55 protein-coding genes (1 of these 55 only partly in view) are annotated in these 56418 nt (G+C 64.4%); 19 read left to right on the forward strand and 36 right to left on the reverse strand.

All coding sequences use genetic code 11. The features are described 5' to 3' along the window. Positions 1–100: 100 nt before the first annotated feature. From QRN52_RS14790 to QRN52_RS14810, 5 genes are all read right to left on the reverse strand, one after another. Positions 101–1018, reverse strand: a complete 918-nt coding sequence (locus tag QRN52_RS14790) for an ABC transporter substrate-binding protein (RefSeq protein WP_284753631.1) — start codon at positions 1016–1018, stop codon at positions 101–103. A gap of 120 nt (positions 1019–1138) precedes the next feature. Further along, entirely contained in the window at positions 1139–1867 is a 729-nt protein-coding gene (locus QRN52_RS14795) for an ABC transporter permease (protein ID WP_284753633.1), read from the reverse strand. Then, positions 1864–2514: an ABC transporter permease gene (locus QRN52_RS14800; protein WP_059389395.1), complete on the reverse strand. Its 651-nt coding sequence runs from the start codon at positions 2512–2514 to the stop codon at positions 1864–1866. Before QRN52_RS14800 ends, QRN52_RS14795 begins: the two co-directional genes overlap by 4 nt. After that, positions 2511–3617 carry an ABC transporter ATP-binding protein gene (locus QRN52_RS14805; RefSeq protein WP_284753634.1) on the reverse strand — a complete coding sequence of 369 codons (1107 nt, stop codon included), beginning with the start codon at positions 3615–3617 and terminating at the stop codon, positions 2511–2513. Before QRN52_RS14805 ends, QRN52_RS14800 begins: the two co-directional genes overlap by 4 nt. Next, a complete protein-coding gene (locus tag QRN52_RS14810) occupies positions 3614–4345 on the reverse strand; it encodes an IclR family transcriptional regulator (protein ID WP_284753635.1) in 732 nt (243 codons plus the stop codon). Before QRN52_RS14810 ends, QRN52_RS14805 begins: the two co-directional genes overlap by 4 nt. Positions 4346–4546: 201 nt before the next feature. Here QRN52_RS14810 and QRN52_RS14815 point away from each other — a divergent pair, with 201 nt between their 5' ends. Together QRN52_RS14815 and QRN52_RS14820 are read left to right on the forward strand one after the other, a co-directional pair. Next, positions 4547–5746, forward strand: coding sequence for an allantoate amidohydrolase (locus QRN52_RS14815; RefSeq protein ID WP_284753636.1), 1200 nt, complete (start codon positions 4547–4549; stop codon positions 5744–5746). After that, a complete protein-coding gene (locus tag QRN52_RS14820) occupies positions 5743–7101 on the forward strand; it encodes a formimidoylglutamate deiminase (protein ID WP_284753637.1) in 1359 nt (452 codons plus the stop codon). The genes QRN52_RS14815 and QRN52_RS14820 overlap by 4 nt, the downstream gene beginning before the upstream one ends. Positions 7102–7423: 322 nt before the next feature. Here QRN52_RS14820 and QRN52_RS14825 read toward each other — a convergent pair whose 3' ends face one another. Further along, positions 7424–7681, reverse strand: coding sequence for an aminotransferase class V-fold PLP-dependent enzyme (locus QRN52_RS14825; protein ID WP_284753638.1), 258 nt, complete (start codon positions 7679–7681; stop codon positions 7424–7426). 142 nt (positions 7682–7823) lie between these two features. Between QRN52_RS14825 and QRN52_RS14830 the strand changes: the two genes are divergently transcribed. Continuing rightward, positions 7824–8570: an HpcH/HpaI aldolase family protein gene (locus QRN52_RS14830; protein WP_284753639.1), complete on the forward strand. Its 747-nt coding sequence runs from the start codon at positions 7824–7826 to the stop codon at positions 8568–8570. Between the two features lie 10 nt (positions 8571–8580). On the opposite strand, the gene QRN52_RS14835 is transcribed toward QRN52_RS14830, so the two are convergent. The 8 genes from QRN52_RS14835 to QRN52_RS14870 all read right to left on the reverse strand — a co-directional run bounded on the left by QRN52_RS14835 (position 8581) and on the right by QRN52_RS14870 (position 18029). Beyond that, entirely contained in the window at positions 8581–9300 is a 720-nt protein-coding gene (locus tag QRN52_RS14835) for an aspartate/glutamate racemase family protein (protein ID WP_284753640.1), read from the reverse strand. 124 nt (positions 9301–9424) lie between these two features. Beyond that, complete coding sequence (locus tag QRN52_RS14840; RefSeq protein WP_284753641.1) at positions 9425–10984, reverse strand: helix-turn-helix domain-containing protein; 1560 nt, start codon at positions 10982–10984, stop codon at positions 9425–9427. Next, positions 10981–12030 carry a DUF917 domain-containing protein gene (locus tag QRN52_RS14845; RefSeq protein ID WP_284753642.1) on the reverse strand — a complete coding sequence of 350 codons (1050 nt, stop codon included), beginning with the start codon at positions 12028–12030 and terminating at the stop codon, positions 10981–10983. The genes QRN52_RS14840 and QRN52_RS14845 overlap by 4 nt, the downstream gene beginning before the upstream one ends. Positions 12031–12101: 71 nt before the next feature. Beyond that, positions 12102–13169: an S-methyl thiohydantoin desulfurase family protein gene (locus QRN52_RS14850; protein ID WP_284753643.1), complete on the reverse strand. Its 1068-nt coding sequence runs from the start codon at positions 13167–13169 to the stop codon at positions 12102–12104. After that, on the reverse strand, positions 13162–14721 hold the full coding sequence (locus tag QRN52_RS14855; RefSeq protein ID WP_284753758.1) for a hydantoinase/oxoprolinase N-terminal domain-containing protein: 1560 nt from the start codon (positions 14719–14721) through the stop codon (positions 13162–13164). Before QRN52_RS14855 ends, QRN52_RS14850 begins: the two co-directional genes overlap by 8 nt. 63 nt (positions 14722–14784) lie before the next feature. Continuing rightward, positions 14785–16128 carry a purine-cytosine permease family protein gene (locus QRN52_RS14860; protein ID WP_284753644.1) on the reverse strand — a complete coding sequence of 448 codons (1344 nt, stop codon included), beginning with the start codon at positions 16126–16128 and terminating at the stop codon, positions 14785–14787. 360 nt (positions 16129–16488) lie between these two features. Further along, positions 16489–16962: a sensor histidine kinase gene (locus tag QRN52_RS14865; protein WP_284753645.1), complete on the reverse strand. Its 474-nt coding sequence runs from the start codon at positions 16960–16962 to the stop codon at positions 16489–16491. A gap of 230 nt (positions 16963–17192) precedes the next feature. Continuing rightward, on the reverse strand, positions 17193–18029 hold the full coding sequence (locus QRN52_RS14870; protein WP_284753646.1) for an alpha/beta fold hydrolase: 837 nt from the start codon (positions 18027–18029) through the stop codon (positions 17193–17195). Positions 18030–18204: 175 nt separating this feature from the next. Between QRN52_RS14870 and QRN52_RS14875 the strand changes: the two genes are divergently transcribed. The 6 genes from QRN52_RS14875 (at position 18205) to QRN52_RS14900 (ending at position 24771) form a co-directional block, all read left to right on the forward strand. After that, entirely contained in the window at positions 18205–19245 is a 1041-nt protein-coding gene (locus QRN52_RS14875; RefSeq protein WP_284753647.1) for an LLM class flavin-dependent oxidoreductase, read from the forward strand. Between the two features lie 157 nt (positions 19246–19402). Further along, the gene (locus QRN52_RS14880) at positions 19403–21136 is read left to right on the forward strand and encodes an ABC transporter ATP-binding protein (RefSeq protein WP_284753759.1); all 1734 of its coding nucleotides are present in this window, start codon (positions 19403–19405) and stop codon (positions 21134–21136) included. Then, the gene (locus QRN52_RS14885; RefSeq protein ID WP_284753648.1) at positions 21133–23103 is read left to right on the forward strand and encodes an ABC transporter ATP-binding protein; all 1971 of its coding nucleotides are present in this window, start codon (positions 21133–21135) and stop codon (positions 23101–23103) included. Before QRN52_RS14880 ends, QRN52_RS14885 begins: the two co-directional genes overlap by 4 nt. A 5-nt stretch (positions 23104–23108) precedes the next feature. Beyond that, positions 23109–23870 (forward strand): formylglycine-generating enzyme family protein, encoded by a 762-nt coding sequence (locus QRN52_RS14890; RefSeq protein ID WP_284753761.1) that lies wholly within the window; start codon positions 23109–23111, stop codon positions 23868–23870. A gap of 57 nt (positions 23871–23927) precedes the next feature. Then, complete coding sequence (locus tag QRN52_RS14895; RefSeq protein ID WP_284753649.1) at positions 23928–24260, forward strand: ArsR/SmtB family transcription factor; 333 nt, start codon at positions 23928–23930, stop codon at positions 24258–24260. A 13-nt stretch (positions 24261–24273) separates the two neighbouring features. Then, on the forward strand, positions 24274–24771 hold the full coding sequence (locus tag QRN52_RS14900) for an SRPBCC family protein (protein WP_284753650.1): 498 nt from the start codon (positions 24274–24276) through the stop codon (positions 24769–24771). An 88-nt stretch (positions 24772–24859) separates the two neighbouring features. Here QRN52_RS14900 and QRN52_RS14905 read toward each other — a convergent pair whose 3' ends face one another. The 13 genes from QRN52_RS14905 to QRN52_RS14965 all read right to left on the reverse strand — a co-directional run bounded on the left by QRN52_RS14905 (position 24860) and on the right by QRN52_RS14965 (position 38994). Next, entirely contained in the window at positions 24860–25072 is a 213-nt protein-coding gene (locus QRN52_RS14905; RefSeq protein ID WP_284753651.1) for a hypothetical protein, read from the reverse strand. Positions 25073–25209: 137 nt separating this feature from the next. Beyond that, positions 25210–26109 carry an N-acetylglucosamine kinase gene (locus tag QRN52_RS14910; protein ID WP_284753652.1) on the reverse strand — a complete coding sequence of 300 codons (900 nt, stop codon included), beginning with the start codon at positions 26107–26109 and terminating at the stop codon, positions 25210–25212. 3 nt (positions 26110–26112) lie between these two features. Then, positions 26113–27192: a glycoside hydrolase family 130 protein gene (locus QRN52_RS14915; protein WP_284753653.1), complete on the reverse strand. Its 1080-nt coding sequence runs from the start codon at positions 27190–27192 to the stop codon at positions 26113–26115. A 38-nt stretch (positions 27193–27230) separates the two neighbouring features. Further along, complete coding sequence (locus QRN52_RS14920; RefSeq protein WP_284753655.1) at positions 27231–29315, reverse strand: hypothetical protein; 2085 nt, start codon at positions 29313–29315, stop codon at positions 27231–27233. Positions 29316–29370: 55 nt separating this feature from the next. Beyond that, positions 29371–30453 (reverse strand): glycoside hydrolase family 130 protein, encoded by a 1083-nt coding sequence (locus tag QRN52_RS14925; protein WP_284753656.1) that lies wholly within the window; start codon positions 30451–30453, stop codon positions 29371–29373. Between the two features lie 5 nt (positions 30454–30458). Continuing rightward, the gene (locus QRN52_RS14930; RefSeq protein ID WP_284753762.1) at positions 30459–31214 is read right to left on the reverse strand and encodes a carbohydrate ABC transporter permease; all 756 of its coding nucleotides are present in this window, start codon (positions 31212–31214) and stop codon (positions 30459–30461) included. A 214-nt stretch (positions 31215–31428) separates the two neighbouring features. Beyond that, entirely contained in the window at positions 31429–32391 is a 963-nt protein-coding gene (locus QRN52_RS14935) for a carbohydrate ABC transporter permease (RefSeq protein ID WP_284753657.1), read from the reverse strand. Between the two features lie 13 nt (positions 32392–32404). Continuing rightward, a complete protein-coding gene (locus tag QRN52_RS14940; protein WP_284753659.1) occupies positions 32405–33715 on the reverse strand; it encodes an extracellular solute-binding protein in 1311 nt (436 codons plus the stop codon). A gap of 124 nt (positions 33716–33839) precedes the next feature. Next, on the reverse strand, positions 33840–34865 hold the full coding sequence (locus QRN52_RS14945) for a LacI family DNA-binding transcriptional regulator (protein WP_284753660.1): 1026 nt from the start codon (positions 34863–34865) through the stop codon (positions 33840–33842). A 258-nt stretch (positions 34866–35123) separates the two neighbouring features. Beyond that, positions 35124–35603, reverse strand: coding sequence for an RpiB/LacA/LacB family sugar-phosphate isomerase (locus tag QRN52_RS14950; RefSeq protein ID WP_284753661.1), 480 nt, complete (start codon positions 35601–35603; stop codon positions 35124–35126). Then, a complete protein-coding gene (locus tag QRN52_RS14955) occupies positions 35600–37330 on the reverse strand; it encodes a dihydroxyacetone kinase family protein (protein WP_284753662.1) in 1731 nt (576 codons plus the stop codon). Before QRN52_RS14955 ends, QRN52_RS14950 begins: the two co-directional genes overlap by 4 nt. A 33-nt stretch (positions 37331–37363) precedes the next feature. Next, positions 37364–38140, reverse strand: a complete 777-nt coding sequence (locus QRN52_RS14960; RefSeq protein WP_284753664.1) for an SDR family NAD(P)-dependent oxidoreductase — start codon at positions 38138–38140, stop codon at positions 37364–37366. A gap of 29 nt (positions 38141–38169) precedes the next feature. Then, entirely contained in the window at positions 38170–38994 is an 825-nt protein-coding gene (locus QRN52_RS14965; RefSeq protein ID WP_284753666.1) for a sugar phosphate isomerase/epimerase family protein, read from the reverse strand. A gap of 193 nt (positions 38995–39187) precedes the next feature. On the opposite strand from QRN52_RS14965, the gene QRN52_RS14970 reads away from it, so the two are divergent. The 5 genes from QRN52_RS14970 (at position 39188) to QRN52_RS14990 (ending at position 44741) form a co-directional block, all read left to right on the forward strand. Beyond that, entirely contained in the window at positions 39188–40525 is a 1338-nt protein-coding gene (locus tag QRN52_RS14970) for an MFS transporter (RefSeq protein ID WP_284753667.1), read from the forward strand. Continuing rightward, a complete protein-coding gene (locus QRN52_RS14975) occupies positions 40525–41439 on the forward strand; it encodes a thiamine pyrophosphate-binding protein (RefSeq protein WP_284753668.1) in 915 nt (304 codons plus the stop codon). Before QRN52_RS14970 ends, QRN52_RS14975 begins: the two co-directional genes overlap by 1 nt. Then, the gene (locus QRN52_RS14980) at positions 41436–42443 is read left to right on the forward strand and encodes a transketolase family protein (protein WP_284753669.1); all 1008 of its coding nucleotides are present in this window, start codon (positions 41436–41438) and stop codon (positions 42441–42443) included. Before QRN52_RS14975 ends, QRN52_RS14980 begins: the two co-directional genes overlap by 4 nt. 123 nt (positions 42444–42566) lie before the next feature. Next, on the forward strand, positions 42567–43226 hold the full coding sequence (locus QRN52_RS14985) for a GntR family transcriptional regulator (RefSeq protein ID WP_284753764.1): 660 nt from the start codon (positions 42567–42569) through the stop codon (positions 43224–43226). A gap of 114 nt (positions 43227–43340) precedes the next feature. Next, positions 43341–44741, forward strand: a complete 1401-nt coding sequence (locus tag QRN52_RS14990; protein ID WP_284753670.1) for an MFS transporter — start codon at positions 43341–43343, stop codon at positions 44739–44741. Between the two features lie 16 nt (positions 44742–44757). Here the strand turns inward: QRN52_RS14990 and QRN52_RS14995 are convergent, their stop codons facing one another. Both QRN52_RS14995 and QRN52_RS15000 read right to left on the reverse strand, forming a co-directional pair. Next, positions 44758–47148 (reverse strand): ATP-binding cassette domain-containing protein, encoded by a 2391-nt coding sequence (locus QRN52_RS14995; protein ID WP_284753671.1) that lies wholly within the window; start codon positions 47146–47148, stop codon positions 44758–44760. Between the two features lie 57 nt (positions 47149–47205). Then, positions 47206–47565: a VOC family protein gene (locus tag QRN52_RS15000; RefSeq protein WP_284753672.1), complete on the reverse strand. Its 360-nt coding sequence runs from the start codon at positions 47563–47565 to the stop codon at positions 47206–47208. 215 nt (positions 47566–47780) lie between these two features. Between QRN52_RS15000 and QRN52_RS15005 the strand changes: the two genes are divergently transcribed. Continuing rightward, positions 47781–48212 (forward strand): YybH family protein, encoded by a 432-nt coding sequence (locus QRN52_RS15005; protein WP_284753673.1) that lies wholly within the window; start codon positions 47781–47783, stop codon positions 48210–48212. Here QRN52_RS15005 and QRN52_RS15010 read toward each other — a convergent pair. Both QRN52_RS15010 and QRN52_RS15015 read right to left on the reverse strand, forming a co-directional pair. Continuing rightward, the gene (locus QRN52_RS15010) at positions 48209–48679 is read right to left on the reverse strand and encodes an NUDIX hydrolase (RefSeq protein ID WP_284753675.1); all 471 of its coding nucleotides are present in this window, start codon (positions 48677–48679) and stop codon (positions 48209–48211) included. The genes QRN52_RS15005 and QRN52_RS15010 overlap by 4 nt on opposite strands. Positions 48680–48698: 19 nt before the next feature. Continuing rightward, a complete protein-coding gene (locus QRN52_RS15015) occupies positions 48699–49331 on the reverse strand; it encodes a TetR family transcriptional regulator (protein WP_284753676.1) in 633 nt (210 codons plus the stop codon). Between the two features lie 82 nt (positions 49332–49413). Between QRN52_RS15015 and QRN52_RS15020 the strand changes: the two genes are divergently transcribed. Further along, positions 49414–50187, forward strand: a complete 774-nt coding sequence (locus tag QRN52_RS15020; protein ID WP_284753677.1) for an SDR family NAD(P)-dependent oxidoreductase — start codon at positions 49414–49416, stop codon at positions 50185–50187. Between the two features lie 6 nt (positions 50188–50193). On the opposite strand, the gene QRN52_RS15025 is transcribed toward QRN52_RS15020, so the two are convergent. Then, positions 50194–50445 (reverse strand): DUF2630 family protein, encoded by a 252-nt coding sequence (locus QRN52_RS15025; protein ID WP_059389430.1) that lies wholly within the window; start codon positions 50443–50445, stop codon positions 50194–50196. A gap of 159 nt (positions 50446–50604) precedes the next feature. On the opposite strand from QRN52_RS15025, the gene QRN52_RS15030 reads away from it, so the two are divergent. Beyond that, positions 50605–51222, forward strand: a complete 618-nt coding sequence (locus tag QRN52_RS15030; RefSeq protein ID WP_284753679.1) for a DnaJ family domain-containing protein — start codon at positions 50605–50607, stop codon at positions 51220–51222. Between the two features lie 237 nt (positions 51223–51459). Then, positions 51460–52932: an HNH endonuclease signature motif containing protein gene (locus QRN52_RS15035; RefSeq protein WP_284753680.1), complete on the forward strand. Its 1473-nt coding sequence runs from the start codon at positions 51460–51462 to the stop codon at positions 52930–52932. Here QRN52_RS15035 and QRN52_RS23960 read toward each other — a convergent pair. Genes QRN52_RS23960 through QRN52_RS15045 form a run of 3 tightly spaced genes read right to left on the reverse strand, consistent with a single transcriptional unit; the run spans position 52929 to position 54739 of the window. Beyond that, on the reverse strand, positions 52929–53150 hold the full coding sequence (locus tag QRN52_RS23960; protein ID WP_350225157.1) for a nuclear transport factor 2 family protein: 222 nt from the start codon (positions 53148–53150) through the stop codon (positions 52929–52931). The two genes, QRN52_RS15035 and QRN52_RS23960, sit on opposite strands and share 4 nt — an antisense overlap. Before the next feature lie 33 nt (positions 53151–53183). Beyond that, complete coding sequence (locus tag QRN52_RS15040; protein WP_284753681.1) at positions 53184–53999, reverse strand: SDR family NAD(P)-dependent oxidoreductase; 816 nt, start codon at positions 53997–53999, stop codon at positions 53184–53186. Beyond that, on the reverse strand, positions 53996–54739 hold the full coding sequence (locus QRN52_RS15045; RefSeq protein ID WP_284753682.1) for a hypothetical protein: 744 nt from the start codon (positions 54737–54739) through the stop codon (positions 53996–53998). Before QRN52_RS15045 ends, QRN52_RS15040 begins: the two co-directional genes overlap by 4 nt. 98 nt (positions 54740–54837) lie before the next feature. On the opposite strand from QRN52_RS15045, the gene QRN52_RS15050 reads away from it, so the two are divergent. Beyond that, on the forward strand, positions 54838–55359 hold the full coding sequence (locus QRN52_RS15050; protein WP_284753683.1) for a MarR family winged helix-turn-helix transcriptional regulator: 522 nt from the start codon (positions 54838–54840) through the stop codon (positions 55357–55359). Between the two features lie 4 nt (positions 55360–55363). Here the strand turns inward: QRN52_RS15050 and QRN52_RS15055 are convergent, their stop codons facing one another. Beyond that, positions 55364–56418 carry the 3' portion of a Gfo/Idh/MocA family protein gene (locus tag QRN52_RS15055; RefSeq protein WP_284753685.1) on the reverse strand. It continues 7 nt past the right edge of the window, so 1055 of the gene's 1062 nt are visible here — the last part of the coding sequence; its start codon lies off the right edge, out of view; its stop codon occupies positions 55364–55366.

Below are 56418 nucleotides of genomic sequence, written 5' to 3' on the forward strand. Positions count from 1 at the left end.
TGCCGCGCGCGGCCTTGACCGGACGAGCTCCGGTAGTGAAATCGGCGGGTGCCATTCTTCGTACTCCTTAGTCTTCTGGACTAGTTGCTTCTTGCTCGAACTAGGCCAGGTTCTTGGATTTGAGCCAGTCCTGGGCGATTTGTCCCATGTCCTCGAACTTGGCGGTCCTGCCGTTCATCTGGATCAGGTCATCGGTGGTCAACGCTGCAGACACCTTGTCCAGCACGCTCTTGACGGTGTCCGTGGACTTCTTCTGGTTGATGAGGGGGACGATGTTCTCGGACAGGAACAGGTTCTTGTTGTCATCCAGGGCAACCAGGTTGTTGGCGGCGATTGCCGGATCGGTGCTGAAGAGATCGGCAACCTGTACCTGACCGGAAAGGAGGGCGTTCAGCGTCAGCGGACCGCCGGCGTCGAGCGCTGAGAAGTCCTTGAAGTCGAGGTTGTAGACAGACTTCAGGCCGGCGACACCGTTGATACGGGTCTTCCACTCCGGCGGGCCGCCCAGGACCAGGTCCTTGGCAGCAGGCTGGAGGTCGCTGATGGACTTGAGGTTGTACTTGTCGGCAGTTTCCTTCTTGATGGCCAGGACGTCCTTGTCCTGTGCCTTGGATGCCGTCAGCTGGGTCAGTCCGGAAGGGATCTTGGTGCTCAGCTCTTTGGTGACTTCATCCGGGGTGACCGCTTTGGTGGCTGCGTCAAGATACTGCAGCAGGGCTCCGCCGTATTCCGGCATGAGGTCGATGGAACCGTCCTTCAGCGCCGGGATGGTGACTTCGCGGCTGCCGATGCTGGGCTTTTCGGTGACCTTGACGCCCTTGGCCTTGAGGGCCTCGGCGTAGATCTTCGCGATGAGCTGGCTTTCCGGGAAATCAGCGGAACCCACGATGATGCTGTCCGTGGAACCCGCGGCCTGGGAGTTGTTGTTGGAGGAGCTCATGGGATCCCCACCGCCACAAGCGCTCAGGGCGATGGCGGTGGCTGCCGCGAGGGCGAAGCCGCTCAGGTACTTTTTCATGTCAATTCTCTCTGGGGAGGGCCGTTGCAAAGGCATGCGGTGGCCAAGTGGGGGTGGATTGGGTGGTGTTGCCGCCGCGGGACGAGGGCGCCCGACGACGGATGAAGCGGGGGGAGATGCCTAGGCCGCGACGGGGGTTTTCACGGTGTCGGTCGCAGCGGTCGGGGCGGCCGCCTTGACGGTGCGCCGGGTCAGTCCGGGTGAGACGACCCTGCGGGTGATGAAGGCGAGCAATTGGTCGAAGAACAGGGCCAGCAGCGCAACCAGCACGGCGCCGGCAACCATCTGGCTGTAGTCGTTCTGGGCTTTGCCGTCGATGAGCAGCCGTCCGAGGCCGCCGAGCGAAATGTACGCGGCGATGGTCGCTGTCGAGATGATCTGCAGCAGTGCGCTGCGGACGCCGGACAGCATGAGCGGGAGTGAGCAGGGGAGCTGGATGTCCGTGAGGATTTTCATGGTGCGGAAGCCCATGCCCTTGGCGGCGTCGACGGCGGCAGCATCCACAGCGCGGACGCCGGCGTAGGTGTTGGTCAGGATGGGTGGGACCGCGAGGAGCACGAGGACGATGAGGCTCGGCAGGATGTAGCCCATTTTGGACGGGAACGCGGGCGAGATCAGCAGGACCAACAGGATCAGCAGGCCCACGCTGGGGAGGGCACGGAGGGCGTTGGCCAGGCCTGCGATCATGAAGACGCCCTTGCCGGTGACCCCGATGTAGATGCCGAGTGGAACCGCGATGATGGCCGCGACCGCCAGGGCGATGAGGGAGTAGAGCAGGTGCTCCCCGATGAGGGTGGGGATGCCGTCGGCGCCGCTCCAGTGCGCGGGATTGAACAAGTAGTTGATCATGATGCCACCACCTTGGGGGTCCACGGTGTCAGCCACCGGTTGAGGAGGATGATCAGTCCGTCGAGGATCATGGCCAGGACCACACAGAGGATGATGCCGGCGATGATCGGGGTGAAGAACCGCAACTGGAAGCCTTGGGTGAAGAGCGAGCCGAGCTGCGGGATGCCTAGCAACGCTGCCACGGAAACGAGGCTCACGTTGGAGACCGCCGCGACACGGAGTCCGGCACTGATGACGGGGACGCCCACGGGTAGTTCCACTTTCACCAGGCTTTGGTAGCCGCGGTAGCCCATGGCCTTGGCGGCTTGGACCGTGTCTTCCGGCACGGAATCCAAGGCATCGGCCACCACGCGTACGAGCAATGCGACGGTGTAGATGGTCAGGGCCGCCACGATGTTGAGGGGGTCCAGGATCTTGGTGCCAAGGACCAGCGGCAACAGGACGAACAGGGCGAGGGAAGGGACCGTGTACAGCAGGCCTGCCACGCCCACCAGAAGGGGGTAGATCCGGCGGCTGCGGTGCGCCCACCAGCCGAGCGGCAGCGCGATGAGTAGTCCCAGGATGAGGGGAGTGACGGCGAGCAGCACGTGCCAACCGAGGAGGAAGACGATGTTGTCGGACTGACGGCCGAGCCATTCAAAGTTCATCGCGCCGTCTCCAAGTGCGGCTCGGCCTCGATCGCCTTGACGACGTCGGTGGCCGTCACTGTGCCGATGAGCTCGCCGTGTTCATTGACGACGACGCCACGCCGGCTGGGGGAGGAAAGCGCCGCGTCGAGCAATTGGCGCATGGTCCCGGACGATGATGCGGAGGTGCCGCTGAGGTTGAGGTGCTCCCTCTTGAGTTCGCCCTTAATGAGATCGGCTTGCGCCCAGCCGAGCGGTTTCCGGCCGCCGTCGACCACGAGCACCCAGGCTCCCGTGGCCTTGCTCTGTGCCTCGGCCGCGGAGGCGCCGATCGTGACCACTGCTTCCTCCGAAACGGTTACCGTACCCGCCGAGTTGGTGAACCCGAGGGAACGGTAGCCACGGTCACGTCCCACGAAGTCGGCCACGAATTCGTCAGCCGGGGAGGTCAGCAGCTCCGACGGCGTCGCCATCTGGGCGAGTTTTCCGCCGACGCGCATCACGGCCACCTGGTCGCCGAGCTTGAGGGCCTCGTCGATGTCGTGGGTGACCATGATGATGGTCTTGCCGATCTCGCGCTGCAGCCGGAGGAACTCCTCCTGGAGCTGTGCCCGGACCACGGGGTCAACGGCACTGAAGGGTTCGTCCATGAGCATGAAGGCCGGATCCGAAGCTAGGGCCCGGGCCACGCCGACGCGCTGCTGCTGTCCGCCGGAAAGTTGCCACGGGTAGCGCTTTGCGAAGCTCGCGGGAAGGCCGACGCGCTCCATGAGTTCGAGGGCTTTCATGCGGGCCTTCTGCCTGCTCTCGCCGAGCAGAACGGGCATGGTGGCCACGTTGTCGATAATGGTGCGGTGCGGAAAGAGGCCTGCGTGCTGGATGACGTAGCCGATCCGGCGGCGCAGGAGCGCCGCGTCCATGCCCGACGTCGGCTGGTCATCAAGGTAGATGGTTCCGCTGGTGGGTTCGATGAGGCGGTTGATCATCCTCAGTGAAGTTGTTTTGCCACAACCGGACGGGCCAACCAGGATGGTCAACTTGCCGGTGGGCGCCTCGAGGTTCAGGCCATCGACGGCGACCGTCCCATCGGGGTACGCCTTGGTGACATTTTCGAACTTGATCATTTCTTTTCCATGCTTTCCTGGGGCACTTCATGGTTTCCGGAGGGTTCCACGAGGATGTTGTTCGCCACCCTCGCCAGTTCCTCGCCAAATGTCTGGGCCTTCGCTTCGCCCAAGCGGTAGCTCGGTGCGACGATGCTGAGGGCTGCCACGGTGCGGCCGCCGATCACGATAGGTGCGGCGACGGCCGTAATGTCGTCTTCTACGCCGCTTCGCACGATGGCGAAGCCGCGGCCGTTTTGTCCGCCAGTCAGGACCTTTCCGGCGGCGGATCCTTCCAGCGGAATGCTCCTGCCGACCCAGCTGGTGTGTCGGACAGAGTGGGTACCTTCGACAATGGCGATGTAGATTCCGGTTTCCCCAGGACCGGGAATGCTCAAATAGCAGGACTCGCCCGTGTCGGCCACCAGCCTCTTCATATGCGGTGTGCATAGAGACACGAGGGATTCCTGACCCAGCGCGAGTGCTCCCAACTGGATCACACTGGCGCCGGGCCGGAAGTTTCCGCTCGGATCCCGCTTCACGAATCCGCTGCCCTCCAGTGTGCGGAGGAGGCGGAGTGCGGTGCTGGCCGACAAGTCGACAACGCGTGCTGCGTCGCTCAAGCTGATGGCGCCATCGGTGCAGACCGCGCTCAGGAGGGCCAACGCCCTTTCGACCGTCCGGGTGGAAGAGTCTGCTGCCACTGGCTGACCTGCTTTCAAGTGGTCTGAATCACCATGTCTTGCCACTTAGTAAAAATCAACTTTCATCGAATGGCAATAGATTTCGAGAAATTACCTGAGATTCCGGGATTTGAGACGCTCAGTGGGAACAAGCCGTTTCGGCGGTGTTTCAGGCCTGTTAATTGTCATGCTTCTACGCTCAAGGTCTTGTCATTGGGTGACATGTGGTTTTTACTTGGTGGCAGTCTTCATTAATCGGAGGAACACGTGGAAACCGTCAATCAGCTCCTTGACTCAATCAAGGGCGTGGGCCGCGATGCGGTTCGCGGAGGATACTCCAGGGCCGTCTACTCGACACCCGAGCTCGACCTCAGGCACTGGTTCATCGAACAGGCCCAGCAGCGCGGCCTCGGCGTCGAGACCGACCGCAACGGCATTATCTGGGCCTGGTGGGGAAAGCCCCAGGACGGTGCGCTCGTTACCGGCAGCCACCTCGATTCCGTCCCGGGCGGGGGCGCCTTTGACGGGCCGCTTGGCGTCGCGTCCGCACTCGCCGCCGTCGACATACTTAATTCCCGCGGTCTTGAGCCTGGACGTTCCCTGGCCATCACGGTCTTCCCGGAAGAAGAAGGATCCCGCTTTGGCGTGGCCTGCTTGGGCTCGCGGCTCCTGACCGGTGCCATCGACGTCGACAAGGCGCTGAACCTGCGCGACGTCGACGGCAACACCTTCGCCGACGTCGCGCGCGGTAACGGCCTGGATCCCCGGCACGTTGGTCCCGACCCGGAAACCATGGCTCGAATCGGCGACTTCGTCGAACTGCATGTGGAACAGGGAAAGGGGCTCGGCCAAGGCGGCCCGGCCATCGCCGTCGGAAGCTCGATCCTGGGCCACGGCCGCTGGAAGCTGAGTGTCAGCGGCCAAGGCAACCACGCCGGGACCACGCTCATGGCCGACCGCGCCGATCCCATGGTCGCGGCCGCGCAGATCGTCGTTGCCGTCCGCGACACCGCGGCGAAGCAGCCGGATGCGCGGGCCACGGTCGGCCGCTTGACCCCGGTACCGGGAGGCACCAACGTGATTGCCTCCCGGGTCGATCTGTGGCTCGACGCCCGCCATCCCGACGACGCCGTCACGGCGCAACTGATCGAATCGATTTACCGCGTGGCCCGGGAAATCGCGGCAGGTGAGGGGTGCACTGTCAGCCTCACCGAGGAGTCCTACAGCGACACCGTGCACTTCGATCCCGAGCTGAGCCGACGCGTTGGCGAACTCCTGCCGGGCGCGCCGGTGCTGGCAACCGGCGCAGGGCACGACGCCGGAGTCTTGGCTGGACATGTCCCCTCGGCGATGCTTTTCGTCCGCAACCCGAGCGGAATTTCGCACTCCCCGGAAGAATACGTCGCTGACGAGGATGCTTCAGCCGGCGCCGTTGCCCTCGCCGACGTTCTGGAGGGACTCCTGTGAGTGGGATCTGGTGTGAATCGGCGCTATTGAACGTCGACGGCGGTTCTGTCGGGGGCGGCGCGGCTGTCGCCACCGGTGTTCGGCTGGAAGTGCACGAGGGCCGCATCTCCGGGATCTCTACCGGGGTCCAGCCCGAAGCCGCTGACCGGATATTGAACGGGGTCGTCTTCCCCGCCGCGGCCAACGCCCATTCGCACGCTTTTCACCGGATCCTGCGCGGACGGACGCATGACGGGCGCGGTGACTTCTGGGTGTGGCGGGAGCAAATGTACCGGAGCGCTGCGGAACTGACACCGGAGAAATACGAGAAGCTCGCCACGGCAGTCTTCACGGAAATGGTGGTCTCGGGCTTCAGCAGCGTGGCGGAGTTCCACTATGTCCACCACCAGCCGGAAGGAACGCCGTACCCGGAGCCGCACGCGATGGAACTGGCGTTGGCCAGGGCAGCCGTGGCGGCCGGGATCCGCCTGACATTGCTGGACACCCTGTATCTCGCGGGAGGGATCGGGACGCCGCTCAGTCCGGAACAGGCACGGTTTGGCGATGCCGATGCCCAAGCCTGGCTGGACCGGCTCGCCTCGTTGCGGGCCGAGGTGGCTCGGACTTTCCCGCCGGACAGGGTGAGCGTGGGAGCCGCACTGCATTCCGTCCGCGGCGTACCGGAGGAGGCTCTCAAGACTGTCGCACAGCAATTGCGTGCGGACATCCCGCTGCACATCCACCTCAGCGAACAACCGGCGGAGAACGAGGCCTGCCTGCAGGCTTACGGTGTCACACCGGCCGGACTTCTTGCCCGGCATGGCCTACTGTCCGGGCGGCTTTCCGCCGTCCACGCGACCCACCTGACGCCGGACGACATCCAGCTCCTCGGGGATGCGGGATCTACTGTGGTGATGTGTCCCAGCACTGAGGCCGATCTCGCCGATGGCATCGGGCCGGCACGCGCATTGTCCGACGCCGGCTCCACCATCGCCCTGGGCACGGACCAACACGCGGTGATTGATCCCTGGGTTGAAATGCGCACCTTGGAACACGGGGAACGCCTAGGTTCGGGTCAGCGGGGCAGGTTCTCACCCCAGGAACTGCTCCGTGCCGCTACGGTTGGTGCGGCGGCATCCATGGGCACACCCGTGGCATCGGCATTGGAAGTCGGCGCAATCTGCGACCTGATGGCCGTGGCACCGGACTCGGTTCGAACCGCGGGCTCCATGCCGCAACAGTTCGCGTTCAGTGCGACGGCGAGCGACGTCACCGCCGTCGTCATAGCTGGCGAACTCGTGGCTTCGAACGGAGCCCATGTTCGACTCGGGTCTCCGGGGAGCCTGCTGACCGAGGCGTTGAAGGAGTTTTCCTAGGGGGCTTTCCTTAGGTGATATGAAGGGACTCCTTGGCCTGACTCGCTCACCCAAGACGCTCGCTCACTTATGTGGTTGTTTTCCGGATCCCTCGCTCACATCTAGTGAGCGAGGGATCCCGGAATTGGGCCTGTATGTGAGGGGGCGTCTTGGGTGAAGGAGTTCTCCTAGGGGGGGCTTCCTTGGGTTCAGCGCGCCCGAGTGTCACGCTTAGCAGGTTTTTGGAGGCGCGGCACCCTGTTCGGCCCGGAATTCCGGGGCGGACGGACGCCGGAATTGCCGAAAAGTTGCGTGGCGTGACCGAAAGCGGTCGCCCGGGAACCTACGGCGCCAGCTCCTCGACCCCGCCGAGCAGCCGAGCCACGTCCGCCACGGCCCGCCGCGCCTCGGCGACCAACCGGTCCGCCCGACGGCTGGCCGGAAATTCTCCATGTGCATTGCCGAGCCCTTTTCGGTAAGCATCCGAAACGGCATCGATCACGGAATCCGGGAGCTGCGTACCGCCTGCGCCGTCCAAGAAGGCGGTTCCGTCGGAGAAGGCGGGGTACTGCTTACGAATGAGAGAGATATCGAGCGTCATGGAGTTACGCTCTGGTCTCGTTGTTGTGACTATGACGGGCGGAATGCCTAGTTTCTTGGCCCAGAGTGGGCGGGCTGCCCAAGGGGCCCGTCGCGTTCCTGGCGTAGATTTGGCTCGGTTACCCCTGATCAGGAGAAAAACGATGATCCCTGCCAATACACCGCACACGAACAACCGCCTTGGCGCTTGGCTCACTTTTCTGGATGCGCACGGCGTGGAAGCCTTGTCCGGCAGTGGATTCGACTGGATCGGCATCGACTTGCAACACGGCACCGCCACCCTGGACGGACTTCCCGGTTTGCTCCGCGCTTGCGAACTCAACCGAACGCCTGCTTTGGTGCGGACGTCCGGGCACAGCGCGGCGGAGATCGGCCGTGCCCTCGACGCCGGAGCCGCCGGCGTTGTAGTCCCCATGGTCGAGTCCGCGGCCCAAGCCGCGGCGATCGCGGCCGCCTGCACCTTTCCGCCAGAGGGTGTCCGCAGTTCCGGGGCCTCACGATCTGCCATCGCGGCGCCTTCGCCGCTGCAGCCCGAAGGGAAAGTGCTGTGCCTGGCCATGATCGAGAGCGCCGCGGGGCTGGCCAATGCCGGGGCAATCGCCCAGGCAGACGGCATCGACGGGATCTTCGTGGGTCCCTACGATTTGGCCCTGTCCCTCGGCGCCGATGGGGTCACGGATCCGAAGACCCTTGACGCGATCGGCCATGTTCTGGCGGTGGCGCGGAATCATGGGAAGCTGACGGGCGCGTTCAGTGGCTCAGCCGAGTTGAGCGGTGCGTTGCGCGACGCCGATCTGCTGGCTGTCGACTCGGATCTCGCCTTCCTGAGGTCCGGGGCCGAAGCCAAACTGGCGGCCACCCGTGCGGCACTTTCGACCGCACGGCAATAGGCTCACCGACTCACACGCTGCGGGCCTTCACGGGCGGACGCATGTACGTGGTTCGGCTTGGCCGGACGCCCAGCCGGACGCTGCTTTCGAGCCAGGTGACAGCGGCACCGGTGGGATCCACCACCGGTACGTACGTGCCGTTCTCTTCGAGCCGGCGCTGGAGTGCAGCAGCCACCCCAAGCATCCCGGTGCAACCAAGCACAATAACATCGGCCTCGCCCTTGTCCACGGCCTCGGAGGCCTGCGCATGGAGGCGGTCCAGGAGCAGTTCGTGGTCCTCCAGACCAAGCACCGGCAAGTCCACAACGCGGATGCAGCCGATCCGCTCGCTCAAGCCGTACCGCCGGGTGAGGCTGCGCAGCATCGGCAAGACGTTGGGAAGCACGGTGACGATGCCGACCCTTTCGCCCAAGCTCAATGCGTGGAGGACTGCCGGTTCGAAGCCGCCGACCACCGGGTAGTCCGCAATTTCCCGCGCCGCGTGCACCCCCGGATCGCCGAAGCAGGTAACAAACACGGCATCGACGCCGTCGCTGCTTGCCTCGTCGATCCGGTCGAGGATGCCCGGTGCGGCGAGGGCTTCGTCGTACTCGGACTCGATGCTTGCTGTTCCGCGGGCGAGGGCGACCACGTCGAAAGTCGTCCCGGGTGAAACCCAAGCGGCGATCTCAGCCCCGACCGACTCGGCAAAGGTGTCGCCGATGACGGGGACTATGACTCGAAGATGCATGACAGATCCTCCTGTAGGGGTACATGTGCTGGCAACACTAGGTCCCCCGTTCACAACCCGGAACGGGCAGCGAGCACTGCGAATACGGGATGACTGTGCGGGTTGCCCTGAACTGTCGGAACCCTTAACCGTGCTCGGTCTCGATGCTGCGGCAGGCCAATTGAAGTGCAAGCCGCTGGTTGGGATCATCCAGGTCCACGCCCAGGCGCTCGCGGAGACGGTGCAGGCGTGCCGTGACGGTGTTGCGGTGTAGGCCCAGAACGATGCTCGTGGTGGACACCGAGCCCCCGGCCTCGAGGTAGGCCTGCAAGGTGCGTAGGAGTTGGCCGCCGTCCACGCCTTTGAGCGGGGCCAACGCGGTCTCGGCGAAGGCCCTCAGGATCTCGGACTCCTGCCACGCGGCCAAGAGCCTCGCGACGCCCAGCTCATCGATGTGTTCGGCCGCAGGACGGTATTCGTGGGTTCTCGCCAATGTTGCGGCGTCGCGGGCCTCCAGGAGGCTGCTGACCAGCCCTCCGGGTCCGTGATGAACGCGCCCCACTCCGGCCACCACCTCCCAGTGTGCGGGCAGCTGGGCCAGCATGAGGCGCACCGAACGCAGGACCCGGCGGCCATCCGACGACGGCGGTTCGGTGGCGCTGCTGATCCAAACTGTCCACCCATCACCGCGGTCCACCACGGGTCCCATGAGCTTTTGGGCCTCAAGGGCGTTCCGAAGCTTCCTCATCGACGTGACCGGATCATCCCGCAAAGGATCCGGCACCCTCGCGGTCCGGACCAAATGAATTCCCACGTGCCAGTCCTGGAGCCGCCAACCTGCGGACAGCGCGCGTTCCACGACGTCTTGGCTGACCACGCCTTGCCCAGCGATCAGGTCCGCGAGAAGGCGGCCGTGGAACACGGAATCCCTTTCGGCTGCTACCCGCTGGCTAATGAGCCATGCTCGGACATAAGGTTCGGCCACCGCCAGGGCACTGGCGGTGGCAATGCGCTGGTGTTCGTCGCTGCCGGCAGTGTAGGACGCGAGCCATGCGGCGGCCTGGGTGGGGCCTGGCTCGGTCACGGGATGGATCAGGATCTGTCCGTCGGCGGAGGGATCGCTGTGCTGCGGGACGGCCAGGTCCAGCCTGAGCGTGGAAGGCAGGCTGATGGGTTCGCCGTGGATCGCACTCCCGTCCGATGAGAGCAACCAGACCGATTGGGACAACGCCAAGCCCAACGCGGCCAGAATGTCCTCTGCCGTTGTCTTAGTGCTGAGGCGGCGGACGACGTCCTCGATGAGCCTGGCCCTCTGCACTTCCGGTGCACGGACCCGGATGGTGAGCCGGTGGAGCAGTTCCACGAGGTCGGCCCCCACAACCGACAGCACTGGAATGCCAAGACGGTCGGCAAGGCGGAGGGTGGAGAGCAGGGGTGGTTGTTCCTCGGAGGCGATCAGCAGGGCGGCAACGCCAGCCGATTCGGCCCGCCGGACGAGGGCCTCCAAGCGGTAGGACGGCGTCACCGCTGCCGCGGCGCACACCATGAGGTGACCGTTCGCCGTCGTCGGGAGCTCCCCGCTGTACCAGCTCAAGTCCCGGACGGGACGATCGATTCCTTGCCTGCCGGCGACGACGGCGGCACCGGCGAGCACCGTTTCGGTGAGGAGATCCCGCACGCTGACCGGAGCGTACCCGGCGGTCATCGGGTGGCCTCCGGCTGGCCGGCGTCGATCCCGAAAGCGGTGAGTCCGATCAGCTCTTCAGCGCCGTCCGGCCAACCCGGAATCGACGAAAGGCGGAGCAGGGCGATGGATTGTCCCGAACGGAGCCTGTCCGGCGGAACGGGAACAAAGGTCACGGGGTCCAGCACAGCCAGGACGTCGGGCGCGGACGCGCGGGAGACGCCGTCGATGGCCACGTTCAGGTATTCGTCGAGCATGTCCAGCCTCAGGATGTGCCCGGCTGAGCGGTCCGTGACCGTGAGGCTGCCGGGGACTTCGCCGCGGCGGGGCCGGATCTCGTCCACCCTGCCCTCGCACAGCAGCTCGCCACCCAGCCGCTTGGCGAGGTCCGAAACACTACGCCCCGCCGAAGCGGCGAGGGCCCGGCCGAGCGCGAGGCATTTGCTCACCGAACCGGGCAGGCCAAGTGCTGCCAAAGTGTCGGCCCGGCAGGGGTAGAGAGCCACTGCTGCGGCACCACCAAGGGCGGCGACGTTGGCGCGCATGATCCGGTCCGCCGCATCGATGGAAGCGGATTCGATAATGACGGAGTCTCCCGCGGGCCCAACCACTGCCATAGGCGTGGCCGGGTGGCCTGCGGCGGCGAGGGTTGTCTGGCTGATCCGGGGGAAAGCCCGGCCCATGAGGTCGCCGTCCACCACGGGAAGCCCGAGCACTTGCGCGGCAACCAAAGGGATGAGTGCGTTCAACCCGCCGATTTCGATCACGCCAATGGCCCCAACGCGTTGCCGCAGGGCACCTGCCAGCGCGGTAACAGCGTTGGCAAAGTCTTCCCCGCCCGGTGGCCGCTCCGCGACGACGTCCGGCGCACCGGCGAGCCCGACATGGACCACCACCGTGTCCGGAGGCAAATCACCGGCCGCTACCAGACGGGCGCGCCCTCCGCCTTGGAGCACATGCCGCAAAAGCCGGGATCCGACGGCGGCATCCCCGCCGCCGCCGGACCCCAGCAGACCTGCTCCCGCGGCCAGCGCGGATACGTCGTCCACGCCCAGATAGCGTTCCACCGGTACTCGTTGCCTCACGGCAGAGCTGGCACGGGATAGATCCTCATGGTGATCATTGTGGCACGGGCGATTCAGCCGATCGGCATGTACTCGTGGTGGTAGCCGAAGTAGCCAGGTCCCACCAGTTCGAGCGCAGCATCGGTGCGCCAGCGGGGGTCGCACGGGGCAGCGAGGACCGTGACACGGACACCGTAGCGGAGCATCTCCGTGGTGACTGGCTCGCCGGAATCCGTGTCCAGCACACAGATGAGATCCGGGACGCTGGCCACCACTTCGCCGTCGCGCCGCGCCACGAGGTGTTCGTTCTGGAAGGCGAGTTCGAAGCGCGATCCCAGGTACTCGCCAACGCCATCCAAGTGTGCCTCGCCTCGTGCGAAACCGGCCTCCGTCCTGCGCTGGATGTCCACGATCTTGCCGGTGAACAGCTTCTTGCCGCGCAGCAGCTCCGTGGCCACCGCGACGGGATCCCGGTGCTGCTCGCGGGCTTCTCGGATGCCGGTTCCCAGCCGTTCGCACAAGGTGATGGTTCCGGGAACCATGAGCTCCTTGATTTGCTTACCGGTCAAGACATACAGGCTGACCGCGGCGGTGCAGCCCATCTCGATAGCTACGGCGCGGGCCAAGCGTTCGGCCCAGGCATTGTCGACGGTCTGCAGGGTAATCGCATTTCCGCGTTCGTCCGCCATGGTCATGGGGCTTGCGTGGACTCCGCTGAGTGTCGGCAGGACCATTTGAAGTTCCGGGAAGGCGCGCCCCATGGCGTCAGCATCAACTAGCGGCAAACCCAGTTCCGCCGCGGCAATAAAGGGAGTCACGGAGTTCAGGCCGCCAGCCTCGATGGAGACGGTGTGGGTGACGCGCTTGCCGATCAGCTGCTCGACGGCGCGCAGCGCGTTAGTGGCTTCGTCGCCCGCCGGCATCTTCTCCAGCATCACGGTGGGGGCACCCATGAGCGCAACGGGGACTACGACGGCGTCGTCCGGCAACTCGTCGACGTCGAGCAGGGTCACCGGACCGTGCTGGCGCAGTGCCTGTTCGGCCAGAAGACGGCCCACGTACGGATCGCCGCCGCCCCCCGTGCCCAGCACCGCCGCACCGCGGGCGATGTCCGACATTTGGGTTTCGTCAATTTCACGCATTGTTGCCTCCAAGAGCCAGGTTGCCGACTGCCTTGACCCGGATGCGCGTAGCGTTGCCGGGCAAGTACGCTAAGGGAACTTCTTCGATGTCCACGATCGAGACCGAATCGGGGCGTGCGCCGGCCGCGATGGCACGGTCAGTGGCTTCCTGCCGCGCGGCGTCGAGCACTGAATCGCGGCTGCCGGGATCCACAGAGAAGACCCGGTCCACTTCGCCGCCCACTTGCGCGATGGCGGCGCCGATCGCATTGGCAACGGAACCATGCTCGGGCCGCAGCACTGCCGAGGCGCCGGCCAGGTTGTCCGGAACCAGGAAGCCGCCGCCGCCGACCACCACCACGGGCACAGGTTCGGCCGAGGTCCGCATGCGGTCAACGGTTTCAGCCGTCCGCGTAGCGATGCTTTCCAGGGAGGCCCGCACCATTGCGGGGTCAAGCCCTGCGACGCGGTCGTTGTCACCGAGTTGGATCAGGCCAGCGGCTGCGGCAACGTCGGTGGCCGTCAGAGTATCTCCGCCGAACAGCAAGGCACGTTCGGTCAACGCGTAGCCGACGCTGCCTGGGCCTACCTCGACCCTTCCGTCGAGCGAGCGGACCAAACTGCCACCGCCAATTCCAATGGACAGCACATCAGGCATGCGGAAGTTCGTCTGTACCCCGGCGACCGCGACGTCGGTGGAGGCCTCGCGCGGGAAGCCAGACTGGAGGATGCCGACGTCGGTGGTGGTGCCGCCGACGTCGACCACCGCGCAGTCCTGCTCTCCGGAAAGGAACGCGGCCCCGCGCATCGAGTTGGTGGGGCCGGACGCGAACGTGGCCACGGGGTACCTGCGGGCGTAGTCGATGTCCATCAGGGTGCCATCGTTCTGGCTGAGGTATACGGGAGCGCTGATGCCCGCTTCGGCAACGGTGCGGCTCAGGCCCGAGGTGACGTGATCGGCGAGGTCGCGGAGTGCCGCGTTGATGATGGTGGCATTCTCACGGCCGAGCAGGCCCATCCGTCCGATCTCGTGGGAGAGGCTGACGGACAGCTCCGGGTATTCGCTGTCCACGATCTGTGCTGCCCGCAGCTCGAACTCGGCATTGATGGGGGAAAACACCGAGGACACGGCGATGGAGCGGGCCCCTGCATCCGCGACCTTGTCCAGGACTTCCCGGAACTCGCGCTCGTCGAAGGGGCTGATCTGGCGACCGTCGTACTCGTGGCCGCCGTGGCAGAGGTAGCTGTGTCCGCCGAGGACATCCACCAAGCGGCGCGGCCAGTCCACCAGGGGCGGCAGAGCCCGGGTGGCCGGAAGTCCGAAGCGGATGGCCGCCGTCGGGGTTAGGTTCTTGCCCTCCACGAGCGCGTTGATGAAGTGCGTCGTGCCGATCATGACGGCGGCCACGTCGCCGGGATCGAAACTGGCCGCTTCTCGGAGTTGCCGCAGGGCGCTGACGATTCCGCTGGTGACATCTTCGGTGGTGTGGGTCTTGGTGGCAGCCAGGACGCTGCTGCCATTCATGAGGACGGCGTCGGTATTGGTGCCGCCGACGTCTATGCCGATGCGCATCATGGTTGATTCTCCTTTGATTTCGGGTTCAGGGGCAGCCGGGTTCGGCGTCAGGGTGTGGCCCTAGGAGGCGGCAGGTTCCGGGACGGAGGCGGGTTCGTGGTCCGGGTAGGTCTTGGTGCTGCCGATGCCCCGGATCAGGCCAAGTCGCCCTGCGACGGCGTAGAGGATGAAGGCGATGAAGAGGGAATTGATGGACGGCAGTCCCCAAGCCACGAAGTATCCGATGACGGAGGCGAGCACCCAGATCACGATCGTGGCGGGTACCCAGGCGGGAGCATGCTCAGGCAAACGGCCGAGCTTGCGGCTGGATTCCAGTTCAGGGCGCCATTTCCGGACCACGAAATACTCGGCCACCATGATGCCCGCGATGGGTGGGAAGACCACGCCGAGAAGGATAAGGAAGTCCGTGAAGTGTCCCAGGATTCCGGCAGCGCCCAAAACCGTACCGATGAGGCCGACCGTGAGGGTGACGGCACCGCGGTGCAGTTTGCGTTTCATGGTGCGGTCGGCAAAGTTGACGATGCCCAAGGAGGCCGCGTAGAGGTTCCAGTCGTTGATCTTGAGCGTCGCGGTGATGACGATCAGTGTGCCGATGAAGCCCGATGTCGATGTGACGATCGCTACGACGTCGTTGGTCTTGAGTGCCAACGCCAGGAGGACACCGATGAGGCCGATGACGTACTCGCCCAGGGTGATGCCGAGGACGGTCTGCTTGACCACGTCCTTGGCGGAGCAGTTGAAGCGGGACATGTCCGGCGTAATGACCGCGCCAACGATGAAACCGCCCGCCACGATCGTGGTGCCTTGGATCAGTGTGAGTGTGGGTCCTCCGGGTGATGCCGTGAGGAGGTCGCCCAGGCTGTGCTTGGACAATTCGGCAATGATGGACCAGCCCGCGAGCAGGAGGAAGGCCGGTACTGCGACGTACGCGGTCCAGGCCATGGAAGCCATGCCGAACATGACGATCAGGGTGACCAGCACGCCGAATATCAAGGCCCATGCCCACGCGGGCAGGACTCCGACGAGGTTGGCCAACCCTTGCGCGGAGACGGCGTTCTGGATGCCGAACCAGCCGATGGCACTCAGGCTGATGGCGATGCCGATCAGCGATGAACCGGCTCCGCCGAAGCCGGTCCATCGGGCGAGTACCGACGTCGACAGGCCTTCGCGCTGTCCAGCGATACCAGTGAAGATGGTGACGATTTCGAGGATGACCGAGCCGAGAGTGATGGCGAGGACGGCGCTCCAGAAGTCCATGCCGAAGCCGAGGGTGGCGCCCAGCAGGAAGCTCGCCAGGGAACTGAGCTGGCCGAAGCGCTGGGTCGCTACGGAGAACCAGTGAAAGCGTGCGGATGCGGGAACCCGTTCAAGTGCATAGTCATCGTGGCCGACTGCTGTTGCCATCGGGACCTCCAAGGATTGTGGGTTGGGGAGGTCTTCAAGATATGCCGGAATGTGGGACGCATCACGGGGCGTGATGCCCTGTTTACGAACGGTAACAGGGCATCATGCATTTTCCTGTCACCCAAGACGCTCGCTCACCTTTGGGGTTGTTTTTCGAAACCGTCGCTCACATCTAGTGAGCGAGGGATCCCGGGATTGGCCATATATGTGAGCGAGGGTCGGGCGGAACGGCGGCACAAATGAGCGAGGGTCGGGTGGAACGGCCCTATATGTGAGCGGGCGTTCGGGGCGGGCGCTACTTCAGCAGCGCCGAAACCGACGACGGCGGCTGCCCGCCGCCGTCGTCGGCTGGACCTAACGTCAGTCGAGCGGCAGGGTGACGGTTACGCAGGTTCCGTTGCCCGGACTGGAGACCATGGAGACCTCGCCGCCCACTTCGCTGACGGCTATGGACATGAGGCGGAGGCCGAATCCGTGGTGTGCTCCGGTGGGCGTTGCCTCGCTGTCGAAGCCGGCGCCGTTGTCCGTGACTGTCAGCCGGATCCCGTGGTAGACGGCGGCGAGCCGGACGGTGATGTCGTGGGCGTGCGCATACTTGAAGGCGTTGCTGAGGACTTCCTTGGCGGCGTGGTAGAGCAAGGAAGCGGAGTCGGACGAGATTTCGACGCCATGGTGCGGCGTCTCCCAGTGGATTTCGGTCCCTTGGCGGCGGAGCGGAGCGGCCAGGCGGTCGATGCAGCCGGCGAGCCCCAAAGAGTGGAAGTCAACGGGTTGCTGATCGGTGATCACGCCGTTGATGGCGGTGACTTCGTCCAGGGCTGTTGTTGTCTTCATGGCCGGTCCTGCTCCCCTTGCAGCTTTGGTGCTTTCGCCGGCGGGTGGTCCGCCTGTGCTTGCATTAAGACTGGACCCGAGGAGTTAAGGTTCCCGCGATATTCGCTCAGTTTCGTCCTAATTTTTTGTCAGGAATCTTCCAAGTTCCGCACAGGCGAAATGAGGACGACGACGGCGGGGGCCCTCCCGCCGTCGTCGTCCTCCTCGTCCTCGTCGCCCTCTGGGTCGCGCTACTTCGCGAGGAAGCCGAGCAAGGCCTGGTTGACCTCGGCACCATGCGTCCACAGCAAGCCGTGCGGGGCGCCGTCGATCTCCACATACTCGGCGCTGGGGAGCGCTTCGGCGAACTTCCGGCCGGCGACGTCGATGGGGAGGATGTTGTCCGCGGTGCCGTGCACGATCAAAGCAGGCACGTCGATCTTGGGGATGTCGGCCCTGAAATCCGTGAGCCACGTGGGCTGTGCCGCCACTGAGGCATAGGCGCCTGACTGGGCTGCCAGGTTCCAACTGGCTCGCACTGATTCCTCGCTCAAGCGGTGCGTTCCGAGGAAGGTGGAGGCGTTGTAGAAGTTGTTGAAGAATTCGGTGAAGAAGGCGTAGCGATCGGAAATGACGGCTTCGGAAAGTCCGTCGAACACGGACTGCGGGACGCCTCCAGGGTTGTCCGCGGTCTGCAGGAGGAACGGCTCCAAGGAAGCCAGGAATACGGCCTTCGCCACTCGGGCGGAGCCGTACGTGCCGAGGTAGCGGGCCACCTCGCCGGTACCCATCGAGAAGCCCACAAGTACGGCGTCGTTGACATCGAGGGTGTTCAGCACGGTGTTCAGGTCCGCGGCGAAGGTGTCGTAGTCGTAGCCCACGGTCGGCTTACTGGACTTTCCGAAGCCGCGGCGGTCGTAAGTGATGACGCGGTAGCCGGCGTCGAGCAGTGCGGCGGTCTGCTTCTCCCAGGACGAACCATCCAGGGGATAGCCGTGGATGAGGACCACTGCCTGGCCGGTCCCGTGGTCCTCGTAGTAAATCTCTATCTCGGTGCTGTTTTCATTTCCGACGGTGATGTATGCCATGACTACGGTCCTTTCGTAGCGGATCTTGCCGAGTGTTTCCAGCCTACTGTCCGGGTACGACGGCGGCACGCCCTGCGCCATCAAGACGCTCGCTCACGTATGTGGGGGTTGCGGCGGACCCTCGCTCACTAACGGCTTCGGGAATGAATCCAAATACTTGAATGTTCAATTAATTATGGATTTTGGAATCTTCACTTTCGGTGAGCTATCCCGCGACATCAAGGCCGGAGTCTCCCTGTCACCGCACCAGCGGGTCAAGGACATCATTGAGCTGGCGAAGCTCGCCGAGCAGGCGGGACTATCGTTCCTGGGCCTGGGAGAGCATCATCGGCACGATTTCGCCCTCTCTGCCCCCGAAATGGTGCTCGCGGCCATCGCTCGGGAAACCACCAACCTGCGGCTGGGCACCGCCGTCACGGTTCTCTCCACCCAGGACCCTGTCCGGCTCTTCGAGCAGTTCTCCACGCTGGATCTAATTTCGGGCGGGCGGGCAGAGATCATTGCCGGCCGTGGCGCCTTTGTGGAGTCGTACTCGTTGTTTGGCCACAGATTGGAGGACTATGACGAGCTGTTCGAAGAGAAGCTGAACATGCTGCTCGCGCTGCGTGACAACGACAACCTTCGCTGGGAGGGAAGCCTGACCCAAACCGTCTGCGGGATGGACATAGCGCCCCGTCCGATCCAGGAAAAGTTGCCCATCTGGGTGGGCGTGGGCGGTACTCCGCAGAGTTTCGTCCGGGCGGGGCGGTTGGGCCTGCCGCTGTTTATCGCTCTGCTGTCCGGGCCGGCACGATTCCGCCGGCTCGTGGAACTGTACCGGGAGACCGCCGAAAACGCGGGACACGATGCTGCCGCCCTGCCGGTCGGTGCTGGGGGCCATTTCTATGTGGCGCCGACGTCGCAGCAGGCCAGGGACACCTTCTACCCCTACTATCGCGCCTACTTCGAGCAGAACATGCCCCGGCCAGTTGACCATTTCCCGCGAAACACCTTCGATGAATGGACCGAACCGGGTGGCGGCCTGCTTGTGGGAAGCCCCCAACAGCTCGTCGAAAAGCTACTGGAAATTCATAACGCCCTCGGTAACACGCGGTATCTGGCTCAGGTCGGTCTCGGCGGCTTGCCTTTCTCTGAGACGGCGCGGTCCATCGAGCTCCTGGCTACCGAAATCATCCCTGCAGTGAATCGCGAGATCGGCGTTGCTCTTGCGCGGTAAACCCCATGATCTGAGCGAGGGTTGGGGAAAGAGGCCCCATAGCTGAGCGAGGGTTGCACCTGATCACCTGCCATGCTTCGCCCTGAGGGAAAGCTCTAGTTGCCCCCAGCAACCAGTCGTAGACTGGCCTTCGAATCACTACGTGAGTTGGAGAACGATGCTCTGGAAACTTCTCGTTCAGTACCTGCGGCCACATCGGCGGCTGCTGATCGCCGTCGTCATTTTCCAGTTGGCGCAGTCGATAGCTTCCCTGTATTTGCCCACGCTGAATGCCGACATCATTGACGAAGGCGTGGCCAAGGGGGATACCGGATACATCCTGGGGACAGGCAGCCTCATGTTGCTCATCACCCTCCTGCAGATCGCCTGTTCGATCACGGCGGTGTACTTCGGCGCGAAAGCCGCCATGGGCTTGGGGCGGGACCTGCGCGGCGCTATTTTCACGAGGGTGGGGGAGTTCTCCGAGCAGGAGGTCACCCGCTTCGGTGCGCCCTCGCTGATCACGCGCTCCACCAACGATGTGCAGCAGGTCCAGCAGCTCGTCCTGATGTCCTGCACCCTCATGGTTGCGGCGCCCATGCTCAGCATCGGCGGCGTCATCATGGCTGTCCGTCAGGATGCGCAGTTGTCCTGGCTGATTGCCGTGAGCGTCCCCGTGCTGCTCGTTGCGGTGGGCCTCATTGTGAGCCGGATGGTACCGCTGTTCCGCAAGATGCAGGTCCGGATCGACACCGTGAACCGGGTGCTCCGCGAACAGCTCGCCGGCATCCGCGTTGTGCGCGCGTTCGTGCGCGAGGACATGGAGACGGAACGCTTCGCCTCGGCCAACCAGGACGTCACCGAGATGGCGCTTCGGGCCGGGCGGCTCATGGCCCTCATGTTCCCCGTGGTGATGCTGGTGCTCAACGTCTCCAGCGTGGCCGTGATCTGGTTCGGATCTTTCCGGATCGACGACGGGTCCATGCAGGTGGGCACCTTGATCGCCTTCCTGAGCTACCTCATGCAGATCCTCATGTCCGTCATGATGGCCACGTTCATGGCCGTCATGATCCCTCGTGCGGCCGTTTCGGCGGACCGCATCGGACAAGTGCTGGAGACCCAATCGAGCGTGCGGCCTCCCGAGAACCCGGTGACCGAGACTGCCGGCCGCGGCGAGCTTGAATTGCGCGACGTCGGATTCGCCTACCCGGGTGCCGAGCAGCCGGTCCTCAGCGGCATCAGCTTCCGGGCACGCGCAGGCCAGACAACGGCTATCATCGGCAGCACGGGCGCGGGCAAGACCACCTTGGTGAACCTGCTGCCGCGGCTCTTCGACGCGAGCAGCGGCTCGGTGCGGATCGACGACGTCGACGTCCGCGAACTTCACCCGGACCTCTTGTGGGGGCACATCGGGCTGGTCCCACAAAAGCCCTACCTGTTCTCCGGCACCGTCCGAAGCAACCTGCTCTACGGCAAGCCCGACGCCACAGAGGAAGAACTTTGGCGTGCGCTCTCCATCGCACAGGCCCAGGACTTCGTCGAGGAAATGGAGGGTGGGCTTGACGCTCCGATCTCGCAGGGCGGCACCAATGTTTCCGGCGGTCAGCGGCAGCGCCTCGCCATCGCCCGGGCACTCGTGAAGCAACCCGAGCTCTACATCTTCGACGACTCCTTCTCTTCCTTGGACACCGCCACCGACGCCAGGCTCCGCCAGGCGCTCAAGCGCCACACTTCCGGCGCCACCATGGTCATCATTGCGCAGCGGGTGTCCAGCATCGCCGACGCCGAGCAGATTCTAGTGCTCGACGACGGGCGGCTCGTGGGGCGCGGAACCCACGAAGAGTTGTTGGAGGCTTCAGAAACGTACCGCGAGATAGTTTCCTCACAACTGGCAGCGGAGGAGGCGGCATGAGCGGCACAGCAGGCACAGCCAGCCGCCCGCAGCGTCCCCCGATGGGACCAGGCCGCGGCGGACCCTTCGCGGGAATGAGCATCCCGGCCGAAAAGGCCATGAACTTCCTGCCCTCGGCCAAGCGGCTCCTGGGCACACTGCGGCCCGAGCGCTTGTGGCTGACACTGGTCCTCTTCCTCGCCGTGGCCAGCGTGACCCTGTCCGTGATCGGCCCCCGGCTGCTGGGCGAGGGCACCAACTTGATCTTCGCCGGCGTCGTGTCCAAGCAGCTTCCCGCCGGGGTGAGCAAGCAACAGGTCATCGACGGGCTGCGCGCTTCCGGCCAAGGCTCCAAAGCGGACATGTTGAAGGGCATGGACCTGACTCCCGGCGTCGGAATCGACTTCGGGGCGTTGTCCTCGATCCTGCTGTGGGTGCTGGTCTTGTATGTCCTGGCCTCAGCGTTCGGCTGGATTCAGGCCTACGTGCTCAACGGCGTCGTGCAGCGGACCGTGTACCGGCTCCGCGAGCAGATTGAAGCGAAGATCAACCGGCTTCCGCTGCGCTATTTCGATTCGGTGCAGCGCGGCGAGCTGCTCAGCCGCGTGACCAACGACGTCGACAACATTTCGCAAAGCCTCCAACAGTCCATCAGCCAGGCGGTCACGTCCCTGCTCACGGTGGCCGGCGTCATCTTCATGATGTTCCTGCTCTCGCCGATTCTGGCGTTTATCACCTTGGTCACCGTGCCGTTGACGCTGGTGACCACCGTGCTGATTGCCAAGCGCTCGCAGAAGCTGTTCGTGGCCCAGTGGAAGAACACCGGCGAGCTGAACGGCCAGATCGAAGAGACCTACACCGGCCACGCGCTCGTGAAGGTGTTCGGCCGCCAGCGCGAAGTGGAGGAGCGCTTCCGCGAGAAGAACGCAGAGCTGTTCTCGGCCAGCTTCGGCGCCCAGTTCATCAGTGGCTTGATCATGCCGGCACTGACATTCATCGGCAACCTGGTCTATGTCGGGATTGCAGTGGTGGGCGGCTTGCAGGTGGCCTCCGGCGCCATGCAGTTGGGCGATGTCCAGGCCTTCATCCAGTACTCCCGGCAGTTCACGCAGCCCTTGGCCCAGCTTGGTTCGATGGCCAATCTGCTCCAGTCCGGCGTCGCGTCCGCCGAGCGCGTCTTCGCGCTCCTCGATACCGAGGAGCAAAGCGCTGATCCTGAGCCTTCAGCTGTTCCCGAGGTGACGCGCGGACGACTCGTGTTCGAGAACATTTCCTTCTCCTACTCGCCAGACAAGCCGTTGATCCAGAATCTGAGCCTGGTGGCCGAGCCCGGACAGTCCGTGGCGATCGTCGGGCCTACCGGGGCGGGCAAGACCACCCTGGTGAACCTGATGATGCGCTTCTACGAGCTGGACGCGGGGCGGATAACGCTCGACGGCGTGGACGTCGCCTCGATGTCGCGCTACGAACTGCGCTCGCGGATGGGCATGGTGCTCCAAGATACGTGGCTGTTCGGCGGCACCATCCGGGACAACATCGCCTACGGACGGCCCGAAGCTACCGAAGCCGAGATCCTGGAAGCCGCCCAAGCAACGTACGTGGATCGCTTCGTGCACTCCCTCCCGGAGGGCTACGACACCGTGCTCGACGACGAGGGCAGCAACGTTTCCGCCGGGGAGAAGCAGCTGCTCACCATCGCCAGGGCATTCCTGGCCCGTCCGTCAGTCCTGATCTTGGACGAGGCCACGAGCTCCGTGGACACCCGGACCGAGGTTTTGGTGCAGAAGGCCATGAACGCCCTGCGTTCCGACCGGACGAGCTTCGTGATCGCACACCGCCTCTCCACGATCCGCGACGCCAACCTCATCCTGGTGATGGAGTCCGGCCAGATCGTAGAGCAGGGAACCCATACGGAGCTGTTGGCTGCTGGTGGCGCGTACTCGCGGCTCTATGAAGCCCAGTTCGCGGCGCCGGTGGCGGAGGTCTGAGGCTCATCAACCCGCCAGAGCTCCTCAGCCTGCCTGGTGGCCGGATTGAACTCCGCGATGCGCGCAGTGGCAGCACCAACTCGGTGGACCTGGTGGGCTTTGAAATTGGAAGGACGGCGGTTACTCGGGCCGAGTTTGCCGGTGTCAAGCGCGACCCCAGCCCTGGTCATTCTCCAAACGCGCCGGCACACGGTGTCACCTGGCTTGAGGCCATCGATTGGTGCAACGCGGCCTCGGGAGCGGAGGGTCTCAGCCCGGCATACGCCCGCACCGGACGAAACGTCGAATGGAACGTCGCGGCCAACGGCTACCGGCTGCCCACCGAGGCGGAATGGGAATACGCCTGCCGCGCCGGGTCCTCGGGTCCGCACTATGGTCCGCTCAACGAGATTGCATGGACCGCGAAGGACGGCTTGTCCGCACCCGCCGGCGTCGCGTTAAAGGCTCCCAACGAGTTAGGCGCCTACGACATGCTCGGGAACGTCTGGGAGTGGTGCTGGGACTACGCGGATCCGGCGAGATACGGCGACTACAGGACATTCCGTGGTGGTGGCTGGGCTGACGAAGCCTGGAACGTGCGTGCGTCGGTACGGCGGGGCAGCGCTCCGGATGCCGTCCTGGAAGACGTTGGATTCCGGGTGGCACGTGGCGCCACGGGCATTCCAGCCGCAAGCTCTGGGCAGGGTTGGTCGGACGAAGCCGACAGGAGCCGGGCAAGAGTGCGCGGCCCGATTCCGTTCGGTTGGACTCCGCTGAAGTTCGACTAAGGGCGATATACCTATGCCCATTGACTCCCCTCCGCCGTCGGCATATCCTACAACCAAATGGTTGTAGATCAGCTCAGTGAAACCGAACTTGACCGCCTGTTCCAGGCACTTGCCGATGCCACGCGTCGGGATATCGTCCGACGAGTGACTATCGGGGAGTACTCAGTGTCCGGCTTGGCCGCTCTCTACGCCATGAGTTTCGCCGCTGTCCAGAAACACGTGGCGGTGTTGGAACGCGCGTCCCTCATAACGAAGGAGAAGCGCGGAAGGGAGCAGATCGTGCGGGGCAACCATGATGGCTTGCAAAAAGCCCGCCAGCTGCTCGATGAGTACGAGGCGATCTGGCGGCAGCGCGTCGAGCGGATCGCAGACATCCTCGCCGAAAAATAGGAAGGGTTCCGCAATGACGGTCATCAGTTCCACCAAGAATCCCGAAGCGTTGACCTTGACCCTCGTCGCTGAGTTCGATGCCAGCCCCGAACAGGTCTGGCAAATCTGGGAAAACCCGCGCCAGCTCGAGCGCTGGTGGGGTCCACCCACCTGGCCAGCCACGTTCGAGCAGTACGAGTTCGAGCCGGGTGGGAAGGCCAGCTATTACATGACCGGTCCCGACGGCGAGAAGCCCCGCGGCTGGTGGCGCATCACGTCCGTCCAAGCTCCGACCCGGCTGGAGTTCGACGACGGTTTTGCCGACGAAAATGGCGCACCCGTCGAGGACATTGGTGCCGGCCACGCGATCGTGACCATCGAGGAGATAGGCGACCGCACCCGCATGACCATCCTGTCCATCTTCGAATCAGAAGAACAGATGAAGAAGATGATCGACATGGGAATGGAAGAGGGAATGCAGGAGGCGGCCGGCCAGATCGACGCGCTTATTTCCGAGCACTCCCGCGCCTGACCCTTCCCTTCGGACTGGCCCGGAACAGCGAACGACGGCGGGAGGTGAGTCCCGCCGTCGTCGTCGCTTTGCGTCCGAAAGGGCGCTGTTACAGGGAGTGTGCGTCGAAGGCGGTGGCCTTGGCCGCGCCGCCGTTCAGGCTGACAGTGAAGGTGTTCGGCCCGCTGCAGGTAACCGCGATGCTGGCCTTGGGGGTGTTGTGGCGCACCGAGAAGTCGTGCACCAGCGCGTCCAGCGTGTGGTGGGTGGTTGAGCGGTCCCAAATCTTCAGGGTTACGGAGTCGGCAGTTTCAAACGTCATTGTTCAGTGCTTCCATTCATGAATCCGGATATCCGGCTATCGCGCCAGTGCGAAAGCCGCCGTACAAGCCTTTCCATAGTGCACAGTGAGGCGATGGCGGCTCAAGCCAGAACGGCGTTTGTTGCTAGTGAGACTCATCACAGCGGTGTCTCGTGGGATGCAAGGTGCAATGCGCCGAAGACGGGGTCCTGGGTGAGGACCTGCAGAGTGTCGAGGCCTCGAGTGGCAAGGGCTATACGCATGGCTGTCTGCAAAGGGGGCTGGTTCATGCCGAGGCCACCGCCGAGGACAATGGGCCCCTCGATGTTCAGTTGCTCAGCGCATTTTGCTGCCAACGAGGCAAGATCGGCGCCTGCCTGGAGGATCATGTCCAAGGAGGCGGCATGCCCCGAGGCCGCGCACTCAAAGACAATCCGTGATTTGGAAGCCCAATATTCGCGCCCGGTGTCGCCGTGGAAAACTGCAATCAAACCCTCCGGACCGAGGAGTCCACAAGATTTCACAAGCGCTTTCGTCAGTTCGTCGGGGCGCAGCCCGTTGTTCATACGCTCGAGGCTGTACTTCACCGCTTCACGTCCGAACCAGTAACCGCTGCCTTCGTCGCCAAGCAAGTAACCCCAGCCGCCCGCACGCGCCTCGTCCTCGCCGTTAGTACCCCAGGCCGCGGATCCAGTGCCGGCGATCACGGCGATTCCGGTGCTGCAACCTGCGGCAGCCAGCAGAAGGCGCGTGTCATGGACAACGGAGACGACGGCGTCGGGAGCCAACGGCTGGATCAGTTCCGCCAGTGCGTTTGCATCTTCGGCGGTGTCGATCCCTCCGGAACCAACCACCACGCGCGCAACGGACTCAGCGCGGAGGGTGGCAAAGACGCCCTCCAGGTTGCTGCGGGCCTGGGTCCGGCTTACGTTCTGGACATTGGCGCTGCCGCCGGAAGTATCGGCAACGGCAGTGCCATCCAACCATTTGATGCCGCGCGTCTTTGAACCTCCGATGTCCAAACCTACAACTGCGCCGATCGTACTGGGGTGTGTCACTGCTTAGCCCTGGTCTGCCCGGTAGAAGTACATCTCCCGCGATCCCGAAGGGGCATCCCAGCCTTGGGCGAACATCCACGTTCCGTCGAACTTGAGCAGGCCGCCCCAAGCCAGTGAGCCTCCCCTGTGCATCGCCTTCTGGGTGAACGGTTTGTCCACGTCGTAGAGCGCCTGCGCAGCGGAGAACTGGCCGTCTGCATCACCGTAGAAGAAGTCCAGCACCAGCTTGCCGCCGCCGCTCCCGGTGCTGCCGCCGTCGTCGACAATGGCGCAAGCCACTTCGTGCAGCGAGCCGCCCAGCGGCCCAAGGTCCAGATACTCCTGCGGCCCAAACGTCCAATTCACCATGTCTGTGGACCGTCCCACGTGCGTGGTCCCGCCGCAGCCCTCGGACAGATACATCAGGTAGTGCCCGCCGATCTTGACGGCGTCGCCCTGGGCGTTCCTGGGGATGACGGCCCCCTTGGCCCAGAACCGCGAAACCTCGTAAGGAACGGCCAAGCCGAGCTTTTCCCAATGGATCAAATCGTCGGACACCGCGACATTGATGTCGCAGCCGACATCGCCAAGGGGATAGACATCCGGGTCCTGGCCAGACTGCTCCTCGCTGCGGTCGATCGTCCAGATCCCGTTGTAAAACATGTAGTAGCGGCCATTGGCCTGGTACACCTTGGGATCTTCGCAGCCAAGGATCTCATTGTCCTGGGTGGGGTAGATCACCGGATTGGACGGGCTGTCCTGCCAACCGGTTTCGGGATCGTAGACGGCGACGCCGATGCGGCTCGAGACCGATTCCTTGCGCGGTGATGCGCGGTAGAAGAGGTAGAGCTTGCCGTCGCGCTCCATCACGGAGGGATTGAAGATCGAATCCGCGGTCCAGCCGATGCCGGTTGGATCGGCCCAGTCCTGGACTTGCCGGAACGTCAGGGAATCGTCCTTGTGGAACGGGCCAACAGCCCATTCCGGGTGCTCAGGATACTCGGCGGAGAACTGGTCGGTGGAAATGGTGTCGGTCAGCGGATTGCTGAACGTGAGCGCTCCCTCGTAGCTGTGGAGCAAGGCTTCTTTAGTGATTTTCTGCATGGGTTCTTCCTGTTGCGAAGGCTGGGAGCCGGTGGGGACTAGTTGCGGACGAGGGTCACCCAGGTGAAGCCACCCGGGGCTACAGTGACGCGGCCGGAGTGGTCTGCGCCGTTCTGGTCAGGACCTGGTGCGACGGGCTGGCCTGAAGCGTCAAAGGCTTGCTGGCTCACATGGAACCCTTGGGGCATGTCCACTTTTCGGTCGATGTTTCCCGGGGCCGCGCTGATGTACAGGGTCGATTGGCCTCCGGAGCCGGAGACGGAAACCGAGGAGATCTGCGGCTGCAGCAGCACACCGTCGATCGACACATCGCTTCCGGCCTTGGCGGTCAGGCTGTCCTGGCCCGCCGGTATCGCGTGGTCAAGGGAGAACGGGAAGAGCTTGCCCGGAGCAGCCGTGACGCCTTGCTCGCCGGCGCCACCGTTGGGCGTGGTGCCGAGGAAAGTGCTCCCGGACGTCCACGACGTCGTGCCGGCGGCTTCTGGGCGCTGGTTCACGATCGGGTACGCGTTCCGTGCCTGGTCCGAAACCGGGACCGGGATCGTCAGGGTACCGCCCGCGTTGAGGACGACGTATGCACCGCCGGACCAGTTCGCTTCACCAGTCCATGAGGAGGCAGGTTTGACCACGGCGCCGCCGGTGATGGTTCCGGATTCGGCTTCGGCCACCATGAGTCCGTCCGTCCCCACCGTGCTGCTGATCCCTAGGGCCTTGGCCTTGAGCTCCGGATCGGCGTCCAAGGCGAGCATGGACAACAACGTGTGGATGGTGGATTCCGCCCCGGAGTTGGGGTTGACGCGGCCGTCGGTTTCGATGCCGTCGATCGCTGTGCCTGTTGCCGGGTTGTACGCAGGCTTTCCACTGCGGTTGGCACCGAAGTACCAGCCGGCAGCAACCGCCGCGACGTCCAGCAGGCCGGGAGCATTCGCGGCTTTGGCGGTCGCCACGAGTCCTTCAACCCGCGAGTCCACGCCGTAGGCTATCTGCGCCTCACCCGGGGTCGGGCTCCAGGCATTATCCGGTCCGCCCGCGGCGAGGAGCTGCGGAGTGAACTGGGCGGAGTCCTTCACCGCGGCCGTCAGCAGATCAGGGCGATGCAGCAATGGGGACGCGTTCGCGACGGCGGCCGCGGCCATTCCGCCCCAAGCGTGCCACAGGGTCCGGGACTGGTTCCACGGAAGAATCGCGCCAAAGGGCCACTGCTGAACCGATCCCGAAGACATCCCGGCGATACCCTCGGTGAGCTGGCTTAGCGCGGTGGCGGCAGCGCCGTCGTCGGGCGCGGCCTTTGAGTAGGCGGAGAGTCCGAGCACGGCCTCCGCCGAGGCATCCGCCCCTCCGGTGATGAGCCAGGCAGGGACCTTGGCGCCGTCGGCAACGTCGTACTTCCCGTACTTGGCGAGCGACTGCTTGTTCAGGGACCCGACGGCGAGGTCCAGCCTGGACTGCAGGAACGCGGCGAACTGGGGATCGGCGGACTTGAACGCCGCATACCCTTCGCCCAGCGCCCACACGGTCCGGGCAAGCCAGTAGGACTCGGCTGAATCGCTGGGGTCGGGAAGTTCCACAGGCTTGGCGCTCGGCGTCAGTGCGCCATCGGCTTGCTGCCACAAGACCACGTTGCCGGCATTGGGGCCGGAAGTTGTCTGCAAATACGTCAGCTCGCGCAGCACGTCGAAGGCACGGGTGCGGCTCGAGGCGTCGCCGGTCTGCTGCCAATGACGCAAGTAGACGACGGCGGTGCGCGCAACGTCGTCCGCGTTGAAGGCCCCCTGGCTCCAGTTGCCTGTGACAGGGTCCTTGGAACCTCCGCCTACCCGCGTGTAGCTGCCGTCGGCATTCTTGTTGGCGTACGTCCACGGTGCTTGTGCTGCTGGGTGTTCGCCGATCTGGTACGTCGTGTGGCCATCCACGGCGTGCAGGGGAACCGTGTCCAGCAGGAAATTCAGGTGGGAAAGATTGGTCAACGGCGCCTGCGACGCAGCAGCTTGCGCCTGAGACGCCGTGGCCGGAACCGGCTGCGTCGCTGAGGCCACGCCTGCCCCGGCCAGGAGCATCGACAGCGTTGCAACAACTGCCACCGGGGCGGATTTCAGCCGTGCATAAACAAGGGGAGGTGTCATGTCTAACTCCTAGGGGCGTGGAAGAGGGGCTGGACTGCCGGGCGCGGTACTGCTTTTAGGCGCGGTCCAGGCGCGCCACGCCGATCTTCGAATCAGCCATGCCATAGAAGACGAACAGCTGCTCGCCGATCTTCTCTATTGCCGTCGGAAAAACGACGTTGGGGACGATGCCCGAGATCTCGTCTTCCGTTTCCGGTGCCAGGAGCGGCTTGTCACTGCGGGCGATCACGATCGAGGGATCGTCACTGTCGAGGATCATCGCAGCGGCGGTGTAGTTGACGTTCTGCTGGTGGTCGAAGGCGGACTTTTCCATCGACCCGGTGACGCCGTGGTAGATCAGGAGCCAGCCCTCGTCGACCCGGATCGGTGCCGGTCCGCCGCCGATCTTGAGTTCTTCGAAGGGGAACTCGCTCAGGGCCACGAGCTTGTGCTTGCGCATGTGGACGAGGTTGCGGATGTCCTTCTCGACGTCGGCAACTGCGACATAGGAAATCCAAATGCCGGGGCGGTTGTCATCGAGGCCGGCCGGCAGGTGCTCGCCTTCGCCCTCGCGGATCCAACCGAGGTCCCACATGGGGCGGTGCAGCAAAGCGTAGGAGGGAACGCCGTCGGGATCGTTGACTGGTTCCGGGAAGAACACGGCGTCCTTGTTGGCGAACAAGTTCAAGTCCATGGACAAGTCCGCCTGGTACTCGAAATGGCAGGGCCCCAAACGGTCCCACGTGCGCAGGTCTTCGGAATGGGCGAAGGCCAGGCGGGGGCCCAGCGGTCCGTACGCAACATAGGTCATGAGGTGGCGGCCGAGGGACGGCACCCAGGTGATGCGGGGATCTTCCGTTCCCGCGTTGTTGAGGCCCCTTTCCCATCCTTCGTCCGGTGCCAGGACGACGCCCTGGCGTTCGACGCCGGACGGCACGCCGTCGTCGCCGATGATCACCTTGGCGAGCCCGACGCGGGAGACGTTGCCCTTCGCCACGAGGCGCGGCAGGAGGTACAGCTCACCGTCGGGTCCGCGGCCGCTGGCCGGGTTGAGGACGCCTTCGGCTTCGAACTCGTTCCCGTCCTCCGGAGTCATGATGACGCCGGCGCGGGTGAGGGTGAAGGGGACGGTGGGGAGTGCTGAAGTTGGGGAAGTCATAGAGCTTAGCCCTTTACGCTTGAACCGATATTGGTGGAAATGAATTGGCGCTGGAAGAAGATGAACAGCGCGACGGCGGGGGCCGCGAGGACGCAGGCACCGGCAAGGATGGCGCCGAACGGGTTGGATGCCGTGGCGGCAATGTTCGAGATGTAGTTCGCCAGGGAGACGGCGAGCGGTTGAATGGCTTGGTCCTTGGTGACGAGGAACGGCCACAGGAACTCATTCCACGGACCGATGAAAGTCAGCAGGATTGCCGTGACGATGGCGGGCCGGACCAGGGGGATCGCGATCTGCCAGAGGATCCTCAGCTCGCTGGCTCCGTCGATGCGGGCGGCCTCGAACAAGGTGGAGGGCAGCTGCATGAAGTACTGACGGAAGACGAACACCGCGGTCGAATTGATCGCGAACGGCAGGATCATGCCCAGGTACGTGTCCGCAAGTCCGTAGTCCCGGACAATCATGACGTACAGCGGGATGAGCAGGAGCTGGAACGGAATCATCTGCACCAGCAGCATCATCCCGAAGACAACCCCCTTGCCGCGGAACTGCATCTGGGCGAGCGCGTAGCCCACCAGGAGCCCGAAAACCACCGTGAAGAAAATGACGCCACCGGTGAAGATACCCGAGTTGACCAGGCCTTTCAGCAGGTCGATCGAGTTGTTGATGTTGCTGTAGTTCTCGCCGGTGATGTTTGCCGGGCTTGGGAACGCGCCGGCCACTGAAGTGTCCGGGGACGTCTGCAGCGAGCCGATGAACATGTAGTAGAACGGGAACAGGAAGACGAACGCTCCTAGCGCCAACAGCACGAAGCTGCCCACGCCGAGGTTCTTGCGCTTCGCCACGGAACTGCCCTTGCGGGAGGCCGGCGCTACGGGTGTCGGGGCTTCGGAAGTCGCTCCTTCGTGAGCGCCGGCACCAGGCCGGCGGGCGTCGTCGTCGTTCCTGAGAGGCGTCTTGTTGAAAATCGACACGTCAGTCCTCCTTCCCGCCTACGAGGCGTTTCTGGATCAGGGCGATCAGCAACACGCCGATCACGAGCACCACGCCCAGCGCTGCCGCGACATCGGGATTCCCCTGCAGGATCCCCTTCTGGTACATGAGGAACACGGGCGAGGTCGAGGCTCCGTCCGGTCCGCCTCCGCCCGTGAGCAGATAGGGCTCAGTGAACAGGTTCGCTCCTGTGATGGTGGCGAGCAGCGTCACCAATACGCTGGCCGAGCGCACTCCCGGAACGGTGATGTTCCAGAACTGGACCCATTTGTTCCCGCCGTCCACCGAGGCCGACTCGTAGAGCTCGTCCGGGATGTTTTGAAGGGCGGCCAGGTAGAGCAGGATGAAGAACCCCAATTGCTTCCACGTCACGTACAAAGCGACGGTCGGCATTGCCAGCCAGGAGTTCGTCAACCACGAGGGGTTCGGGGCCAGCGGCCCCAGAATGGAGTTGACCAGCCCGTCCTGCTGGAACAGGAAAAGCCAGACCCCGACGACGGCGACGCTCGCCGTGACGTATGGGACGTAGTAGCTGACCCGGAAGAAGGTCTTGAGCCGGGTGACGCGGTTCAAGGCGTTGGCCAGGACCAGGGACAGGCCCACGGTCAGCGGCACGTTGATGATCAGGAACACGCCGATATTGGCGAAGGACCGTTGTACTTCGGGATCGGACAGGACGCTGATGTAGTTGTCCAACCCCACGAAGGGACGGTCAACCTGGACGCCCGGGGCGGTGAAGAAGAACTGGTGGAAGGAAATGTAGACGGCGTACCCAAGCGGATAGGCCAGCACCGCAAGGACGAAGATGACATAGGGGGCGCTGAACAGCAGTCCCAATGGCTGGCGGCCCAGGAAGTTCTTGCGTTTCCTGGGCGCCTGCCGCTGGTCCACGGTCCGCCCGGCAGTGTCTCCCGTGGCGGGACCCCCAGCTGAGCGAAGTGACATGGGGATTCGCCTGCTACTTCTGGGCTGCCAGTTGGTTGATCTTGTCAGATGCACCCTTGAAGGCGTCGTCGATGCTCTGGTTGCCGAAGATCACGGACTTGCTCCAGGCGTCACGGAAGGTCTGCCAGATCTGGACTGAGTTGGAGACGTTGGGGACTTCCACGGTCCGCGCGGCTTCGTCGGCGAAGGTCTTGTAGGCCGGGTTCTGGTTGAAGTAGTCCGCGTAGGTGGTGGCCAAGTCCTTGCGCATCGGCATCTGGCCGGTTCCCGAGAGGAGCTTGCCGTCTTGTTCCTTGCTGGTGGCGAACTTCATGACCTCCCACGCGGTGCCTTGGTTCTTGCACGAGGAGTACATGGCGATGTTCTTGGCGTCGGAGAAGGTGGAGCCGTCGGTCTGGGCTTGAGTACCCGGGACCGGGACCGTGCCCCAGTTCACCTTGCCCTTGTAAGCCGCGACTGCCCAGGGGCCGGCGAGGGACATGCCGGCCTTGCCGTCAGCGAAGGAGTCACCCTTGTACGCTTCCTTGGATGCCAGGTTCTCCTTGTAGAGGGTCTGGAACATGGTGGCGACCTGCTTGCCTTGATCGCTGTCAAAGGTGGACTTGCCATCCTTGAGCAGCGTGGTGCCACCCGAATTGGCGGCATAGAACGGGTAGAAGTCGAACCAGGGCTGGTAGAAATCGCTCGTGGGCGAAGGCCACACGGCGTTCGCGACTGCGCCGGACTTCACGAGGGTTCGGGCAGTGTCCAGGAACTCGGACTGCGTGGCAAGCTTGGGCTTTTCCGGGTCCAGGCCGGCCTTCGCGAAGACGTCCTTGTTGTAGAAGAGGACCACCGGGTTGGACTTCCACGGAAGCTGGTACGTCTTGCCGTCGGAGGACTTGTACTGATTGGCGAGGTCGCCGGTACGGTCCTTGATGTACTGGGCGCCGTCCGGGAAAGAGTCCAGCGGGACCAGGCCACCCTGCTTCTGGAACTGCGGAACAGCTACCGGGGCCGTGTTGAAGACCAGGCAGGGAGCGTTGCCGGCGGTGATTGCTGCCCCGATGACCTCTTCGGAGCTCTTGCCTGCGGGGATTTCCTGCGCATCGACTTGCTGGTCAGGGTGGGCAGCGTTCCATGAAGCCACCATGTCCTTGCCCCACTTCACCTCGAACTCGTTGTTGGAGTACCAGATCTTGATGGGACCCTTGGCCGTGGTGGCGGAGTTCGCTCCAGAAGCTGTGCTGCTGGAGGCGCCTCCACCGCATGCTGCCAGGCCGGCTCCGATAACGGCAATAGCGGTAAGGGAGAGGACTCTCGAACTGATTTTTCCGTGCTTCATTGCAACTCCTTTTGCGGGTAAAAACTGAAAATGCGGTGGCGGCATTGCCTTCAAGCGGGAATGGCAAATAGCCCCACCCAATTGCGGGTAAATCGGTAATAGTCAGGCTGGACGTCTGAGGCGGCTAGTTTTTCGGCATGCTGGGGGCCGGCCCGGTGGATGCACGGACTACCAGCTTTGGCGATGGCAGATAGACGTCTTCAGCCGGGGCTCCGCCGAGGAGGCTCAGCAACTGCTGGGCGGCAACCCGCCCCCAGAGCAGTGGATCGGCGGGAACAGTTGTCAACGGAGGGTTGAGATATGTCGCGAGCTCGGTGTCGTCGTAGCCCGTGATGGATAGATCGTCGGGAACAGCCAGTCCGAGGGACTGGGCGTAGGACTGTCCGGCAGTGGCCATCAGATCGTTCGCGTAGATGATCGCAGTGGGTCGCTTGGGCGAGCGAAGCAGCTCCGTGGTAGCAGCCAATCCGCCGGCTGCGGTGAAGTCGGCTTCAATGAAGGAACCGGCTTCGAGCCCGGCTTTCGACATGGCGTTTTGCCAAGCCAACCGCCGGCTTCGGCCGTGGATGTAACTCTGCGGTCCGCCCACGTGCCCGATTCTGGTGTGTCCCAGGGAAACGAGGTGCTCGACGGCGGCCGCTATGCCTTCCGTATCGTCCATGCAGACGGCAGGGAACGGCGAGGGGGTTTCAGGCCGGTTAAGGGTGACGGCCGGAATCTTCAGGCTCGTCAACAAAGCGATCCGGGAGTCGTCAACCCTCATGTCCGTAAGGATGACGCCGTCCACGCGGCTGTCGGCAGCCAGCTTCCGATAGCCCAGCTCCTCAGCTTCGGCGCTGGCGGCGACCGTGAGGACCAACGCGTATTCGTGCTCAACCAGGGTGGTCTCGATCCCGGCGATGAACGCGGGGAAGAAGGGGTCCGTACCCAAAAGCCTGGGATCCCTTGCCACCACGAGCCCCACGGCGAAGGCTTTGGCGGAAGACAGGCTCTTGGCGCGAAGATTCGGCTTCCACCCCAGTTCCCTGGCTACCCTGAGAATGCGCTCCCGGGTGTCATCACTGACGCCGGGCTGCCCGTTCAACGCGTACGAGACGGCACCCTTGCTCACGCCGGCTGCCTGCGCAACGTCGTTGATGGTCACTGTCATGTTTGCCTCATTGCCACTTGGTGATTGGGGTCACTGAACCGGTTTTGTTATCTCTACTGAACCGGTTCAGAGAACTCTTGTCAAGGGCAAACGAGAAATTGATGGGTATTTGCGCGTCGTTTCCAGGTAGTCGAGGACACTGGGGATCCCTCCGACGACACTGGCGGCCGGTATAACCCAACTGACTCGCAGTTGTTGTCGTTATGAGGGCTCATAACGACAACAACTGCGAGTCAGTTGGGAACGCGGGGACGGGAATCAGCAGCCCTCGAAGTCCGTGAGCACCTTCACTTTGTCGGCCGACGCCGAGGCCGGGTCGAAGGCATAGCCTAGCCATTCCCGTGCCAGCCTGCTGGCCAGTTCCACCCCGACTACGCGCTGGCCCATCGTGAGCACCTGGCAATCGTTGGACAGGATGGATCGCTCGACGGAGAAGGAATCGTGGGCTGTGGTGGCGCGGATTCCGTCCACTTTGTTCGCCGCGATGGCCACGCCGATTCCGGTGCCGCAGAACAGGATGGCCCGGTCTGCATGGCCGTCCCGGATGAGTTCTCCCGCCTTGATCCCGACGTAGGGGTATGGAGTGGTGAAGTCTTCCAAGGAGTCGCCGCGGTTGACGCCGATGTCGATGATTTCGCTGATCCGCGGATCGTCCCGCAGGTCTGCCATGATCCGGTCTTTGTAGTCCACTCCTGCTTCGTCGGCACCCAGGATGAGTCGGAAACCTTTCGTGGTCATGTCGCGACCTTCCCAGCACCCACAAGATGCGGGCCCATGACTGCGAAGATCATTGCCAACGAGGTAGCTCCGGGGTCGGCTGTGCCTAGGCTCTTCTCGGCGAGGGGACGGGCCCGACCCTTGAGGGGACGGAGCGAGGCCGTGGATTGCGCAGCCAAAGTGGCCGCCTCGGCAGCTTCAGCCCAGGCACGCTCCGGAAGGACACCCTCGGAGACGCGTTCACTGAAGGTTTCGGCGAAGGGGAGCAGGGCATCCACCATGGTCTTGTCGCCTATCTCGGCCTTGCCCAGGTCAGTGATCCGCGCAGTGAACGCGGTCACGGCAGCGGCAAGTTCAGCCGGTTCCGGCGCCTCGTCATTGCCAAGGGATTCGCCGAATGCCCGGAGCCCTGCACCCCACAGCACGCCCGACGTTCCGCCGGCTTTGTCCGCCCAAGCGTCGCCTGCGGCTCCCAACATATCGCCGGCGCCTGCCCCGCTGGCCAAAGCAGCACACGCTGCCGCAGTGGCGGCATCGATGCCGCGGACCATCCCGCGGCCGTGGTCGCCGTCGCCCGCTACCGCGTCCATGTCGCCGAGGTGCGATTCGGCGTCGTGCAGTGCTTTCCGCGCGGCCTCGAGCGCGGCCGCGCAGTTCGCGGCATAGTCGCGCGAGTCCAGGGTGGCCGCGAAAGCGATAGCCTCAGCGCCGCCGTCGTACGCCTCCTCCGAAAGCAAACCGCCAGCAAGGGCGGCGTTGCCGCGCCGGTAAGCGGGAGTTTCGGCGGGTGCCGTCCACAGGGGCTCAAGCTCCTCGTCCAGCCACGTGATGGTGAGGGAGACGCCGGACATGTCCAGGCTCGTGACCAGTTCGCCCACCTCCGGCATGACCAAGGTGTAACCGGCGGCGCGCAGCAACGGGGCCACCGTCAGCCACAGGACGAAGAGTTCCTCGTGCTTGGTTGAGCCGAGTCCGTTGAGGATGACGGCGAGGCGGTTGCCCGCTCCGTGCGGGGTTTCTGCCAGCAGCCGAGCGACGAGTTCCTGGCCGAGTTCCTTGGCCGACGGAAGGTCGGTGTCGAACAATCCGGGCTCGCCGTGGATGCCCAGGCCAAGTCCCATCTGCTTGTCCTTGAGCGTGAACAGCGGCGTGTCGGCGCCGGGGAAGGTGCAGCCGTGGAATGCGCTGCCGATGGTACGGGTCAGGTTATTGGCTTTCCGGCCCAGGCGCACGACGTCGGCCAGTCCGGCTCCCGCTTCGGCGGCGGCGCCCATGATCTTGAAGACCGTGAAGTCGCCCGCGATGCCGCGGCGTTTGGCCGATTCCGACGGCGGCGCGCTCGCGATGTCGTCCGTCACCAGCACGTTTTCGACGGCGATGCCTTCCGCAGCCAAGCGCTCGCTGGCCATGCCGAAGTTCAGGACGTCTCCGGCGTAGTTGCCGTAGGTGAACACCACGCCGGCGCCGGAATCTGCAGCCTTGGCCACGGAGTAGGCCTGTTGGGCGGACGGCGAGGTGAAGATGTTGCCCACGACGGCGCCGTCGGCCAGTCCAGCACCGATGAGTCCGGCGAATGCCGGGTAGTGGCCGGATCCGCCGCCGGCCAGGACGGCCACCTTGGGCTGCTCGGGACGACGGCGGCGAACTGCGCCGCCGGGAACCTGGCGCACCAGGCCGGAGTGGAGGTCGCAGAAGCCGGCGAGGGCTTCGTCTGCGAAATCGGCGGGATCGTTGAAGATTTTGGTCATCGTGGGCTCTTTCGGCTACGGATGCGGGGGTTGCTAGTGGATGTGGCTTCCACCGTTGATGTCGATGGTGGTTCCTGTGAGGTAGGCGGATTCCTCGGAAGAGAGGAACGTGATGACGGCGGCGACTTCCTCCGTGGTGGCGTTGCGGCCCAGGGGGATGCCGGCGTTGATGGCGGCTTCCTGCTCATCGGTGCTGCCGACGCGGATGTTGGTGTCAACGGCGCCCGGAGTAATGGCGTTCACGGTGACGCCGGTGGCGCCGATTTCGCGCGCCAGCGCCTTGGTGAAGCCCAGGATGGCGGCCTTCGCGGCGGAGTAGGGGACCTTGCCGAAGACGCCGCCGCCACGCTGGGCGGAGACCGAAGACATGTTCACGATGCGGCCCCAGCCGTTGGCGATCATGTCCGGCAGGAAGGCCTTGGTCACTAGGTAGGTGCCGGTGGCGTTCACGTCCATGACCTTGTGCCACAGTTCCAGCGTGGTTTCGAGGAACGGCACGGGCGAGGTGATGCCCGCGATGTTGGCGAGGGCGCCGACGGCGGGGAGGTTGCCTGCGCTGATCTCGGCGGCGACTGCTTTGTAGGCCGCGTTGACGGAAGCTTCGTTGGCGACGTCGATCTCGTAGCCGAACGCGGGGACGTTGAACTGGTTGCCGATTTCCGCTGCGACCTTGGCGGACTTCTCGCCGTCGAGGTCCAGGATCACCACGGCCCAGCCGGCGTTGGCGTAGCGGCGTGCGGTGGTGATGCCGATGCCCCGGTCCGAGGTTGCCCCGGTGAGGACGGCGGTGCGCTGGATGGTGGTGGTCATGATGCTCCTTGGGTTTGTTGTTGTGAAAGTCAGATGAGGTCTGTGATGAAGCTGGCGGCTTTGGCGGCCGCCGCCGGTCGTTCGTCGTGGGTGACGTCGCGGGTTTCGAGCTCGAGCGAGAAATGGCCGCTGTAGCCGGTGGCTGCGAGCGAGCTGAGTCCGGCGGCGAAGTCCGCCTGGCCGTTTCCGATGCTGAGGTTGATGTTGCCCGGAACGGCGTCCCGCAAGTGGACATGTGCTATCCGGCCGCGATGGCGTTCGATGTATTGCAGCGGTTCTTCGCCCGCGGCGACGATGTGGCTGAAGTCCATGACAATCCCGACGCCGGAGCCCGCCAGCCGCGCCGCTAGCTGTTCGGCGCGCTCCAGGTTCCAGCAGAACCGGAGGAAATGCAGGGATTCGGTCCAGAGTTCGACGCCGAACTCCGCCGCGCGCTGTCCGGCGCCGATGAGTTGGGCTGCGATGGTGTCCAGGTCCTCGTCGAGGCCGCGGACCGGATCGCGGGACAACGTTCCGCACGGGAGGACCAAGGCCTTCGCTCCGGTGTTGGCCGTGAGGGTGAGGAGTGCGTCGAGGTGACTTTCGCGGGCGGCGCGCTGGCCGGCGTCGAGCACTGCGTTGAGGTCTCCTATGTCGCCGTTGACCGAACGGACCCGCAACCCTGAGGCGGCGACCTCCGCGGTCACGGCCGCGACGGCGTCGGAATCAAGCTCATAGGGAACGTGATCGCAGACACCCGGCAGCGCGCCGAGGTCGATCTCCTCAAAGCCCAAACCGCCGATGGTGCGCAGGGCGGTGGGCAGATCCTGGTGCCGGAAGCTGATGGACGAGCAACCGAGTCGGGAGTTGAACATCTTCGTTTCCTCCAGTCGTGCCCGAAGGCAGTAGTGATGGGAACCACAGTAACTAGGTTAACTGTTAACAGTCAACCCTTGAAGTTGACTGTTGACAGAAACGGATGATGCAGGTCACACTGGCGTATCATGTGTTAACAGTCGACAGTGCTGAAGCGCCTAGCCTCAGTCGCTCTTCGAAAGGGATTCACCAATGAGCAAAGAAGCTCTGACCATGCGCGGTCCGGTCCATGGAACCAAGGACGCCAGACGCGTCGCCATCGGCTCCGGCGTCGGCGCGGTCATCGAAACTTATGACTTCATCGGCTTCGGCACCGCGGCTGCCCTGTACTTCGGAACGGCGTTCTTCCCCACGGGTGATCCCGTAACCGGCACCCTCGCCGCTTTCGCGACCCTCGGCGTCGGCTTCGCGGCCCGTCCCATCGGCGGCATCATCGGCGGCCACCTCGGCGACAAGCTGGGACGCAAGCCCGTCCTCGTCGCTTCCCTCATCCTGATGGGCGTGGCCACCTTCCTGATCGGCCTTCTTCCCACCTACACCCAGGTGGGCCTGCTGGCTCCGGCGCTGCTGGTGTTCGTCCGCATCGTCCAGGGCCTGGCCTTCGGAGCCGAATGGGGTGGCGCCATCCTGATGAGCTATGAGCACGCTCCATGGAAGAAGAAGGGGAAGTACACGGGCATCGTCCAGGCCGGATTCCCCGTGGGCCTGCTGCTGGCCAACCTGGTTTTCCTTGTCAGCGTCCAGCTCGGCGGCGAACTCGCCTGGCGCATCCCGTTCCTCGCCAGCATCGTCTTGGTCGTCGTAGGCCTGATCATCCGCTCCAAGGTCCCCGAATCTCCCGTCTTCGACGAGGTCAAGGACAGCGGGGCCATCGTGAAGTCGCCCATCGTGGAGGTCCTGAAGACCGATTGGCGCAACATCGTCAAGGGCATCGGCCTCCGTATCGCCGAGACCGCAGGCTACGCCGTCTCCATCACGTACATGATTTCCTACCTGAACAGCCAGCACTTGGCAGATAAGACCCAAACCCTGGTGGCCCTCTGCATCGCTTCCGCCATCGGCATCTTCGCAACCCAGGCCTGGGCGCGGCTCACGGACAGGATCGGACGGCGTCCCGTCTACATCTGGTCCTGCGCCTTCGCCGTGCTGTTTGCCATCCCGATGTTCCTGCTGGTCAACACCGGCTTGTTCATCTTCATCATTGCCACGATCGCCGTCTCCTACGGCGTCTGCCAGAACTCCCTTGCCGGCGCCCAGGGCGCCTGGTTCCCCGAGCTGTTCCAGGCCAAGACCCGCGCCTCCGGCGCTTCGCTGGCCTACCAGATCTCGGCAATGGTCTCCGGCTTTACACCCTTCATCACCACGCTGCTCTTCGTCGCCATGGGATGGATGGGCCCGGCATTGCTCTTCGGCCTGTACGCGGCCATCGGCCTCTGGGCGGCTTTGGCTACCCGTGAAACCTGGGGCAAGCGGGAGCGCCAGTTGGCCGATGAGGCCACCAAAAGCACTCCCCAGTCGGTGAATGTCTAATGACTGTGGCGCAGGAACAAAATACGGCAGGACGGGTCGGAAAGACCGTGACGGAACGCATTGAACGCGTAGCTGCAGCCGCCAATCGGATCAGGCACCACGCCCTCAACATGGGCGAAGTCCAGGGCCAGGGCTACGTTGGCCAGGCGCTAGGAGCGGCGGACATGCTCGCCGCCGTCTATGCGGACCAGCTCCGCTACCGCGCCAATGACCCCGAGTGGGAGGGCCGGGACCGCTTCCTGCTTTCCACGGGCCACTATGCAATCGGCCACTACGCAGCGCTGGCCGAGGCTGGGATCATTCCCGTGGAGGAACTCGAAAGCTACGGCTTGGACGATTCCCGCCTGCCCATGTCCGGGATGTCGACGTACACGCCCGGCATGGAAATCTCCGGAGGGTCGCTTGGCCACGGGCTCTCCATCGCTGTAGGAATTGCCCTTGGCCTCCGGCATCGCGCTCCATCGGGAGAGGGCTCCAGTGCGAGGGTGTACAACTTCCTCTCCGACGGAGAACTCGACGAAGGATCCACGTGGGAAGCCGCCATGGGCGCGCACCACCATCAGTTGGGGAACCTCACTGCCATGGTGGACATCAACGCCCTGCAGGCGGACGGTAAGACCGACACGGTCCTCCGGACCGAACCCGTGACGGAGAAGTGGGAAGCTTTCGGCTGGTACACGCAGCGGGTGGACGGGAACGACGTCGGTGCGTTGCTGGCGGCGTTCGACAACGCAGCCGCCCAGGCCGCCGCCGTCGGACGTCCTTCCGTCATCTTGTGCGACACGAAGGTGGGGCGCGGAGTGCCGCTGCTCGAAGAACGTGAAAAGGCGCACTTCATGCGCATCGAAGAACACGAATGGCAGCTCTGCCGCGAGCAACTGACCGCAGGATCCAACGGGAGGGCCGGCCGATGAGCACCGTCACCGCTTTGAAAGGCGCAGCACCCAGGCTGAAAACGTCGGCCATGATCGCGTCCTTCGCGGACCCGGGCCAGAAGACTTCGTCGGCGCCTTTCGGCCATGCGTTGGTGAAGGCCGCCGAGGCTGACTCGCGAATCGTCGGACTCACCGCCGACCTGGGCAAATACACGGACATGCATATCTTCGCGAAGGCGTTCCCGGAGCGGTTTTTCCAGATGGGCATGGCCGAACAGTTGCTCTTCGGTGCGGCGGCAGGCTTGGCCGAGACAGGTTTGATTCCGTTTGCCTCAACCTATTCCGTGTTCGCCGCGCGCCGGGCCTACGATTTCCTCTGCCTCGACATCGCCGAACCGAACCTGAACGTGAACATCGTGGGCGGCCTCCCGGGCCTGACCACGGGCTACGGCCCCAGCCACCAGGCCGCGGAGGACATGGCGATCTTCCGCGGAATGCCGAATCTGACCATCGTCGATCCGTGCGACTCCGTGGACATCGAACAGGCGGTGCCGCAGCTGGCCGCCAGCGACGGACCTACGTACCTGCGCCTTCTTCGCGGCAACGTCCCCACTGTGCTGGACGAGTATGACTACACCTTCGAACTCGGCAAGGCGAAGGTGCTTCGTGGTGGCAACGACGTCGTGTTTGTCTCCAGCGGGTTGATGACCATGCGCGCGCTGCAGGCAGCAGAGGCGCTCGCCGAGCACAAGGTGGATGTCGCCGTCGTGCACGCGCCCACCATCAAACCGTTCGACGCCGCCACCGTCCTGGCGGAACTGGACACCGACCGCCTGGCCGTCACGCTGGAGAACCACAGCGTGGTGGGCGGCTTGTTCGAAACCGTGGCCTCGGCAGTGGTCACAGCCGGGCTGGGCAAGCGCGTGGTTCCCGTTGCCCTGCCGGACGAGTTCCTCGACGCCGGTGCGCTGCCAACCCTGCACGAACGCTACGGACTGTCGGTGCAGCGGATCGTGGCAAAGGTCCTCGCGGAACTGGGCTGACCCGGTTCTTCAAAGAGGCGGGAGCGCGGAACAGGCATGAGCCTGTTCCGCGCTCCTGCCGTAAGATCAACAGTTAACACACCGACTGTAAACAGTCGACCACTGACATTGAGGACGGACATGATGGCCGGAGCAACAGCACCCCTTCTGGGACTGGAAAAGAAGAGCCTCCGCGAGCAGGCGCTCTCCGCCCTGCGCACCGCCATCACGAGCGGCGAGCTGGCGCCAGGACGGCATCTCGTAGAGACCGAGCTCTCGGACATGCTCCAGATCAGCCGCGGGACGCTCCGGGAAGCCCTGCGGCAACTCGAGCAAGAGGGCCTGCTGTCTGCAGGACCCCGCGGCCGGCTCTCCGTCCGCCACTTGGATGCCAAGGAAATCCGCGATATCTACTCAGTGCGGGCAGCCCTGGAGTCCCTCGCCGCGCGCACGCTCTGCGAGTTGGCGGACCGCCAACAGGTGATCACCTCGCTGCGTGCCGCCATCGACGCCATGGCCGCCGCGACCAAGGGAAGCCTTGAAGAACGGATCGAGTCTGATCTGGAATTCCACCGCACGATGTGCCGCCTCACCGGCAACGAGACCCTGCTCCATTCCTGGGAATCGCTGGAGGGATCCATTCGGATGTCCATCATGTTCGCCGGATTGGAAAAGGGCGTCAAGAACATGAGCGTCGAGCGTCACCACGACATCGTGGCCGCCATCGAGACCGGCGATGTATCCCTGGCACGCAAGACCATCCTCGAGCACATGGACAGCGCTGCCGCGGAGCTGGTGGCTTAAGCGCCCGACGGCGGCGCTCAACTTTCGCGGTAACGGCGCCTCTGAGGGGGTCACTGCCAGTACCCCTCACGACAGAGACTCCCTCATCTTCTCCGTAGGCTGTTTCCTTAATCCATGACTCGCCCCGAAACCACTTTGCCGGCTCCGGTTCCTCCCTCGGCCACGGCCGATGCGCCACGGGCACGGCTCACGCTCATGATTGCGTCGCTGGGGTTCTTCCTGATCACCCTCGACATCCTGATCGTCAATGTCGCGCTCACCAGCATCGGCAAGGAACTCGGGGGCGGAACTGCCAGCCTCCAATGGGTGATCGACGGCTACACGCTGATGTTCGCCGCGTTGCTGCTGTTCGCGGGGAACTTGTCCGATCGGATCGGCGCGAAAAGGGCGCTCGGGTGGGGTATCGCACTGTTCCTTGTGGCGTCGGTCGCGTGCGCACTAGCGCCAACGTCGGGGGTCCTCATTGCCGCCCGTTTCCTCCAAGGAGGTGCGGCATCGATCATGCTGCCGGCGTCGATGGCGCTGATCCGGCAAGCGTTTCCCGATCCCCGCCGCCGCGCACATGCCCTCGGGATCTGGGCGGTCGGCGGGGCCGTGGCCGGAGCTGTGGGCCCACTTGTCGGTGGCCTTCTCACGACGCTGGACTGGCGGCTCGTCTTTGGCATCAACCTTCCCGTCTGCATCGCGATGCTGGTGCTCCTGGCTTCCGTTGCCACGTCCCCGCGACGGCCAACCCCATTCGACTGGGCCGGCCAGGCCGCGGCGATCGTTGCCCTGACCGCCTTGATGTACGGCCTCATTACGGGAGGAACCGAAGGCTTCGGCACGGCGCCCGTCATCGGAAGCCTGATACTAGCAGCCGTAAGCCTCGCGGCTTTCCTCTTGATCCAGGCGCGCGGCCGGCACCCGATGATGCCGCTTGAACTGTTTCGCTCCACTGGCATGAGAATCTCGCTCTCGGTGGGGTTCGCGTTCATGGTGGGCCACTTCGGCACGGTCTTTGTCGTCAGTCTCTTCCTCCAACAGCACCTCGGGCTAACACCACTTCAGGCCGGTTTCACGTTCCTTCCGTCGGCGGCGTTCAGTATCGTCGGCAACATCGTCAGCGGAACCCTCTCGAACCGCTTCGGGACGCGGGTGCCGGTGGTCGTCGGATTGACGTCCATGGTGGTGGGCCTCACCGCCATGCTTCTCACAGCGCCGCTGGGATCGCCGCTGCTCGTCGGTACTTTCCTGATTTTCACGGGTTCCGGCGGATCGATCGCGATGCCGCAGGTTACGGCCGTCGTGCTCGCGAGCGTGCCGAGCGAAAAGGCGGGCACGGCAAGCGCAGTCTTCAACACCTTCCGCCAAGTGGGCGGCGCCGTAGCTATCGCCGTCTTCGGCGCCCTCATCGCCGACCGCGGCAACTTCGTCCACGGCATGCAGACCAGCTTCATCATCGCGGCGTCGCTTCTCCTCCTCACCGCGCTCGCCAGCCTCTTCATCCACTCGCCGGGCGCCCCCAAAGACTAAGAGCCGTCCCGCTAGCTCACCCGCCGACGTAAGCCGCCAAATGCTCGCCGGTGAGGGTGGAGCGGGCTGCGACGAGATCGGCGGGAGTGCCCTCGAAAACGATCTGTCCGCCGTCGTGACCGGCGCCCGGGCCGAGGTCGATGATCCAGTCGGCATGCGCCATGACTGCCTGGTGGTGCTCGATGACGATGACAGACTTCCCGGAGTCCACGAGCCGGTCGAGCAAACCGAGCAGCTGTTCGACGTCGGCGAGGTGCAAGCCCGAGGTGGGCTCGTCGAGAATGAGCACGCCGCCCTTTTCGCCCATGTGGGTGGCCAGCTTGATCCGCTGCCGCTCGCCGCCGGAAAGGGTGGTGAGCGGCTGGCCGAGGCTGAGGTATCCGAGTCCGACGTCGGCCAGCCTCTGCAGGATCGCGTGGGCTGCGGGGATCCTGGATTCACCCGCGGAGAAGAACTCCTCGGCCTCTTTCACCGACATCGCCAACACCTCCGCGATGTTCCGGCCACCGAGGCGGTACTCGAGCACCGCTGCCTGGAACCTCTTGCCCTCGCATTCCTCGCACGGAGTGGCGACGGTGTCCATGAACCCGAGGTCGGTGTAGATGACGCCCGCGCCGTTGCAGGTGGGGCACGCTCCCTCGGAGTTCGCGCTGAACAGCGCCGGCTTCACGCCATTGGCCTTCGCGAACGCCTTGCGGATGGGCTCGAGCAGCCCGGTGTAGGTCGCGGGGTTGCTCCGCCGCGAGCCTTTGATGGCCCCTTGGTCAATCGAAACGACGCCGTCCCGCTTGGACAGCGAGCCATGGATCAACGAGCTCTTCCCTGAACCGGCGACGCCCGTGACCACAACCAGGACCCCGAGCGGAATGTCGATGTCGACGTCGCGCAGGTTGTTCTCGCTCGCGCCACGGATTTCCAGTGCGCCGGCGGATGTCCGCACCGTCTTCTTGAGGGTTGAGCGATCCTCGAGGTGACGCCCCGTGAGGGTGCCGCTGGAACGCAGCCCTTCGAGGGTGCCTTCAAAGACCACTTCGCCACCGGCGGTGCCCGCGCCGGGACCGAGGTCGACGACGTGGTCGGCGATCGCGATCGCTTCCGGCTTGTGCTCCACGACGAGCACGGTGTTGCCCTTGTCCCGCAGTTGCAGCAACAGCTTGTTCATGCGCTGGATGTCGTGCGGGTGCAAGCCGATCGTGGGCTCGTCGAAGACGTAGGTGACGTCGGTCAGCGAGGAGCCCAAGTGCCGGATCATCTTGGTGCGCTGCGCCTCGCCGCCGGAGAGCGTACCTGCCGGCCGGTCGAGGGAGAGATAGCCGAGTCCGATCTCAGCGAACGAGTCGAGGAGGTGCCGCAGCCCTTTGAGGAGCGGTGCCACCGACGGTTCGTCGAGACCGCGCACCCATTCAGCGAGGTCGCTGATCTGCATCGAGCACGCGTCGGCGATGCTGATTCCCTTGATCTTGGACGAGCGGGCCGCCTCGGTGAGCCGGGTGCCGTCGCATTCGGGACAGGTGGTGAAGGTGATGGCCCGCTCCACGAAGGCACGGATGTGCGGCTGCATTCCCTCCGGGTCCTTGGAAAGCATGGACTTCTGGATCTTCGGGATCAGGCCCTCGTACGTCAGGTTGATTCCCTCGACCTTGATCTTGGTGGGCTCCTTGTGGAGCAGGTCGTGGAGTTCCTTCTTCGTGTACTTGCCGATCGGCTTGTCCATGTCGAAGAATCCCGAGCCGCCGAAGATGCGGCCGTACCAGCCGTCCATGCTGTAGCCGGGTATGGTGAGCGCGCCCTCGGCAAGCGACTTGCTGGCGTCGTACAGCGCGGTGAGGTCGAAGTCGGTGACCGAGCCCCGCCCTTCGCAGCGCGGACACATGCCGCCGGTGATGCTGAAACTCCGCCGCTCCTTCGTCGTCGTGCCACCGCGCTCGAAAGTGACCGCTCCCGCACCGGAAACCGAGGCGACGTTGAACGAGAACGCCTGGGGCGATCCGATGTGCGGTTGGCCAAGCCGGCTGAAGAGCATGCGCAGCATGGTGTTCGCATCAGTGGCGGTACCGACCGTTGAACGGGTGTTCGCGCCCATCCGCTCCTGGTCGACGATGATCGCCGTCGTGAGTCCTTCGAGCAGGTCCACATCCGGCCGCGCCATGGTCGGCATGAACCCTTGCACGAAGGTGCTGTACGTCTCGTTGATCATGCGCTGCGACTCCGCCGCGATCGTGGCGAACACCAGGGAACTCTTGCCCGAACCGGAGACGCCCGTGAACACCGTCAGCCGGCGCTTGGGCAGCTCGATGCTGATGTCCTTGAGGTTGTTCTCCCGCGCTCCCTGCACGCGAATCAGATCGTGGGTGTCGGCGGTATGCAGCTCTGGCGACTGCGTGTCCGTGCTCGTGGCCGTGCTCATCGTGTCTCCATCTGGTACGCGGGTCCGTCTTCGGTCTTGGTCGGCAAGTCTGGTTGGCTACTGAGGATCCTGAAGCAGTCCGAGGACGTTGCCGTCCGGGTCGGTCACGGTGGCCACCAGACGGCCGCCGCCGACGTCGCGGGCTGCTTCCTTCAGGGTGGCGCCAGCGGCAGTCACCTCGGCCAGCTTTGCTTCGATGTCCGAAACGTGCCAGTAGGCGACGGGTGAGGTCATGGCCTGCGGGCCGCCTCCCGGAACGAGCCCGATGTGCTGGCCCGCGACATCGAAGCCGACGTAATACGGCCCGTCGGCCTGCGGCGCTGTCCCGAGCAAAGCGGTGTACACCGCCTTCGCCGCGGCGAGGTCGGTCACGGGATGCAGCACGGTCTTGATTCCCTCGTTGGAAGAGTCGCTCATGATCACTCCTGAAGTCATTAGGGGACGAAGCTGGCGTGGACGGTGTTGTCCATGACCGCCATTCTAGGCGCGGCCCGAAAGCAGCGCTTCTCCATTCCTGACCGGTCTTGTTCCGCGAGATTCGTTGTATGGACATCCCTGGTGAGTGGTGCCACCATGGCCGAATACGGGGCCCTGGCGCGCCGCGCCAGCGTAAAGCGAGGCTGGAGGAACCAATGCCGGAATCCGATCTCGAACTGATGGTGGAGAAATACCATCGAGCGCTCGATGCGTTCGTCAAGGGAGACCCGGAGCAGCAGAAGAAGCTGTTCTCAAAGCGCGACGACGTCACGCTCGCTAATCCGCTCGGGCCGCCTGCGCGGGGCTCGAGTGCGGTCGAGGCGACCATGGATCGGGCGTCTTCCCAGCTGAGGGAGGGCGAGCCCATCAGATTCGAGCGAATCTCCGGGAACGCCGGCACGGAGCTTGCGTACATCGTCGAAATTGAATGGGCGCGGGCCAAGCTCGGCGGATCTGATGAGGTATCCCCGATACCCCTTCGAGTGACGACGATTTTCCGCCGGGAAGACGGCGAGTGGAAGGTCGTCCACCGTCACGCGGATCCCATACTTTCCACGCGGCCGATCGAGTCGCTCGTCCAGAGCTAGTGTGGCCCAAGGTGCCGGATCAACGCGTCGAGGATCGGCACCTGCCCGCCCACCAATTTGGCGCGGGCTACGGTCTCCGTGGCCCAGATGGCGTCGTCGATCTCCGGGTAGCTTCGGATGACGCCTGATCCGCGCGGCCATTCGAGATCGAAGGTGTTGCTCACGATTCTCTCCGGGTCGAAGTCCGATTCCGCTGTGAAAACCGCCACGAGTTTGCCCGACGGTTGCCGGAAAATGCCCAGCTGGTGATAGTCGACGGCGGGAGCAGCAACGCCCATCTCCTCGGCGAATTCACGCTTGGCGGCTACCAGGGGATCCTCGTCTTCGAGGTATTCGCCTTTGGGAATGGACCAGGCGCGTGCATCCTTGTGCGCCCAGAAGGGTCCGCCCATGTGGGCTATCCAGAATTCCAATTCCGCCGCGGAATTCCGACGGTACAACAGAATGCCCGCGCTTCGAACTGTCATTTGCCCTCCCAGGCATAGGTTATCCGCCGGGTTCGGCGGCCGGAACCCGCAGCACGGCCATGGACTCAAGCAAATACGGCACCGGATCCGCCTCCGTCCCCGTGGCCCACTGCATCCACGCCTGGAAGGTCGCCCCGAGATAGGCGGCGCACAAATAGCCTGCCGCGCGTTCGCTGACGCCCTGCGCAACGAGGTAGAGCCGCGCCCGGTCCCGCTGTGGAGCCAGGGCATCGTAGCTCCTGCTCGCCAGCTCCGGGTGCTCTGCGATCAGGCGCAGGCGCCCGCGCGTCACGGAAAGGTCTGGGATCGCCGAAACCCCGGCGATGGCGGCCGCCCGAAGTCCGGCGAGGATGCCGCCGTCGGAAGTGTCGCCGTCGGACTGCTCGGCTGTATGGGCGGCCTCCAGCGCCCGGCCCGAGGCTTTCACCACCGGTTCCATGCCGCCCCACACAAGGTCAGCCTTGCTGGGGAAGTAGCGGTACAGGCTCTTCCGCCCGATTCCCGCCTCTCGTGCGATGTCCTCCATTGACGTCCGCTCGTAGCCGTTCTCGGCAAAAAGCCGGAGCGCGACGCCAGCCACGGCGTCCGGGTCAATCGTCGCCGGGCGTCCGGTGGTGCGCGCGACGGCGGGCTTCGTATGGTCTGAGGGCATCTTTCCAGTATCCACTCTTACATTATGACACGGAGTGTCATAATGTGGATGGAAAGCCATTAACACGTTCGGGAGGAACAACATGGGCAACGAAGCTGCATGGCAGGAAGCCACCATCAATGGCCGTTTTGCCGGAAAAACGGTGATCGTCACAGGGGCGGGCTCGGGCATCGGCCAGGCCACGGCCCTGCGCGTCGCGAAGGAAGGCGGCCGGGTCATCGCCGCCGACATCAGCAAGGAGCGCCTTGACGCCTTGGTGGAGGAAAACAGCGGCCTGGACCTGGTTCCTGTGGCCGGCGACATCTCCACGGAGGAGACCGTTGCCGCGGTTGTCGTCGCCGCCGAAGGCCGTGTGGACGCCCTCGCCAACATCGCCGGCATCATGGATAACTTCGCCCCGATCCACGAAGTGGACGACGCCGTGTGGGAGCGCGTCTTCCGGATCAACGTCACCGCCCTCATGCGCCTGACCCGCGCCGTGGTGCCCTTGATGCTGGAGGCCGGCACCGGCTCCGTGGTCAACGTCGCCTCCGAGGCCGGGCTGCGCGGCTCCGCCGCCAGCTACACGGCGTCGAAGCACGCCGTCGTCGGCCTTACCAAGAACTCGGCCGTGATGTACGGGCCGAAGGGGCTTCGCTTCAACGCCGTTGCCCCCGGGCCAACCATCACCAACATCGAGGCAACGTGGGGGTCCCAGTTGGCCGCCGAACGCCTCGGCCCACTCATGCAGGCCACTGTCCCCAACCCAGCGACAGCCGCGCAGTTGGCTGCGTCCATCACCTTCCTGCTCAGCGACGACGGCACCAACGTCAACGGCGCCATCCTCGCCTCCGACGGCGGCTGGTCGGCGCTGTAGGGCGGCTCAGCCGGTGTAGCCTTCCACCTGCTTTGGGGGCCGTGGTTTGGCCTCGTTCGGGTTCTCCCCGTATTGCCTCTTGGCCCGCCGTTGGCGCAGCAGGTCCCAGCTCTGATCCAGGTCCTGTTCGATGCGCTCCAGCCTTGCACGGTCGGGGGCGTGCGCAGGACCCGGCGGGGCCGCCTCTGCCTTCTCCCGGAGTTCCCGCTCTTCCTCCACAAGTGACTGGATGTGGTGCAGAATGCCCTGTTCGTCCATGGTGACCCTCTTCCTGAACTAGCCGTTACCAGTCAGGTTAGTGAGCTGCGCTAGGCGTGAACAGAGGCCGTGTTCGCGGGAGCCATCCCGGCAATCTCCCGTTTGCGGAATACTTGGACGCAGATCCAGGATTTCCGCAAGCGAAGGCGGTGGTTGGCCGTGAACGGCGAAAACAGCGTGTTCAAGCGCCGGCTGGAGCGAGCCATGGAGTTGCGAAATATCCGCGCAACCGGCATGACGGCCGAAGAAGAAGCCGACTTGGAGGCCGCCGAGGAGGAAGAGCGTCGGAAGCGCAAGAAGGTGGACGACGCCGCGCGCGTGGAATACCTGATCCGCGATGCCATGGCGCAAGGGAAGTTCGACAACCTGAAGTACGCAGGCAAGCCGATCCCCGGGCTGGGGGAGCGCTACGATCCCGATTGGTGGGTCAAAGGCCTCATCCAGCGAGAACATCTCAGCGGCCTTGGCCCTAAAGCCATTCTGCTCCGCACCGAGGACGCCGAATTGGATGCGAAGCTTGACGCCCTGTACTCGGAAAAGCAGGTGCGCGATCTAGTGGAGGACTTCAACGCCCGGGTCATCGACGCACGGCGCCAACTCCAGGGCGGGCCGCCGGTGATCACGAAAACCCGCGACGTCGGCGTCGAGTTGGAACGCTGGCGCGAGCGCCGAGCGGCGGCTGCTGAGGCTGCTGAGAAAGCCGCTGCGGCGGCCGCCGCGCAGAAACGTGTCACCGAGCGGTCGTGGTGGCACCGTCTCTGGGGCACCCCCGGCTAGGGAACGCTTGGGAAACCCGGTAGTGGAATCCGGCCCGCGGCGCCACGCATCGACGTCGTCGTTGTCCGAGACAAGCCAGGCACCCGCGTTGTTGCCGAGGACGTCGTTGCGATGAATGTTCGCGGTGACCGCCCGGCCGGCACCTTAATGTCAGACCCTCCCCCTAGCCTGAAAGTGTCAGGCAGCCGAGTGGCCTCGCATGGTTGAGGGGCAGGAATCCAGGAAGGGGGGGCAGGCGTGGAAAACCGGGTGTTCGGAGCGGAAGGCGATGCGTGGGTTCCGGCCGTCAGCTTCACAGACCGGGAGGATTCGCCGCTGGTTGGCACCGTGAGCCTACCGCTCGCATCCTTCCTCAGTGCCGACGATGCGCTCAGTGTTGTGGAATCGACCGACAGGCTCATTGTCTGGGCCACGGCCGTGAAGTATCAGGCCCTGGTCCGCGTTGAAGAAGTAATCGGTGAAGAATCCCCGAGGAGGCACGAGAGGCAGCCGGTACGGTTCGGTGGGGACGAGGCCCATGCCTTGGCTGTCTCCGAAGTGTCCACCGCCTGCGCCCTGACGGAGGGCACGGCCGCGCGCTTGCTGAATGATGCCGCGGATCTTGCTACGTCCCAGTGGGCAGTCCTCGAGGCGGTCGAGGCCGGGGAGATCTCCGAGATGCACGCCCGGATCATTCTCGACCAGGCCCGTTCCCTCCCGGCCGAGCACGCCGAAAAATTCGCTACCGTGGCCCTGCTGCGCACGCGGACGCGGCAGGGCCGGCGCCGCACGCCGTCAGAGTTCCGCGCTTGCCTGCGGCGGCTGCGGGAGCACGTGCACCCCGAAAGCATCATCGCCCGCAAAGAGTCTGCCCAGCGTGAGCGCGGCGTGTGGTTCACGGCCGAGCCGGACGGCATGTGCACGTTGTCCGCGTTCCTCACGGCGGAGGTCGGGATGGCCATTTACAACGGCCTCGACCATGATGCGCGGCAGGCCAGTGCGCGGGCTGCGGAGCTTGGAGATCTTCCGGGGCCGCACCCTACGTCCGATTTTGGTGCCGCCCTCGATTCCCGCACGCTGTCGGAGCTCCGCGCGGATGCGCTGGCCTACCGCCTCTTTGGTGGATCTGACCGGCTTTTGAGTGGATCAGGCGAGCTGCTTGGCGGATCTGACGTGCCCGAATCCGGGGCATTCCGCGCCGAGGTCGTGGTAACCATTCCCGTTGGATCCGTCTTTGGCGGCAGCATCGGGCCCGACGGTGGCGAGTTCGAAACAGCTGAACTCGAAGGATACGGACCAATAGACGCTGCAACGGCCCGGCGCATGGCGGCCCTTGCGCCAACGTGGCAACGGCTGTTCACGGACTGCACCAGCGGCCAGGTCCTGGGTGTGGGGCGCACGGCCTACCGTCCACCGAAGGCACTTCGCCGGTACCTGCAGTGCCGTGAGGGGACCTGCCGGTTCCCCGGGTGCACGCGGAGGGTTGTCGTTTGCGAACCCGGCCACATCACCGAGTGGCAGGATGGCGGCACCACTGACGCCGACAACCTTGCAATGCTCTGCCGAAAGCACCACGCGCTGAAGTCCATAGGCGCCTGGAGCTATAGACAGTCCTCACCAACCGGCGACCTCGAGTGGAAGTCGCCCCTCCGTCGGCAATACAGGACCGAGGCGGCAGATGTTGGCAGGACGGTCCATTTGCTCCAGCGGCCAGAACCCCCGCCTTTCTAGGGCCGGGCCTGCAGTGGTGCGGTTTGGGTGGCACGGTTTGGGCGCCGTAAGTTCTGCGTGTCCTCGGGTTGTGCCATGGGTGACAAGTGCAGGCCTGCTAACTGCCACCGTTCGTCCTCCCTGACCATGATCTGCGTAACGCGGAACTGGCCGTTGGACGGTTGTCCGCGGTAGGCGGACTGTTGGTGCTGGACCCGGATGAGGCGGCGCTTGCCCAAAGAAAGCTGAGTTCTTCGAGGTCGGGATGGTATTCATTCATGGCTGGTTCCCTTTCTCCTGGTGTTGAACGCCGGCGTTCCCGCCAGCCGGCCGCCGTCGACGGCGAGCACGGTTCCGGTGACGAACGACGACTGCTCCGAGCAAAGCCAGACGGCGGCAGCGGCAACCTCGGCCGTGGAGCCGATGCGTCCCAGCGGCACGGCGGCGGCGACGCGGTCCTGGGCCGCTTGGCCCGCCCCTGCGAGTCGCTCGGTGAGGATGGGGCCGGGAGCGATCGCGTTGACCCTGATCCCCTGGGAGGCGTAGTCAAGCGCGGCCACCCGGGTCAGGCCACCGACACCGAACTTGCTCGCCACGTAGCCGCTCATGCCGGCAACGCCCTGTTCGCCCGCGGTGGAGGACATGTTGACGATCGCTCCGCCGTCTCCGCTTTCCAGCATGAGCTCGATTTCGTATTTCAGGCAGAGGAACACTCCGCGCAGGTTGACCGAAATCGCGCTGTCGAACTCCTCGCTCGCCCACTCGGCCAGGGGTGCCGGGATCCGCCCGCCGCCTGCGGCGTTGTTGACCGCGGCGTCGAGCCGTCCGAAGCGGTCCCGGATCTGTGCCATCAGGGCTTTCACCGAGTCCTCATCGCCCACATCCACGGCCATGGCCACCGCTTTTCCGCCGCCCGAAGTGATGTTGGCGAGCTGTTGTGACAGGCTTGCGCCGTCGCGCGAGGCAAGGACGACGTCCGCTCCGGCGCGAGCCAGCGCAGTTGCGATCTCCGCACCGATTCCGCGGCTCGCTCCGGTGACGAGCGCGACCTTGCCGGACAGCGGCCGGGCGGGATCCGACGTCGTCATGGCGTTGTCCGGCTCGTGTGCGGCGCGTGCGCCCGTGGCTCTTGGTTCGCGGCTGCCCGGTTGCGGGGGAGCAGGAAGCCTGCGGCAACCAGCCAGAGCAGCCCGCCGAAGCGTCCGATCGGCAGTAGGAACTGAAGAGGCTCGATCGCCATCGACAGGAAGCTCAACTCGGACAGTGCGGCAATGACCAGGCCGGTCCAAGCCAGCCAACGGGGCATGAAGCCAAGGATCAGGGCCGGGACGGCAATTCCCGCCATGAGCAGGCCGGTCCCGACGACGAAGCCGACCCCTCCCGTGATGAACGCGAGGAAGTCGAGCGCGTGGGTGAGCGTCACATCCGTGGTGATTTCCGGCCGGCTCAGCAGCCACGTCACGGAACCCGACAACATCAGGAAGATGGCCGCGCTGACGCCGCCAAAGAAGCCAATGGCCGGTCCGGGAACACGCACGCCAAGCCGGAGCTGCCGGGCGTAGACGGTGGCCGCGTAGATTCCCAATGGCACTGCGGAGCCGAATTGGAGCATGCCGCCGAGTCGCGTCGCAGCGACGTTTTGCTGGAAGAATGCGGCCACCTGCCCCGCCGGGGCAAAGGGCGAGACGAACGTCTGGCCGCCGGTCAGGACTGCGGACGTGATGAGGCTGGCGAGGAAAATGCCCAGGCTGACGAGGGCAAGAACGCCGGGGTGGGGGCCGCCTGACCGGGCTGGACGGCCTTCATCGGGAATCGAACGACTACTCATGGCTGAACCTTTCTAGCAGTGGCTGGACTTTCGTAATTGCATCACTACTGAAATGGTTCACCTATAGAATTATTCTGTCAAGCATGTATTCTGAAGACATGGACTTAGCCACACCGGGCCGGCCGAAACGGACCGCATTTCTCTTGTCGCAGCTAGGCGCCGTGGCATCGTCCCGCTTTGCGGACCGCACACGGGATATCGGGCTCACGCCCAGCGACGCCGGTGTCATCCGCCTGATCGGACGCGCCCCCGGGTTGAGCCAGCGCTCCCTTGCGGACAGGCTCGGTGCCGTCCCCAGCCGGGTGGTTTCACTCATCGACTCGCTGCAGGAGCGCGGCCTTGTGGAGAGGATGCGCAGCAGTACGGACCGGCGGAACTATGAACTGCACCTCACGGAGGCCGGCAAGCGCGTGCTGGGGGAACTTCGCGGGATTGCCGAACAGCATGAAGCGGAGCTGCTGGCCCCACTAAACGACGAACAGATCACGCAACTTGGCGAGCTGCTTGCGCAGCTCGCCAACGGCCACGGGCTGGACAGGGACCTCCACCGCGATGTCGGCCGCCAGCCCGGACGCGATGTCGGAGCTGACGGCGGACCTGAGCGGGCACGAAAGGCCTGAGCGGCTACAGCACCACCTCGTGGCCTGTCCTGCTGGACTCGTAGATCGCAGAGATGATCTTGATGAGCTCAAGGCCGTGGGTGGCCGGAGCGGCCTCGGCGGCATCGCCCCGCGCAGTAGCCAGGAACTGCTCCACCTCGTTGCGGTATGCCACAGTGCTAAAAGTCGGCGAATCCAGCACGGGCGAAATATCCAGCAGCGTGTCGTGCTGTTCGGTGAAGATTTCCAGCGTCGGCTCCAGCTGCGCGCCGCCTTTGTCTCCGAAGACTTGGACCTTGGTTTCATCCGCGCCGTGCATCGAGTAGCTGGTGTCGAAGTGCATCACTGCGCCATTGCTGAACTTGATCAGTGCTGTGGCAAGATCCTCGACGGGGTCCGCCGGGGGTCGTGCCGGATCGAAATCGGCGGAGAGATACCGGCTGAAGTTCGAGATATTGTTCCGTGCACCGATCTTGTGGAACACGGTCCCAGAGACCGAAGCCACGGAGGGACAGCCCATGAGCCACCAGCAAATGTCGATGAAATGGACGCCCAGGTCGATGAGCGGACCTCCGCCGGACAAGGCTTTGTCGGCGAACCAGCCGCCGGGATTTCCTACCCGGCGCAGGCAAGTGGCCTTGGCGTAATAGATCTGCCCGAGGTCGCCGGCGTCGATGAAGCGCTTGAGTACCTCGGCGTTGGGCGAGAAACGGCGGACATACGCTACCTGCAAGACGCCCGCACTCCGCTGTGAGGCAGCAGCAACAGCCAAAGCCTCCTCCAGGGAGGCCGTCATGGGCTTCTCGACCAGCACATGCTTTCCGGCCTCGAGCGCCGCAATCACGATTTCGGCGTGCGTGTCATTGCGCGTGCAGATGCTGACGGCGTCGATCTCGGGATCGGCCAGGAGCTCCTTGTAGTCCGTGAAGACCTTGACCGCTCCGTATTCCGCGGCCCGGCTCCCGGCACGCACAGCGTCGATGTCGCAGACAGCCACCAGGTGCGCCGACGGCGAATCACGGTATGCGTCCAGGTGCATGTCCGAGATTGTCCCCAGCCCGATGACCCCAACGTTCAATG

The sequence above is a fragment of the Arthrobacter sp. efr-133-R2A-120 genome (assembly GCF_030209835.1).
Lineage (GTDB): Bacteria > Actinomycetota > Actinomycetes > Actinomycetales > Micrococcaceae > Arthrobacter.

Bases quoted from the DNA above. Each gene is read 5' to 3' on its own strand.
- QRN52_RS14790 (WP_284753631.1), bottom strand. From the start codon at position 1,018: ATGAAAAAGTACCTGAGCGGCTTCGCCCTCGCGGCAGCCACCGCCATC.
- QRN52_RS14795 (WP_284753633.1), bottom strand. From the start codon at position 1,867: ATGATCAACTACTTGTTCAATCCCGCGCACTGGAGCGGCGCCGACGGC.
- QRN52_RS14800 (WP_059389395.1), bottom strand. From the start codon at position 2,514: ATGAACTTTGAATGGCTCGGCCGTCAGTCCGACAACATCGTCTTCCTC.
- QRN52_RS14805 (WP_284753634.1), bottom strand. From the start codon at position 3,617: ATGATCAAGTTCGAAAATGTCACCAAGGCGTACCCCGATGGGACGGTC.
- QRN52_RS14825 (WP_284753638.1), bottom strand. From the start codon at position 7,681: ATGACGCTCGATATCTCTCTCATTCGTAAGCAGTACCCCGCCTTCTCC.
- QRN52_RS14830 (WP_284753639.1), top strand. From the start codon at position 7,824: ATGATCCCTGCCAATACACCGCACACGAACAACCGCCTTGGCGCTTGG.
- QRN52_RS14835 (WP_284753640.1), bottom strand. From the start codon at position 9,300: ATGCATCTTCGAGTCATAGTCCCCGTCATCGGCGACACCTTTGCCGAG.
- QRN52_RS14840 (WP_284753641.1), bottom strand. From the start codon at position 10,984: ATGACCGCCGGGTACGCTCCGGTCAGCGTGCGGGATCTCCTCACCGAA.
- QRN52_RS14850 (WP_284753643.1), bottom strand. From the start codon at position 13,169: ATGCGTGAAATTGACGAAACCCAAATGTCGGACATCGCCCGCGGTGCG.
- QRN52_RS14855 (WP_284753758.1), bottom strand. From the start codon at position 14,721: ATGCGCATCGGCATAGACGTCGGCGGCACCAATACCGACGCCGTCCTC.
- QRN52_RS14860 (WP_284753644.1), bottom strand. From the start codon at position 16,128: ATGGCAACAGCAGTCGGCCACGATGACTATGCACTTGAACGGGTTCCC.
- QRN52_RS14865 (WP_284753645.1), bottom strand. From the start codon at position 16,962: ATGAAGACAACAACAGCCCTGGACGAAGTCACCGCCATCAACGGCGTG.
- QRN52_RS14870 (WP_284753646.1), bottom strand. From the start codon at position 18,029: ATGGCATACATCACCGTCGGAAATGAAAACAGCACCGAGATAGAGATT.
- QRN52_RS14875 (WP_284753647.1), top strand. From the start codon at position 18,205: ATGGATTTTGGAATCTTCACTTTCGGTGAGCTATCCCGCGACATCAAG.
- QRN52_RS14880 (WP_284753759.1), top strand. From the start codon at position 19,403: ATGCTCTGGAAACTTCTCGTTCAGTACCTGCGGCCACATCGGCGGCTG.
- QRN52_RS14885 (WP_284753648.1), top strand. From the start codon at position 21,133: ATGAGCGGCACAGCAGGCACAGCCAGCCGCCCGCAGCGTCCCCCGATG.
- QRN52_RS14895 (WP_284753649.1), top strand. From the start codon at position 23,928: ATGGTTGTAGATCAGCTCAGTGAAACCGAACTTGACCGCCTGTTCCAG.
- QRN52_RS14900 (WP_284753650.1), top strand. From the start codon at position 24,274: ATGACGGTCATCAGTTCCACCAAGAATCCCGAAGCGTTGACCTTGACC.
- QRN52_RS14905 (WP_284753651.1), bottom strand. From the start codon at position 25,072: ATGACGTTTGAAACTGCCGACTCCGTAACCCTGAAGATTTGGGACCGC.
- QRN52_RS14915 (WP_284753653.1), bottom strand. From the start codon at position 27,192: ATGCAGAAAATCACTAAAGAAGCCTTGCTCCACAGCTACGAGGGAGCG.
- QRN52_RS14920 (WP_284753655.1), bottom strand. From the start codon at position 29,315: ATGACACCTCCCCTTGTTTATGCACGGCTGAAATCCGCCCCGGTGGCA.
- QRN52_RS14925 (WP_284753656.1), bottom strand. From the start codon at position 30,453: ATGACTTCCCCAACTTCAGCACTCCCCACCGTCCCCTTCACCCTCACC.
- QRN52_RS14930 (WP_284753762.1), bottom strand. From the start codon at position 31,214: ATGTTCATCGGCTCGCTGCAGACGTCCCCGGACACTTCAGTGGCCGGC.
- QRN52_RS14935 (WP_284753657.1), bottom strand. From the start codon at position 32,391: ATGTCACTTCGCTCAGCTGGGGGTCCCGCCACGGGAGACACTGCCGGG.
- QRN52_RS14940 (WP_284753659.1), bottom strand. From the start codon at position 33,715: ATGAAGCACGGAAAAATCAGTTCGAGAGTCCTCTCCCTTACCGCTATT.
- QRN52_RS14945 (WP_284753660.1), bottom strand. From the start codon at position 34,865: ATGACAGTGACCATCAACGACGTTGCGCAGGCAGCCGGCGTGAGCAAG.
- QRN52_RS14950 (WP_284753661.1), bottom strand. From the start codon at position 35,603: ATGACCACGAAAGGTTTCCGACTCATCCTGGGTGCCGACGAAGCAGGA.
- QRN52_RS14955 (WP_284753662.1), bottom strand. From the start codon at position 37,330: ATGACCAAAATCTTCAACGATCCCGCCGATTTCGCAGACGAAGCCCTC.
- QRN52_RS14960 (WP_284753664.1), bottom strand. From the start codon at position 38,140: ATGACCACCACCATCCAGCGCACCGCCGTCCTCACCGGGGCAACCTCG.
- QRN52_RS14965 (WP_284753666.1), bottom strand. From the start codon at position 38,994: ATGTTCAACTCCCGACTCGGTTGCTCGTCCATCAGCTTCCGGCACCAG.
- QRN52_RS14970 (WP_284753667.1), top strand. From the start codon at position 39,188: ATGAGCAAAGAAGCTCTGACCATGCGCGGTCCGGTCCATGGAACCAAG.
- QRN52_RS14975 (WP_284753668.1), top strand. From the start codon at position 40,525: ATGACTGTGGCGCAGGAACAAAATACGGCAGGACGGGTCGGAAAGACC.
- QRN52_RS14980 (WP_284753669.1), top strand. From the start codon at position 41,436: ATGAGCACCGTCACCGCTTTGAAAGGCGCAGCACCCAGGCTGAAAACG.
- QRN52_RS14985 (WP_284753764.1), top strand. From the start codon at position 42,567: ATGGCCGGAGCAACAGCACCCCTTCTGGGACTGGAAAAGAAGAGCCTC.
- QRN52_RS14990 (WP_284753670.1), top strand. From the start codon at position 43,341: ATGACTCGCCCCGAAACCACTTTGCCGGCTCCGGTTCCTCCCTCGGCC.
- QRN52_RS14995 (WP_284753671.1), bottom strand. From the start codon at position 47,148: ATGAGCACGGCCACGAGCACGGACACGCAGTCGCCAGAGCTGCATACC.
- QRN52_RS15000 (WP_284753672.1), bottom strand. From the start codon at position 47,565: ATGAGCGACTCTTCCAACGAGGGAATCAAGACCGTGCTGCATCCCGTG.
- QRN52_RS15005 (WP_284753673.1), top strand. From the start codon at position 47,781: ATGCCGGAATCCGATCTCGAACTGATGGTGGAGAAATACCATCGAGCG.
- QRN52_RS15010 (WP_284753675.1), bottom strand. From the start codon at position 48,679: ATGACAGTTCGAAGCGCGGGCATTCTGTTGTACCGTCGGAATTCCGCG.
- QRN52_RS15015 (WP_284753676.1), bottom strand. From the start codon at position 49,331: ATGCCCTCAGACCATACGAAGCCCGCCGTCGCGCGCACCACCGGACGC.
- QRN52_RS15020 (WP_284753677.1), top strand. From the start codon at position 49,414: ATGGGCAACGAAGCTGCATGGCAGGAAGCCACCATCAATGGCCGTTTT.
- QRN52_RS15025 (WP_059389430.1), bottom strand. From the start codon at position 50,445: ATGGACGAACAGGGCATTCTGCACCACATCCAGTCACTTGTGGAGGAA.
- QRN52_RS15040 (WP_284753681.1), bottom strand. From the start codon at position 53,999: ATGACGACGTCGGATCCCGCCCGGCCGCTGTCCGGCAAGGTCGCGCTC.
- QRN52_RS15045 (WP_284753682.1), bottom strand. From the start codon at position 54,739: ATGAGTAGTCGTTCGATTCCCGATGAAGGCCGTCCAGCCCGGTCAGGC.
- QRN52_RS15050 (WP_284753683.1), top strand. From the start codon at position 54,838: ATGGACTTAGCCACACCGGGCCGGCCGAAACGGACCGCATTTCTCTTG.